This is a genomic window from Halorubrum sp. 48-1-W (assembly GCF_003287355.1).
In the GTDB taxonomy this organism is placed as follows: Archaea; Halobacteriota; Halobacteria; order Halobacteriales; family Haloferacaceae; genus Halorubrum.
The window spans coordinates 1-56,735 of record NZ_QMIM01000018.1; the positions used below are offsets into that span (position 1 = coordinate 1).

Here is a 56,735-nt window from a genome sequence, read left to right on the forward strand (position 1 = left end):
CCGTGGAACTCAGGCTTCAGAAACAGCTAGCCGAGGATGCTTTGTGAGGTACTGATTATCATTTGGTCGTTCCGCATCCACTTACAGACATCGTAGAGGACTTTCTCATCGAAATCCGCGCTCATATCAAAACAGTGTACGCTATGAGGTTAAAAATCAGCCGGGTTGGGCACAACTAGAGAGTCAGGAGACTCAAAAATTTTGAGATAACCGGTGAACACTATCCTGCTGATCACAATCAATAGATTGTTCCAATTTAAAAAATAGGAGTCACGTTCCAGCAGATATTATTCAAATTTGTGTGAATAGGCCGTTAGACACAGTACTTAGAGGATCAGCAGGAACACAATCTTTGGACGAAAACGACGGTTTCCGCACAGCCTGTGCGAAATAGTGCTTCTTTATATCAAATACTATGGGGTCAAATTGTTACCCGTCTCGGATCCAACCGGGGTCGTGCCCGATAACATCAAATTCCAAAAATCTCCAAATTGCGTTTGGTTGCAGCACATCTTCACCCTGTATTTTCCCTCTAATTACATCACCTGCATCTAATTCATCAATTTGTTTTTCAAGCTCATCAGAATAGAATTCGTGTTCTGTTTCAACAATTACTCCACCTTCACCTGCTAGGTCTATCAAATCAGCATCTTCGTCACTAACCTCCATAATAGCAAATCTGCTTTCTCTGATCTGAGCCATCTATTGGTTCAATTTAAACTCGTGTTTTAAGTATCAATGGGACAAATTTAACGCCATGTCTATTCGCCCAAGAGAACTTTCTGGACGTGAAGTGTTTGAATCACTACAGAAATTTGAGTGGAGATATCAGACACTAAAATCTGATCTTAACGAATTGAAAAAGGTGAATTCTCCAGAACCAGGCGGTACTGTATCACAGCATCGGTTTACTGTCAGGTCCAACCTACACGACGCTGAACGGAAATTACACCACTATCTATCAGGGTACTATACTTTTAGATGTCTAATAACTACGCTCGCACAATCCTCTTCAAATCCAGAATTCACTGGGCGAGTCAAGAACCGTCGTGATGAGTTCTCAACAGAAGAATCAACTCGAATAATACTTGGATTGAGACACTATGTTCAGCATCATAATATCCTACCTTTGCTGATTGGGATGTCTTCTCTGACAGAAGATGGTCCGTGGTATGTAATCAACAAGCGGGAGCTCCGGTTAGATGATTTTGAATACCGAGAGCCCCAGCTCGTGTTAGATATTGATGATTACGATCGCTGGTTCAACTATTATTTTGAGGGTGTTGATGGGGTCTGTATTTATCCTTTCTATATTATAGAATCAAACTGGAAAGAAATTCAGCTTCTCAGAGAGGACATATATGAACTAGCACGCGATCTTCTATCTGAAGAAATAGAGGAATATATTCAACAGTTGAAAGATCTTATTAGTGTTCGAGAGGAGTTGCGTGAGAAGCATGATTCTGTTGATGAACTACTATCTGCAGTAGGAAAGGATATCACGCCGGAATTGCGGGAGCTTTTAGAACCCGAAGTTTACGATAGACTAGTAACTGAGAACTGAATCTTAAATTTTAGATACCATACAGACTACCACGATCTATCGCTCGATCAATTGTTTTCCGAGACGAATCAAGCTCCTGAGCCGCTTTTCGCTTAGATAGATCTCCTTTTACAACCATATCCAGCACGGCGCACACCTGACCGTAGTTCTCCCCCTCAATTAACTGACCATCATTCTTCTCAAACCCAAGCGGAGGTCTGCCATGGTGATAGTCATCCTCATCTTGGCGAGCTGCTATCCCCTCCTTCGTGTTCATTTGCTTGACCCGAGCCTGCCACTCAGCGAATGCTCCAAGCATCTGCATCTGTAGCCGGTTCATCGGCTGTTCTTTACCATCCCCGAATGAGAGACCATCCCGAACGAAGTGGATCGCTGTACCATTGTCAGTGATTCTTGAAACGGTTCGTTCGAGGTCTTGGAGTGAACGTGCTAACCTAGATATTTCATGGACTACAACGTGCTCAATATCCTCCCCTTCGAGTGTCTCCATCATGTCTCGATATCCTGACCGAGATGTGTCCGTACCAGTTGATTTATCTCGGAATATCTGAAGCTCACTAAGCTCGGTATTCAGCTTCTCTTCCGCGTAAGACTGTACACTTTGGAGTTGTCTCTCTAGGTTCTGCTCTTCAGTGGAAACCCGGACATAGCAGGCGGTTAGCATCGTCACGAGCAAGGGGCCTAGGAACATAACAGCAGGGTCGTAGACGCGCATAGAACGGCGACAAAAGCGCGTGAAGGGTACACGAGTGAACTAGGCCCCTTGCCCCAAGAACCGCTTCCAGTCACACACGCGGGCTTAGAGGAGTAATCTCAACGAACAAACTCTACCAAATATAACAACCAATAGCTCTCTTGGAGAGATAAGAGGTTCACCGATGACGGACATCGACAATCTGGCCATCAAAGCGAGCGGATCAGCTCATTGCTTCAACGACCGCGAGCTAGCCGATGAGCATTACGTATTCCGCAAAAAGCTTGGTTCGGTTGATCACGTCACTCAGGAAACGTCGGTGATGGTCGAATACCTAGATAATGACGAGCTAATTATCGCTGGACAGCGACTCCCTGGGATTTCTGAGTACTACCAAAACTATCCTGATGTCGTAAAGGAGAACGAGAAATACCAAGCTAGACACACCGCTGCGAAGGATCGGATCAATCGAGCAATTAGTATGCTCGAAGAATATGACCCTAAGACATATACTGCGGAGACCTATTCAGGGAACAAGGTTCTTTCAGCGATTTACATCAGAGTACCCGAAGACAAACGAGAGGAGGCTCTTGTGGACTTTTGGAATATGCTCAATTACCTCCGGAAGGATTACTACTCGTTTCTGCGCGAATGGGAGCCAGATAAATTGGAAGGATTACTTCTGGAAAACAAGTTGTATGGACATAAACTAGCCGATACAATTAATAGAGTATGATAGGCCATCCTGGAGATGGCTGATCCCGTTCCTATGTCTCTCACGAAGAGTTCTAATTGGACCGAAAACATATATACTCCTTGTATAAACGCACAAGTGTCTTCGAACAGAAGGGACAGCAAGCCGGATACTAAATGTCTACTTCCGCCAAATTTCACGAGCGAACACTCGAGGACTTTTTAGAGTCTGCTACGGAACGAGTACGAGAGGACGGACGCAATAATTTCCGGGCAATCTGTCTCTCGTCAAATCTCGCTACTGAAGAGATTGTTAGAGCGTTTGCTATTGAATTTGAAGTTTCTGAACAAGGTGAGTTTCACCACCTCAGCACTTCGTATACAAAATACCGTCGCAAATTCGAGGTTCACCTCTACCTTTATGAGCACGAACAGACAGGCACACCGATTATTTTCACTTTAAATTCAGCAGAGGATATTAGACGGAAGGCTAACCCAGTCATTCTTGGGAATGAAGGTATCTACCATCTGTGGATACCACCCAATGACATGGACGCAATCTCCGATGAGGTGTTAAATATCGAAGGATGCCGCTTAACGAGATTTATCGGGGAAAAGTTTGGTCAGGAAGCCCGTTCACAGCAAGAGAGAAGGCCAGAATTCAAACGACGAGAAGAGTACTCAGGCGACGACGCAGCACAGACACTCGAAGAAGCCAAGATGGATTACGGTATCACACCCACAAAGTTAGAGTTCGAGATCCCAACAAAAGCTAGTTTCACGCTTGGAAATGAGGGTGGAATTGTGATGAACAAAGGGGACGCCGAGTTCTTTTTCAACGATATTGTTATCGATATGGCAGTTTCAAGAGTTGCGGAAATGAATGAACAAATTCAGTCCTCAAAGCTTGACGTGATTGAAAAAGAGGGGGTAGAAGTATTTGAAAAGCAATCGCTTGAAATCAAACTCAATAACGGACTAGATTATGAAGATGCAGATGATCTCATAACGAGCCTGAAAGAGGAAGATTTCTATCCATACAATACATCAGCGGAAAAAGGAAGTTTACTACTAACAAGTCGTGTCATTGATGAGGAAAACGGAGGTATGTTCTCCCTCACAACCGATGGACGACAAATGTCTGTCCTTCCAAAACATGGTTCGAGTTTTGATTCTGTCATGCGATTTTATCGGTTTGTTGTGGAGAACTTCGATTCCAACGCCCATTTAATTGAGGCATGACAGACAGAGACCTTTCAACTCGAATAGGCCGACTCAATGAGGAGGAACGTAAGGAGTTTGACGAGAAGGTAGAGTCAAAAGAAGAAGATCTTGAGGAGAAGTTGTTTGATGAGTATCGACAGAAGGTAAGCAATGAAATCAACACAAATCGTGAGGAGACTGATGATTTCAATATCATCATCTCTGCTTTTGAGGAACGCGATGGTATTGATTACACATACATCCGAACGGAGCCGTTATTCCACGAGAAAGAGCATAATCTCGATGTCCTAGTTGCGTCGCAGTCGAAACAGATTGCTCTATTTGTTGAGTGTGAACGACGCCTTACCTCCCGGCTACTAAGTAAATTGATGAACTTCGATGAAAAGATAGAGGTCATCGAAGACAATTTGGCAGATAACGTTGATATAGATCAATATCTTAAGCAAACGATCGGTGTTCTGCCGAAAATGAATGAATTTGTCATGGCCTCCCGACAAATTCCAGAAATGGAGATCCATTATAAAGCTCAGGAGGTCGGACGGAATGTTATTACGTGGAATCTTGCGACACCTGGAAATAAATGCCAAATATATCAGAAAGTGTTTAAGAAAGCAGAGGACGCTCCCTTCACCGGTCACAATGATGATGAGCTAAATGATTACATAAATAATGAGCTCGAGAAAGGAGTCCCATATCAGCAGTACATTGATTTCACATATTCGTCTTCCTGGTATCTCAAGTTGCGAGATATGGTTGTCACAATTATTAATCAGCATCACCGCCAGGGACACGACAATTTCGATTACGAAGAATGGAGGGAGCTGTTCCAATATGAACTCAAGAACTATCAGCGAGAGGAGTGCTTGATGATGTACAACAAGTTCCTTGATTACGGAATAGATTGTGGGCTTGTTTCATTGGAGGAGGACGCAGAGGATGACTTACAGAAGCGGTATCGAATTATCCATTCCGTGAAACGTGATCAAGAGAAATTAATACAGAATATTGTTGATAAGATTGCGGAGCAAGAGATGCAGACTGAGTTTAATTCGCTCATGAGAGAATTCAAAGAACAACTGCTCACGCAGATGGAACGGAATAAGGCAACTGGAGGTCGCACACTCTCCGATTTTGTGGATCCTGAGGAATAATGTCAATAGCAACAATGAGAGATTATACCAATATACTCGAACAGGAGTATTTATCAGAATCATTGTGCTCAGATCCGCTCAACAATTTTACAAGTAACCACAATATTCTCAATTTGCGCTGAAGTGACTTCAACCGCTTCAATAAGATCCAACACCTGCTCGTTAACGAAGTCGTTCGGTCCACCGTGATGTTGGATCTGAATCGTATCTTCCCCCACAACCAGATCAGCTACCCAAGGTAACGACTCCTCAATCGGGTTGAGCTGATGCTTAGATGTAATTTTTCCAGAATATCCCATCTCAATGAGGATAGCAACCACCACATCAGCTTCAGCCAACGGGCGAGGAACACGGTTCTCAATCGTCGTTCGAGCATCTATTCCTGTGTTAATGATCCGCCGATCCTCTACTCCGAGTAGTCGAGCGTACCCATCAACAAACTCAAGATACTGATTCAGTGGGAGCCGATCTGTGTCTAGTTCGGCCTTCATTACGTCACCAAAGAGATCTGGCTGTACCGGATGCGGATCGAAGGTAAACGCATCAACCGGAAGATGCTCCTCTGCTGCCTGTCGGAACTCGTCGGTTCGATCCGCAGACATCCCTCCCGAGATCGTGGGGGAAGGTACTGCCGTGTATTCCTTGACCGTCAGAAGACAGTCGATCGATAACATCGGTCGAGGACCGCCGAATGGACCACATGACATAGGCTCGCACCTGAGCACGAGGTATAGGGTATATAACTGGAGGGTAGAAACTAGCCCCGTTCTTTTTGGCGTCGTGTGCGGCCGCTAGAAGCCGTTCTAGGTACTATGGTTAGGGAAGGGGCTTACCCGTATCAAAACGTGTCGTGCGGGCGCTGAATGAATTTTGACGTATGTCTGTGAAATACAGAATATAGAATTGAACCTACCTTACCATAAAAATATTCTACCAGATATTCTCGAAATATAGTATATTACATGAAATCCGCAATAGTCGTGGGCTTGTTCGTGTCGTCCTCGAAGATCGACTCGAGGGCGTCCTCGAGCACGTACAGACGCTGTTTGGTGTACGGCCGGCAGCCGAAGCGTTCGGCGACCTCGATGGCGGTGTCGACGTACTTGCTCACGGAGCCCTCGTGGACGGTGAGGTTCACCCGGCCGCCACACTCCCGGCAGTCGCCGGAGAGCGGCATCCGGCGGTACTTCTCGCCGCAGTCGAGACACCGCGTCTCCTGCCGGGAGAAGGCCCGGAGGTTCCCGATGATGTCGGGCAGGAAGTGGTACTCGATGACGCGCTCCGCGACGTCAGTCTCGTCGACCGCGCGGAGCTTCCGCGCCAGTTCCAGCTGGGCGTCCATCTTCTCCATCATGTCGCCGAGCGTCTTGTACGCCGAGAGGTCCGGCCCCATCGCGATGTCCGTCGTGTCGTGGGTGTGGTCGAACCCGCGGTACTCGTCGTCGGTGCCGAGCGTGTCCTCGCCCAGTTGGATCCGCTCTTCGACGACCTCCGGATCGGCCATCTCGCGGGTCGCCTCGTAGAACTCCAGCGGGTACCGCCGCACGATGTCCATGTTGTGCGCCTCGTCGTCGATCTCCGAGGGGTCGATCCGCGAGGACATCACGAGGGGCGCGTCCATCTTTCCACCTCGCTGGTTGGGTAAGAACGTCTTCGAGAAGTTGAGCAACCCGTCCATGAGGAGCATGACGCAGTCCTCGTCGCCGTCACACTGAGAAATATATAAATTATTTGTCATTAACGTGTGTGTGTCGGCGACCGTGAGGTTGTACGTGTAGTCGACGTCGCTTTCGAGCGGTTCCACCGAGACGACCTCGTCGGTCCCGATACCGCCGTCCGCGGCCGTTCCCGTGACGGGCTCTGCTGTCGTCCGTTCACGAACGGCCGCCGGAAGCGGATCGCCGGGATCCAGCTCGCTCGCCACGACTCGTTCGATGCCGTCACCGTCGACCCGTAGCATCGTGTGATCGGGCGTCACGCGGATCGACCGTCCGCGTCGCGTCTCGATCCGGACGAGGTGGTCCTGGCTTCGATGCTTCGAGACGGCGGTTACGGGTCGTGTCGACCGATTTCCGCGTTCGTCGATCGAGGGAACGAGAACGTCGCCGTCGAGTTCCTCGACGAGCGTCCCGAAGTCGTCGGTTCGTGGGTCCTCCAGCCGGTCCTCGACGAACTCCTCGATCCGCTCGCGATGCCGTCCCGAGCCGTCCCGATATTCGATCTCCGTCTCCGGATGGAAGCAGTTCCGCCGTTTCGCGGCGTGAAAGTACGGGTGGGCGTATCCGACCGCGGCTGACGTGAACCCGATCACCCGCCCGACTGTCGCCGCGCTCGTGTGCGGGGCCATCCCGAAGACGAGCTCGCCGACGAGGTCGTCGCGCTCGTTCACCTCGTAGAAGCGCGGGAGGTCGTAGAACTGCGCGAGGAGGTCGTCGACGAAGTCGGCCGTTCGCAGCATGTGTTCGGCCGCCCCGTCCGAGAGCACCACGTCCTGGACCTTCAACTCGACCAGCTGGTCGTCGTGACGGAGCGGATCGCCGTCGACGTCCGTCTCGTACCCCAGCTCCCGGAAGTGGTCCGCGGTGACGTCGAGTTCCTCCGGGCGAACCGCCGTGACCGGGAGGTCGGTCATGTCGTACCGGACCGTCCCGTCCTTGAACGAGGTGACGCCGTTCTTCGCGCGGAGGACCCCCTTCTCGATGGCCTCGGGCGTCTTGTTCGTCGAGGTGAGCCCCTGTACCCCCTTCAGGATCTCGAAGGCCGACTCGCGCTCGCCGACGACGTCCATCGCCGAGCGGTAGGCGTCGTTGAGGTCGACCTCCTGGGGGGTGGCCGCGGTCACCTCCCACTCACAGCGCGGGCACTCGACGCGGCCCGCCTCGTCGGGCTCACAGACGGTCCCGCAGCCGCCACACTCGTAGTGGGGCTCGGTGTGGGTGCCGCAGTCGGGACACGCCGACCGATAGGTGTGGGTCCCACAGTCGGGACACGCCCGGTCGGCGACCTCGAGTTCGAGGTGGCCGCGCTGCCCGCGGTCGTCCATCGTCCGGGCCGCCTCGGCGACGTCGCGTTGCGGGCCGCCCGCCTCGTTGATAGGGAACAGCGTGTGGACCGCCGGCGAGAGGTCGCGGCTCTCGGACTTCTCCGGACGGCCCATCCGGTTGCCGATCCGGACCGGCGCGCGCTCGCGGACCGCGAAGGGTGCGACCGCGTTGACGGCTTTCACCGCGTTGTCGCCGCCGTCCCACTCGCGGGCCGCCGCCGGCAACGTCTCCCACCCCTTCCGGAGCCCGTCGTCGACCCCCAGCGAGCGCGCGAGCGGCCGCCACGTCGGGATCCGGAGCGCGTCGGGCGTCGCCGTGTGCTCGACGAGCAACGTCTCGAGCGCCCGCGCGACCGGGTCGGTGTGTTCGACCGCCAGCACGCCCTCGACGACCTCGCCGTCGGCGACCGCGTCCGCGAGCGCCTCGAACGCCCCGACGCTGATGTCGTGCCAGAGGTAGGTGTAGTCGGGGTGGAGCGGACAGTCGTATCCGTCCGCCCACTCGAGCGCCTCCGCCGGCTCGGGGTGTTCGAGGTCGACGTTGGGGTCGTCCTCGAGCGCCTGGACGTCCGCGCCGGCGGCCTCGAACTCCTGAACCCACCACTCGTAGACGTACGACGCCGGCGCGAGCGGGTGGTTGTTCTCGACGAACTCCCCGTAGTTGACGAGGTACTCGCCCAGATCGAGGACCGCCTCCACGCCGTTTCGCACCGCGAGCGCCTCCTCGGGGTCGTCGATCCGCCGGACCTCGCCGTTCGCGAGCTTCACCGTCGGCCCCTCGATGGAGTCGACGGGGACGACACCCGCGGCCTTCCCCGGACGCTCGGTCTTGATCTGCGTCCCGGTCGCGAGGAAGTCGTCCACGAGGTGCATCGTCGCCGGGTGGACGCCCGCGGTCGCGAAGCCGTGGTTCCGCGCGCGGCCGTAGCGGAGCCGGAACCCCCCGTCCTCCGAGGGGTGCGTGAACACCGGCCGCCCGGCGATCAGGTCCCGCAGGAACTTCTGAGAGGGCTTCGGGCGGGGCGGTCCGGCGGGCCCGGTCGCGTCGTCGTCGGCCGCTTCGTCGTTGCCCGTCCCCCCGCTCCCGGTACCCCCGTCGCCGTCGCTCCCGTCGCCCGACCCGCCGTCCGCGTCATCGTCGCCGGCGGCGGTTCCCTCCCCATCGCCGGCCTTCCCGATCGTGCCGTCGATGAGGTCCTGGAGCCACGGCCAGTCGACCTCCTCGAGGTCGCGGGTGTACCGCTGTATCTTCGGGGCCTTCAACGCGATCCCCTCGGCAGCGACGAGACACATCCCGCCGCGCGCGGAGTTGGTGTCGACGCGTTCGAGGTCGCGAAAGCCGGAGACCTCCTCGTCGCCGGTGGCCTCCCCGTCGAGCATGATGGGGATGTTCTCCGCGATGAACTTCGACTCCTCGTCCTTCGGCGTGTACTGGAGCCCGGTCTCGCGGTCGTACAGCGCGATCTCTTCGGCGTACCGCTCGACCTCCTCGGTTCGCGCGTGGTACTCGTCGATCCCCAGGAGCGCCCGCGCGTAGTCGGCGACCAGCACCGAGAGCGCCTGTGCGGTCCCGCCGGCCGACCGGATCGGGCCCGCGTAGTAGACGTTGATGAACTCGGTGCCGTCGTCGTTCTGTAACAGCTCGACGCGGTCGATCCCCTCGATCGGCGCGGCGACGACGCCCTCGGTGAGCAACGCCACGGCGGTCCGGACCGCCCCCTCGATCTTGCCGGCGCGGGAGTCGTAGTCGCCGACGCTCCCCTCGACGAAGTCGGTGACGAGTTCGAGGGCGGCCTCCTCGCGGGACATCTCGCCTTCGAGTTCGCGGACGCGCTCCGCGACGCCGTCGATCCCGAGGATGTTCTCGACGCGGTCGGCCATGTCACGGGCGACCGGGATCTCGATCTCCGGTTCGGGGTCCTTCCCCTGGGCCTTCGCGGTCTCCGCGACCTCGAACGCCTCGTCGAGCCGCTCTTCGAGCCGCGCGAAGTAGCGCTCGTCGGCCGGTCTCATCGCCGTCGGGTCACAGCCATAGGTCGAGGTCGGTGACCGGGTCGTGTTCGCGCTCGAGCGGATCGGCGAACGCCCGGAGGTGACACTCGCCCGTCCAGACGGTCGCCGAGTCGAGGTGGCCGGCGAGCGCCTGTCCGCTCGGCCGCGACATCACCGCGTGGGTGTGCGCGAAGACGTCGCCCTCGAGGAGCGAAACGTTGCCGACGCAGGCGGCGACCTCCAGCGGCTCGTCGAACGTCACCGATCGGTACTCCGTCTCCTCCTGGTCGTAGAACCAGACCTCCGCGTCCCGGACCGCCCCGAGCGCCGAGAACCACCCGGCGTCGACGCCCTCCTCGCGGGCGAGGCCCTCGATCTCCTCGCGCCAGTCGGCCCCCGTCTCGAACCGCGCGACGTACTCCGCCGTCGGTTCGACTTCGCGGTACTGCATAGACACCGATTACGGTCCGGGGAGAAAAAGCCTTCAGTCGCCGGCCCGGTCGGCCACGACCTCGGGCGACCCGAGCCGAGAGAGCTGGCCGGACCCCACGAAACGGTCTCATCAACCGACTGAGCACTGAAATGTCAAATCGAATAGAATGCCGATCACCCACGGATGCTCCGCTTTCGAACCGGGATAGACCACACCGTTTATGTTCTCTCCTCAAAAGCCGTTATACTAGAATCGATAATGGTCAATGATGTTGTAACGATGACACAGAGTGTAGCGGGTGATGCTCATGGCGACTGACACCGAACCGGGGACGCCGGAAGCGGATCTGACGTATCCGGAACGCTCTTGGTCGGGGTTTTTCAAGGAACATTTCGGCCCGTCGATGTTGTGGGCGCTCATCAGTATCGGCGGAAGCCACATCGTGCTCGCACCGACACTGGGAGGGTTCTTCGGACTGTTCGCGGTCTGGATCTTCGTGTTCATCTATCTCGTCAAATACGGCGGCTGGGAACTGGGTATACGGTATAATTACGGCGTCGGCGGGAACCCGATAGAGGCCTACACCGACCTTCCGGGACCGAAAAACTGGGCGTTGTGGCTGACGGCTCTCATCTTCACCGTGTTCTATACGGGGATCACGGCGTCGGTCGCAGCCAGCACGACGGCACTCGCGATGGTCGTGTCGCCGTTGAGTTTCATCCAGACCTACGCGGTGCTCGTCGGCGTCGCGGCGGTGCTGGTGCTCGTCTCGCGGTACAGCCTGCTCGAAAAGGTCCTGTTGGTCTTTACCGTCTCGCTCGGTGTCCTGCTCGTGATCGGCGTGTTGGTCGGTCCGCCGTCGACCGACGTCATCGCCGAGACGACGTTCAACGTCCCGGACCTGACCGGTGCGCTGTTCGTCGGACTGTTCGCCGCTGCCGCCGGGTTCGCCCCGACCGGCTTCAGCACGAGCATCCTCATCGGGAGCTGGAGCATGGCCAAAGAGGGGGGAACGAGCGAACTCCGCGAACGAGGACTCGACCCGGAAGACGAACGGTATCACGACTACATCCGCCAGTGGATCAGGACCGGCCGGCGGGACTTCAACATCGGTTACGGGTTCAGTCTGATCCTCGCGATCGCGATGATCGTGCTCGCGTCCAACGTGTTGTACCCCGAGCCGCCGACCGACGAGAACCTCGCCGTCGCGCTGGGGAACATCCTCACCGAGTCGTTCGGTCCGTGGTCGTTCTGGGCGATGCTCCTCGGTGCGTTCGCAGCGCTGTACTCGACGGTCATCACCCTCCTCGACGGCGCGTCACGCGCCACCTCCGACATCCTCCCGATGGCGCTGGAAGGCCGTACCGTCGACACGGAACTGGTGCGTCGAACCGTCATCGCGGGGATGGCGCTCGGGAGCGTCGTGCCGCTCATCCTCATCGGCGAACTGCCGGTGACGCTCATCGTCTGGATCGCGGCGATCCTCGCGATGGTCGAGGTGTTCTTCTATCCGGCGAACTGGTACGTCGTCGAGAAGAACCTCCCCGAGGCGTTCCGCCCGTCGACGACGTGGAAGGTCTACTACGTCGTGGCTATCGCGCTCGTGTTCCTCTTCGGGGTCATGGGCGCACTGGAGACCTTCAACGTCATCGGCGTCTGACCGTCGACGTCATCGACGTCTGACCGTCGACGTCATCAGCGTCCGACCGAGGTCCGGTCGACTCCGGGGCTACCTCGATGTCGTCTCCCGGATCGTCGTTCGATCGACCGTCTCCCACGACGTGTGACCGGCGAGCGCGAGCGTCGCGTCGAGGTCCGCAAGCAGATTCGAGAGGACCGATCGGACGCCGGACTCCCCGTCGACTGCCAGCCCGTACAGATACGGTCGACCGACCGCGACCGCGTCCGCGCCGAGCGCCATCGCGACGAACGCGTCGGCCCCCCGGCGGACCCCGCTGTCGAACAGAACGGGTATCCGACCGTCGACCGCGTCGACGACCCCCGGAAGCGCCTCGAGCGCGGCGAGCGCGTTGTCGATCTGTCGACCGCCGTGGTTCGAGACGACCACCCCGTCCGCACCGCGTTCGACGGCCGTCAGCGCGTCTCTCGGGTGGAGGATCCCTTTCACGAGAACGGGTAGGTCGGTCGATTCGGCGACCCGTTCGAGGTCGTCCCAGTCGAACGCCGAGTGTCCGAACACCGCCGAGAAGTGGTCGATAGCCGAGTCTACGTCCGCCTCGGGGGGTTCGTCGAGGCCGTCGCGAAACGCGGGGTCCGTCAGGTAGTTCTCGATCCCTTCGCCGTCGAGAAACGGCAGGTACCCCCGGTCGAGGGTGGACTCGCGCCACCCCATCACGTGGGCGTCGACCGTGACGACGACCGCCTCGTACCCCGCCGCTTCGGCTCGGCGGAGGAAACTCTCCGTGATCGCGTCGTCGCTACTGGGATACAGTTGGAACCAGAGCGTGCCGTCACCGACAGCCTCGGCGATCGCTTCGAGGCTGTGGGAGGCGACCGAACTGACGATCATCGGCACCTCGAGTGACCGGGCTGCTCGAGCGGTCGCAATCTCGCCTTCGTCGTGGTAGTTGGTCTGAATCCCGACCGGCGCGAGCAAAAGCGGCGTCCGAAGGGTGGAGCCGAGGAGGTCGACCGAGTGGTCGCGGTCGGTGACGTCTCGGAGCATCCGCGGGACGATCCGGTAGCGTTCGAACGCGGTCCGGTTGTGGTCCATCGTTCGATCGCCGCCCGCGCCGCCGGTGAGAAACGCCGTCGCGTCGTCGTCCAACGCTTCGAGAGCCGCCTCGCGTACCGCCTCGATCGCGGTCGGCGTTTCGGGTGGCTCACCGGAGAGGAGGGTGTCGAGCCGGTCTCCGGCCGTCGGTCTCGACCGCAGACGGTCGTCACTCATGATCTCCCCGGGGAACGTGGCGTCCCTCACGCCGTACTCGCGTTCGGGTGACCCCTCCGAGCCGCGTCCGGTCCGTCACAGCCAGCGTGGCCGTCGAAACCCGTCCGTCGTCGAGTGATCGACACCGACGGTCGAAATCCAAGCCCATTGCGGATACGTGCGAGACCTCGAAAATATAGCTACTGGGTACGCGTCGACCCCCCCGGCGCGAGGCGGCGTCGGTCGGCCGAAAGCGACTTTCCCGTCCACCGCGAGTGCGTCTCGACTTCGTGCGCGACACGTCGGCCTCCGAGGCATCGGTCGGAGGTGACTCCGAAGTAGTTTTGATATCGCGATATTCCATTTATCGAGTGGCGACGGGCGGGCGGATCGTCGGACGAGACTCGTCGGAAAACACGGCCGCTATCGGCTTCGAGCGAGAAAACGGAGAAGAGCGAGCGTTAGAAGGGTGCCTGCGGCCCTTCGTCGTCGTCGTCGGTCGTCTCGCCGGGGAACGACGGGGACATGCCGCCGCCGCCGCCCGTGCCGCCGAGGTCGCCGTCGGCACCCGCCCCCATGCCGGTGTCGGCGTGGACGGTCTCGATCTCGGGGATCTCCTTGACCATCCGGGACTTGATCGCCTGGATCGTCATCGGGGAGATACCACAGCCGGAACACGCGCCGCCGAGTTGGATCTGGACCTCGCCGGTCTCGCGGTCGAGGTGGCTGATCGCGGCGCTGCCGCCGTGCATCTGGATCTGCGGGAAGTTGCGCCGCAGGAAGTTCGTGATCCGCTCGCGGAGGTCGTTTTCCGGGTCGCTCGTATCCGTGCTCATGTCCCCGAATTGGCGGTCGGTCGGCTTATGCCTTTGGTTCGGACGGATCGGCATCACTCGGGCGTGTCGACGCCGAGCGTTCGGTAGAGCTCCGCTTCGATCCGTTCGACGTACTCCTCGAGGGTCGCCTCGAACGTCTCGTCGTCGACGAGGACCCCCTGAAGCCGATCTCTGGGGTTGTCGGGCAGTTCGACGCGGAACTGGCCGTCCTCGTAGGTCGGCTCGGACTCGTTGAGCACCATCTGGTCGATCCCGTGGACCAGTTCGGAGTCGTACCGCTCGTTCATCTGGTTGAACGCGTTCTTGTACGCCCGCTGGAGCTCCGGGAAGTAGTGGACGTACTTGTCCTCGAACTTATCGGGGTCGAACTCGGCTGCCATGTCCGATCGGACGGTTCGCCGGGGAAAAAGCCGGTCGATCGTCGACGCGCCGGGTGGGAGAGCCCAAATCGCCGGGGGTGACCCGCTCTATCGGCCAGGTCGGACGAAAGCGTGGGATTCGGGCAGTGATGGAAGTAAAGTATATTTCGCTATATGGAATCGGCGACGGGGCTCGACCCGCCGCTCACCGCAACCGTCCGAACAGCGTGTAGTCGTCGTCCGGCTCGTACCGGCGGAACAGGAGGCTGTTGGCGAGCACGCTCACGCTGGAGAACGCCATCGCGGCGGCGGCCAGCGCGGGCTGGAGGAGCCCGAGCGACGCCAGCGGGATCATCGCCGTATTGTAGCCGAACGCCCACACGAGGTTCTGTTTGATCTTCCGGAGCGTGGCGTCGGAGACCCGGATCGCCTTTACCACGTCGAGCGGGTCGTCACGCATCAGCGTCACGTCGGCCGCCTCGATCGCCACGTCCGTCCCGCTCCCGATGGCGGTCCCGACGTACGCGACCGCCAGCGCCGGCGCGTCGTTGACGCCGTCGCCGACCATCATCGCCTTGCGCCCGTCGGCTTGGATCGACTCCACCGCGTCGGATTTGTCCTCGGGGAGGACCTCCGCCCGGACGTCGGCGGGATCGATCCCGACCCGCTCTGCGACCGCGCGGGCGGTCCGCTCGTTGTCGCCGGTGATCATCATCACGTCGAGACCGCGCTCGCGGAGGGCTGTGACCGCGTCGGCCGCGCTCGCTTTCACCGTGTCGGCGTCGGCGACCACGCCGAGGAGTTCCCCCGCGTCCGTGCCGGCTGGCACGCGGGCGACGAGCATCGCCGTCTTCCCCTCGGCTTCGAGCCGTTCCATCGTCCCCGCCGCGGGTTCCGGGTCGATCCCGTTCTCGCGGAGGAGCTTCCGGTTGCCGACGAGTATTTCGTCGCCCCCGACCGTCGCGCGGATGCCCTGACCGGGCACGTTCTCGAAGCGTTCGGCGTCCCCGACGTCGAGCCCGCGTTCCTCGGCACCCTCGACGATGGCGCGCGCGAGCGGGTGCTCGCTGTCCCGCTCGGCCGTCGCGGCGAGCTGGAGCATCTCGTCGGCCGTGAGACCGTCGGTCCCGTCGGGTCCCGTCCCGGGTTCGTCGCCGGAGCCCGCCGTCGAGGCGGTCCCGCCGTCGGGGATGGGCTCGCCGTCGGAGCCGAACGCGACCACGTCGGTCAGTTCCATCGCGCCCTCGGTGAGCGTCCCCGTCTTGTCGAAGACGACCGTGTCGACGTCCTTGGCGCGCTCCAGCACGTCGCCCCCCTTGAACAGGACGCCGTTGCGTGCGCCGATGGAGGTACCGACCATCGTGGCCGCCGGCGTCGCCAACCCGAGCGCGCAGGGACAGGCGATGAGCACCGCCGAGGCGAACACGACGATCGCGAACTCGACGACCGAGACGCCGCCGCCCGCGGCCGCCGGGCCGCCGGCGACGAGCCCCCACAGCGGGAGCGCGCTCACGAACCCGGCGAGCGCCTCGGGGAACAGGAACCAGACCGTCCCCCACAACAGGGCGTTCGCGATGACCGCGGGGACGAAGTACGCCGAGATGCGGTCGGCGAGGTTCTGGATCTCCGGCTGGCGCGACTGCGCCTCCTTCACCGTCCGGACGATCTGTTGGAGGGCGGTGTCCTCGCCCACATTCGTCGCCTCGACGACGAGGACGCCGTTCTCGTTGATCGTGGAGCCGACGACCTCGTCACCCTCGCGCTTCTCGACCGGGACCGACTCGCCGGTCACCATGGACTCGTCGACCGCGCTCTGCCCGTCGACGACGACGCCGTCGGTGGGGATCTTCTCGCCCGGCCGGATCTTCATCCGGTCGCCTGACTCGACCGCGTCGAGCGACACCTCCTCTTCGGTGCCGTCGGCGTCGACGAGCGTCGCCGTCTCGGCCTCCATCTCCAGTAGCTTCCGGAGCGCCTCGCCGGCCTGCCCCTTCGAACGGGCCTCGAGGTAGTTGCCGAGGGTGATGAACACGAGGATGAACGCGGCTGTGTCGAAGTAGAGGCTCCCCGCGATCAACCCGGAGAGGACCGCGACTGAGTAGAGGTACGCGGTGGTGGACCCGAGCGCGATCAGCACGTCCATGTTGGCACGCCGGTTCCTGACGAGCGCCGTGTAGGAGTTCCGGTAGAACGGCCGGCCGAGCACGACCTGTACCGGCGTCGCGAGCAGGAACTGTAGCCAGCCGACCTCGACGCCGACGACGGTTCCCGGGAGGAGCCCCCCGTCGAACAGCAGGTGGTCGGCCATGAACGCGAACAGGGGGACCGCGAGGGCTGTACCGAACAGCGTCAGCCGGAGCTGTCTGCGGATCTCCTCCTCTCGTGCAGCGTCGCGGGCGCTTTGACCCGAATCGGCGTCGGAACCGTCGGCAGTGGAACCGGCGTCCCCTGCGGTCCCGTCGTCACTGCCGGCGCCGCCCCCACGCTCGCGGACCGGCGAGTAACCGGCCGACTCGATCGCGTCGTACAGGTCCGGGAGCGACGCGTCGGCGGGGTTGTACGTGACCTGTGCCTCGTCGGTGGCGTAGTTCACGTCGGCGTCGATCACGCCCGGCGTGTCCGTCAGGGCCTCCGCGTTCGCCTCGGCGCAGTTCGCACACGACATGTCCGTGATCGCGACCGTGGTCGTCTCCGAGACCGCGCCGTAGCCGGCCGACGCGACCGCGTCGTAGATCTCGCGGAGCGATACCGTCCCGGGATCGTACTCGACCGTCGCCTCGTCGGTGGCGTAGTTCGCCGTCGCCGACGCCACGCCGTCGAGGTCCTCGAGGGTGTCCCGTATCGTCGCCGAACAGTTGGCACAGGACATCCCCGTGACGTCGAGGTGAGCCGTTCTGTCTGTCATCTGTATGCTACTAGGGGCTCCACCCTTAGCTGGGTTTCTCCTCTCAGTGTCGGGGTCGGAGTGGGTCGAAACCTTCGATCCCAAAGCAACGGCGCCGATCGCGGAGCAGCTCGTCGATCCGATCGGTCACACACCCTCCTCCAGTCGGCGGTATCGGTCCCGGAATCGGCCGAGACACGACGGACAGCAGAAGTGGTACACGTCGCCGTCGATCCGCGTCGTCTCGCCCTCGCTGTCGACCGTGTTGGAACACTCCGCGCAGGTCAGCGCGAACTCGACACCCTCGATCGAGGGCGTCCACTCGACCTCGTCGACGAGCGTGACCGTCCGGTCGTCGACGGGGAGCCCCTCGAGGAGGCCGGCGAGCCACTCGCGGACGGACCGACGCCCGATCCGGGCGTAAAACCGCAGGTTCCCCTCGGCGGTGACGAACACATGCTCGACGGCCTCGGCATCGCGGAGGCGCTCGCGGGCGGCCTCCAAAGGGTCACCGACCTCGTCCGGGTCCGCCCCCGAATCCGGTCCCTCGCCCGCGTCGACCGCGAGGTCGGCGTCGACCGCGAGATCGACGTCGACCATGACGGGGACCCCCCCGCGTAGTTTCGTCCGATCGACGTCGACCGTGAACCCGCGGATGACGCCGGCCTCCTCCAGCCGCGTGACGCGGTCCGAGACCGCCGGACCGGAGAGCCCCACCCGGTCGCCGATCTCGCGGTACGGCCGGCGGGCGTCCACAGCCAGAAGCGAGAGGATCTCCACGTCGGTGTCGTCCAACTCACGCATGGACGATCGGAGGAACGGCGCACACAAGAGCGTTTCCTCGGAACTTTGGGATCGAAAGCGAGAGTACCTTCCGACCCTAGGTCTCGAAGGAGAAATACACAAGCGGTTCCACCCACTACTCGATCCCGTCATGGGTCGAACCATCACGGTCGAGGGGATGTCGTGTGAACACTGCGAGCGGAGCGTCGAGGAGGCGCTCGAGGGCGTCGACGGCGCCACCGGCGCGAGCGCGAACCGCGAGAGCGGGTCCGCGACCGTCGAGGGCGACGTCGACCCCGACGCGCTCGTGCGCGCGGTCGAGGAGGCGGGATACGCGGCGTCGGCGTAGCGGACGCGCGAACGGGCGTGCCGGCCACCGGTCGCCGTCCACCGAGGGTTCCGCGGACGGGGAGTGGCCTATCGGTTCGGGCACGGAGTTCCTACCGGTGCGGGCAGGGAGTTCCTACCGGTTCAGCGTGTGGATCGCCTGGCCACGGGCGTTCTCCGCGGCCTCCATCACGGCCTCCGAGAGCGTCGGGTGGGTGTGGACCGTCGCAGCGACGTCCTCGAGCGTCGCGCCCAGCTCGATCGCGAGCCCGACCTCCGCGATCAGTTCGGAGGCCTCCGGGCCGACGATCTGTGCGCCGAGCACGAACCCCTCGTCCGCGTCGGCGACGATCCGAACGAACCCGTCGGTGTGGCCGATCGTCATGGCGCGGCCGGAGGCCCGAAACGGCATCTCGCCGACGGCGACCTCGAATCCCGCCTCCTCGGCGTCCGCCTCGGTCATCCCGACCGTCCCGATCTCGGGGTCGGTGAAGACGGCGGCGGGGATCGCCTGCTGGTCGAGCGCTGCCGGCTCGCCGGCGATGACCTCGGCGGCGACGATGCCCTCCGTCGAGGCGGCATGCGCGAGCATCGGCTCGCCGGCGACGTCGCCGACGGCGTGGACGTGATCGACCGCGGTCCGGGTCCGGTCGTCCGTCTCGATGAACCCGCGGTCGGTCGTCTCCACGCCCGCGTTCTCGAGGTCGAGCCCGCCGGTAACGGGTTCACGGCCGACCGCGACGAGGACCTTGTCCGCCGGATAGCTCGACTCCTCCCCGTCGGCCGTCTCCGTGTGGACGAGGTAGTCGCCGTCGCCGGCCTCCGACCAGCCGGCCGCGCCCTCCCCGAAGTGGAACTCGATCCCGAGCTCCTCCGCGCGGTCCCGGACGACGCGTTTCACGTCGTCCTCGTAGGGGTCGAGGACGTCGTCGAGCATCTCGACCACCGTTACCTCCGCCCCCAGCTTCGCGTAGACGGTCGCCAGCTCCATCCCGATGTAGCCGCCGCCGACGACGACGAGGCGGTCCGGGACGCTCTCGGCCGCGAGCGCGCCCGCGGAGCTCCAGACGTGGTCCTCGGCGAACTCGAAGCCGGGTATCTCGACCGGCCGGGAGCCGGTGGCGACGATCGCGTGCTCGAACTCGATCGATTCGGAGCCCTGTCCGTCGCCGCCGTGGGCGACGCGGACGGTGTGGTCGTCGACGAAGCGCGCGGTCCCCTCGACCAGGTTCACGCCGTTGGCCTTACACAGCTTCTCGACGCCGCCCGTGAGCCGGTCGACGACGCCCTGCTTCCACTCGATCATCCGCGAGAGGTCGACCGCGGGGTCGGCGTGGATCCCCATCTCCTCGGCGGTGCCCGCCTCGTGGGCGAGCCCGCTCGCCGTGATGAGCGCCTTCGAGGGGATACAGCCGCGGTTGAGACACGCCCCGCCGTAGGCGTCCTTCTCGACCAACGTCACGTCCAGCCCCTCCTGTGCGCCGCGGATGGCGGCGACGTAGCCGCCCGGCCCCGCGCCGATCACCAGTACCTCCGTTCCCGTCGAGATGTCTCCGACCACCATCACTCGTTCAACAGTAACAGCGGGTCTTCAAGATGCTCCATCACGACGTTCGCGAACTCGGCGGCGACCGCCCCGTCGACGACCCGGTGGTCGATGGACAGCGACAGCGGCAGCGTCGACGCGGGGACGACCGCGTGGCCCCCCTCGTCGCCGACGGAGCCGTCCTCGACGGAGCCGTCGCCGACCTCGGACCGTTCCCGCACGACGGGGCGCTTCTCGATGGCACCCAGCCCCAGAACGGCGGTCTCGGGGTAGTTGATGATCGGCGTCGCGTACTCGCCGCCGATCGCGCCGAAGTTGGTGAGCGTGAACGTGCTTCCCCGCAGCTCCGCCGGCGCGAGCGACCGGTCGCGCGCCCGCGACGCGAGGTCGCTCACCTCGGCGGCCAGCTCGAAGAGCCCCTTCCCGTCGACGTCCTCGACCACGGGGACCATCAGCCCCGCGTCGGTCGCGACCGCGACGCCGAAGTGGTACTCGTCTTTCAGGACGATCTCCTCTTCGTCCTCCCGAAGCTCGCTGTTGAGTATGGGGTACTCGCGTAGCCCCGCGAGGACCGCCTTCATCACGAACGGCAGGTAGGTGAGGCTCACCCCGGCCTCCGCTGCCTTCGGTTTCAGCCGCTCGCGGGCCGCGACGAGGGCGTCGACCTCGACGGTGTCGTGGTGGGTGACGTGCGGGGCGGTGAACTTCGACTGCGCCATGCGCGTTCCGATCGTCCGGCGGACGCCCCGGTACGGGATCGTCTCCACGGCCGTCCCGTCGGCGTCCCCCGTCCCGTCGGCGTCCCCAGTCTTGTCGTCGTCAGCGCTCCCGGCGTCCGCCTCGCCCGCGTCGGTCGACACCGTGTCCGCGGTCGACGTGGGCGCGTCGGTCGCCGGGTCCGCGGGCGTCGGGTCGGTCTCCACGCCGACGTCGCTCCCCTCCGCGTCGGCCACGACGTCTGCGGGTGCCTCCACGTCGGTATCGACCTCGGTGTCGACCTCGGCGTACGCCCGGACGTGCCCCTCGTCGACGAACGCCTCGCCCTCGCGCGTCTCGTCGGTGGGCACGTCGTGGAGGTCGACGCCGAGTTCGCGCGCGAGCTTCCGGGTCGCCGGGGTCGCCAACGTCCGATCGCGGCCGGCGGGTTCGGGCGCGGACCCCGCCGCCGGGCCGTCGTAGTCCCCTCCGCGCTTTTCTACGGCCGACGTCCGGTCGCCCGACCCGATGTCGACCGGTTTCGGGGCGGGGGCGTCCTCGCCGTCCGCGCCGTTCCCGGATCCCGTCACCTCCGCGTGCTCGCGCACGTCGCGCTCGGACACCCGACCGCCGGGACCGCTCCCGGCGACGGCGCCGAGGTCGACGCCGAGCTCGCGCGCGAGCCGGCGGACCGACGGCGGGGCGAACACGCGTTTCGCTGTCGAGTCGGCCGCCTCGGGGGCGTCCTCCCTGGGGTCGGCTCCCTCGGCATCGGTCGTTTCCTCGCCGGCGTCGGTCGTTTCCTCGTCGGCGTCGGTCGCTTCCTCGTCGGCCGGCTCCCCGTCGTCCGAGTCGACGCGGAACGAGATGATCACGTCGCCGACGGGGACGACCTCCCCCTCCTCGACGAACAGCTCCTCGACGACGCCGTCGTAGCTGGAGGGCACCTCGACGAGCGCCTTGTCGGTCTCCACCTCGGCGACGGGCTGGTCCTCCTCGACGCGGTCGCCCGGGTCGACGAGCCACGTGACCAGTTCGCCCTCCGCGACCCCTTCGCCGACGTCCGGAAGCCGGAACTCCTCGATCGTCATGGTTCGTACTCCACGGTCTCCCTGATACCCTCCTCGATACGCGTCGCGCTCGGGAGGTAGTAGTCCTCGAGCGCGTACAGCGGGTACGGCACGTCGAACCCGGTGATCCGCTCGATGGGGGCCTCCTGGTAGAGGAGCGCCTCCTCCTGGAGGATCGCCGTGATCTCCGCGGCGAGCCCGGCCGTCCGGGGGGCCTCGTGGACCACCGCCGCACGGCCGGTACGCTCGAAGGCGTCGACGATCGCCTCCCGGTCGAGCGGCGAGACCGTCCGGAGGTCGAGGACTTCACACTCGATCCCCTCCTCGGCGAGCGTCTCGGCCGCCTCGAGCGTGGGGCGGGTCATCGCGCCGTAGGTGAACACGGCGACGTCGTCGCCCTCGCGTCTCGTCGCCGCCTCGCCGATCGGGACCGTGTACGGCTCCTCCGGCACGTCCTCGCGGAACGCGCGGTAGATCAGCTTCGGCTCGAGGAAGATCACGGGGTCGGGGTCGCGGATCGACGCAGCGAGCAATCCCTTCGTGTCCCGCGGCGTCGACGGGATCACCACCTTCAGCCCCGCCTCGTGGGCGTAGAACGCCTCCTTCGACTCCGAGTGGTGCTCGGGCGCGCGGATCCCCCCGCCGTAGGGGGCACGCAGCGTCATCGGCAGCGTGAACCGGCCCCGCGAGCGCGCCCGGAACCGGGCCATGTGCGAGACGATCTGGTCGTAGCCGGGGTACATGAACCCGGAGAACTGGATCTCGGGGACCGGCCGCATGCCCATCGCGGCCATCCCGACCGCGCAGCCGACGATGGCGGACTCCGCGAGCGGGGTGTCGACGACGCGGTCGCCGCCGAACTCCTCGTAGAGCCCCTCGGTCGCGCGGAAGACGCCGCCGTTCTTGCCGACGTCCTGCCCGAGGACGACGACGTCGTCGTCCTCGCGGAGTTCGGTGTGGAGCCCGTCCCGAACCGCCTGTACCAGCGTGAGGTTTCGCGTGTCGCTCATTTATTCACCCAAGAAGGCCGCGTCGCCGCGTTCCTCGCGGAGCGTCTCGACCTCCGCGTACTGTGCTTCGAGCTCCGGCGGGAGCTCGGCGTAGGCGTGCGCGAACAGCTCCTTCGGCGCCGGCCGCGGGACCGACTCCGCCGCCTCGATAGCGTCGGCGACGCGCGTCTCGACCTCGGCTTCGATCCGGTCGACCCGATCGTCGTCGAGGACCCCCTCGGACCGGAGGTACCGCTCCAGCCGCGGTATCGGGTCCTTGCGACGCCACCGCTCCACCTCGTCGTCGTCGCGGTAGACGGTGGGGTCGTCGGCGGTGGTGTGTGCCCCGAAGCGGTACTGGACCGCCTCGATCAGCGTCGGCCGGAGTCGGTCCTCGGGCGGATCCCGGGCCTTCTCGAGGGCCGCCTCCGTGACCGCGTACACCGCGAGCGGGTCCATCCCGTCGACCTGGACGCCGTCGAAGCCGTACGCCTCCGCCTTCCCCGCCAGCGTCGCGCTCCTCGTCTGCCGTTCGCGCGGCACCGAGATCGCCCACCCGTTGTTGTTACAGAAGAACACCGTGGGGGTGTCGAAGACGCCCGCGAAGTTACACCCCTCGTGGAAGTCGCCCTCACTCGTCGCGCCGTCGCCGAAGTAACAGACGAAGACGTCGTCGTCGCCGCGGAGCTTCGACGCCCACGCGCCGCCGACCGCGTGCGGCACCTGCGAGGCGATCGGCACCGCGATCGGGAAGACGTTGACGTCGTCCGGGGGCCGGGCCCCGTCGCCGTGGCCCATCCAGTAGAGCAGCGTCTTCTCCGGCGGAAGCCCTCGAACGAACGCGGCACCGTGCTCGCGGTAGGAGGGAACGATCCAGTCGTCCTCGCCGAGCGCGGCCGCCGACCCGACCTGTGCGCCCTCCTGACCGGACAGCGGCGGGTACGTCCCGATCCGCCCCTGACGCTGGAGGCTCACCGCCCGGCCGTCGAAGTGCCGCGCGAGGCGCATGTCGCGATAGATCCCGACGAGTTCGTCCTCCTCGAGGTCGGGCACGTCGCCGACGACCGTGCCGTCCTCGTCGAGGACGCGGACCGGGTCGTCGTACGCCCTGTCGAACACGTTCACGGTCGGAGCCACCCATTCATGTCAGTACAGTCCGAGCGCCGAGTAATATCCTTTTCGTCGATCGTTACAGATGGACGGAAACCGACCGGAGGGGTATCGATCCGTCAACCGTACGGCCGAACGAGGAAACGAACGTCACTACGAGCGCGGACCGGCGGCACGACCCTACGGGTTCGGACCGACGGAGGGCGTTCGTCGACGGTCGGACGGGCCGACGCTAGCCGAGCCGGAAGGAGGGTTCGTCGGGCTCGCCGTCGAGGTCCTCGAGCTGGATCACGTCCTCGTCCTCGTCCTCGAGCTGTTCGCGGAGGTAGTTGACGTAGCGTTTGTGTTCCTCGAGCTGCTCGCGGAGGTGGTCGGCTTCGAGTTCCAGACGCTCGTGCTCGCGGACGAAGCTCTTGGGGACCTCGATCTTCGGGGGGAACGACTCGCCGCTGTCGCCCATGCTCTCGAGTTCCGCCTCGGGGATGACCCGGACCTGTCCGTCGTGGGCAACGAGCGTATCCACGTAGTCCCGGAAGACGGCCGAAAGCGAGATGTCCCGCTCCTCGGCGATGTCGCGGAGGGTCTCGAAGGCGTCCTCGTTGACGCGGAACGAGATCGTCTTGTTCTTGTTGCCCATCACCACCCGATCGTCACGCGGATCACTTAAGCGTTTGTCAGACGGTGACAGGCGCGTTCACGCGTCGTTTCCGCGGCGTTAGTCGGGAAAAACGGGACGACGCGCGGACGGAAACGGGACGACGCGCGGACGGAAACGGGACGACGCGCGGACGGAAACCGGGCCTCAGATCCCGGACGCGTCGGGGGTTCCCGCGTCGCCCTCGAGCGTCGCGTCGTCGGATCCGCCCGTCCCGGCGTCCGTCGCCGTGTCACCGGCGAGCTCGTCGGTGTCGTCGAGGTCCTCGAGCGCCGACAGCGCCGCGGCCTTGTACGTGGCGGGGTCGAGGTCGTACTCCTCGCGGGCCATCCGGGCGTACTCGTTCCCCTCGTCGTCGAAGGCGGCGACGCGCTCGATCGTTCTGTGGGCGGTCTCCGCGACCCAGCGGTCGCGGACGGCCGCGTCGACCTCCGTGATCGACTCGGGGCGGACCGACACGCGAACGGTGCCGTCGTCGGTCTCGTACGTCCGGGGCTTTCCCACGACCGCGACGTAGGCGGGCGGCTCCAGGTCCCGGAGCTTCGAGGCGGCCTCGGGCTGGTACTGGCCGGCGTAGACGAAGAACGTCCCCGTGGGGTCGACGATGCGCCCCCGCCAGTACTCGCTGTCCTCGCCGACGTCCTCCTTCTCCGTGAGGGTGCCGACGAAGAAGACGCGGTTCGAGGACTCGCCCGTCGGCAACAGCAGGTAGACGGGCGCGCGCTCGTCGTCCGATTCCTTGAACGTGTAGCCGGCGTCGTTGAACTCGCTCGCGAAAACGCGCCGGGCGACCTCTCGGGTGGGGGTTGACTGGCTCATCTCAGATCGACCTCGCTTCGATCAGCGCGCTCTCGACGTCGACCGCGCCGGGTTCTTCCATCTCGTCGACCAGGACATACCGGCCGAACGTCGGGCCGCTGACGCGGTAGTACCGGCCGAGGACGTCCTCGGCCATCTCCTCGGCGACGACGGTCGTGTCGAGCGCGTCCATCGCCATGTCCTTCGCCTCCTCCAAGCCCATGCCGGTGAGCTCCTCGGTGGCCTCGCGGTCGAAGATCACCTCGGTGACGGTCTCGCCGTCGTCGAGGACGCCCTTGATCCGGAGGTCGAACTCGCCGTCGACCTCGCCGTGTTCGGAACACCGCCCGTTCTGGAGGACGCGGGTACAGTCGTCCTCGGGACAGCGCTTGATCAGCCCGGAGCCGGACTGGATGTCGACGAGCGCGCCCTCGACGGTCTCGGCGTTGTCGCCGACCTCGATCTCCTCGTCGATCTCCGTGATCCCCGTCGTCCGGTTGAGTTTCACCGAGTAGCTACCCTCGTACTCGTCGGTGACGACGTTCGAGAGCTCGTAGGCCGTCCCCTCCTCCAACTCGGGGAGGTCGGAGGTCTCGAAGGCGACGAACTTGATCGTCCCGGACTCGTCGCCGACGAGCCCGACCTGCGAGATGGAGTCGCTACGAGGCTCCCAGAGGTCGACGAGCTTCACGCGCAGGTCGACCCACCGCTCGTCCTCGTCGATGTCGTTCACCTGGACCCGCTCTGTGCCGCCGCGGCCGAGCTCGTCGCGCTCCATTCCGGCGTCGTCGAGGTAACTGTTGGTGACGCTCCGACGCGCCTCCTCGAGCGGTACGCGGTACTCGTTGACCAGGTTCTCCAACCGCTCTTCGACTTCGTCGGGGCCCACCTCGAGGTGGTCCGAGAACTGTTCCGCTATCGCTTCCGCTTCCTGTCGCAGTTCGCTCATGGGTGTCTCGCCTCCGGTCGTGTTTCAATGGGAGGCGTACGACGGTTGGTTCCTCATGCTATTAAAACGACGGTGACCGCGGTGAAAGTGGCGCGCTGACGCCGATCGAACGACTCCGTCGGACCTTCGTCTGACGCTCGTCAGTCGTGCGCGGGCGTCGTTTCGAGTGGAACGCTCCCACGGCGACCGTTCACGTGGGCCGGTGACGCGGAAGGGTCGCCGGCCGTCACGGGGTCGGGACGGCGCTCGCGACATCGGCGGATCGCGACGCCGGCGGATCGCGGCGCCGACGGATCGTGGCGCCGGCGGATCGTGGCACCGGCGGATCGTGGCACCGGCGGATCGCGACGCCAACGGACCTATACTCCGGGCGACCGAACCGGGGGGTATGGACGACCGCCTCGAACGGGTGATCCGCCAGCAGCTCCGGAAGGCCGGCCGGCAGTTCGAGGAGGCCAAGCGGGCGTACGCGGAGGGCAGAGCGGACCCCGACGAGGAGAACGTCGGTGCGGAGCTGTACGACCTGCCGACTGACCGGGACGGGCGTGCGAGGATCGTCTGCCGGCGACACGCCGAGCGCCGGGCGGTGACCGTCGACGCCGAGGGGCGTCCCGAGTGTTTCGAGTCGGGTCACGCCGACTGCGAGGGGTGTGCGGAGGACGTTCGGGACGGCTACGTCGAGACGTGGTAACTCGCCTCGGGGTCTGGCCCCGATACACTCGCCCGCTCCGCCTGTAGAGCGCCGTAGGGCACCGCTCAGGGCGGATGCCTCGACCCCGGCCCGGGAGGTTTTATAGCCCGAGCGCGTGCGGAACGGTCATGCAACGGAAGACGGTCGCCGCCGCCCTGCTCGTCGTCGTCGGCGCGGGGCTGGTCGTCTCGGGGCTCCTCGGCGGGACCGTCCAACAGCCGGGAGCGGGCGAGGTCCCTGAAGCGTCGCTGATCGAAGTCGAGGGAGACTACGAGCTGTGGCCGTACACGAGCCGCAGCCGGTCCGTCTACGGACAGACCCTCGCGATCAACGTCGCGTTCCAGAACGACGCCGAGACGGTCGAGCGCGCCCTCACCGCGGACCCCGAGGCCGACTGGCAGGAGACGGACGAGACGGAGGCGACCGACGAGGACGGGCGCACGTCGCTCGTCGAGGACGAAAACGAAACGGAGCGAACGGAACCGATCGAGAGCGAGAACGCTTCGGCCCCCGTGCGAGACATCGTGGAGGGCAACTGGGAAAACGCCAGCGGCTCGAACCGGTACTCGTATTTCAGGGGACCCGACGGCGGCGTCTGGAAGGCGGTCACGTTCGAAGTCCACGACGGCACGTACCTGGGGACGCGCGATCACATACGGGCGTACGAGTCGCCCGACGGCGAGTACACCGCGGTACAGGTCCACGAGGAGTACTACGACTGGTTCCGCCTCCGTCACACCGTTCCCGCCATCGACGAGCCGGCGACCCGGCTCGAAGACGAGTTCATCGACAACCCGACCGTCGCGGAGGTCAGCCGGGAATACCGCGGGATCGAGGGCGGTCGGAGCGACGGCTGGCTCTCCGTGATCGAGCTGGCGTTGCTGCTCCCTGCAGTCGGGGCGCTGCTCCGACGACGGACCCGCGAGGCGGCGTGGGAAACGGCGAGCCGCTTGCGCCGCGAGGGGCGCCGGCACGGCGACGCGATGGTCCTCGGCGTGGCGGTGGCCGGGGTGTTCGTCTCGATCCGGCATCTCGGCGTCGCCATCGAGACCGCGTATCCGGAGCTCGCGCCGAAGGCCATCGCCGCGCCGCTGTACCTCGTGATCGCCGTCGGACTGCCGGCGCTCGTCGTCCGTGGGAGCCGACGGTCGGACCCGACCGCCGCGTTCCTCGCGGTCGTGTTGGGGCTCGGTACCGGGTTCGTCCTCGACTTCGCCGCGCTCGGGGTGGCGGTACCCCCCGGCCTGATCGTCCACCGTGTGGCGGTGCTCGCAGGGATCGGGCTGATCGCCGTCGGACGGGCCGAGGGCGACCGCTCGATCCTCGTCGCCGGCGCACTCGCGTGGATCGTCGGGCTCGCGCTCCCCCTGGCCGACGTGATATGAAGGTGCTACCCGATCCGAGGCTCCCACACCATAGAACTGATATAGCCTCGGAGATGAGACTGCCTGGAGAATGACGCGACGGATCAGTCGGCGTCAGGCGCTCGCAGGGATCGGACTCGCGGTCGGGAGCGCCGGCTGTGCCGGGCGAGCACGGAACCTCGCCGGGCGTGAGGGCTCCTCACAGCTCGTGTTGGAGATCCGGACCACGCCGGCCGACGAGGACCCGAACGGGATACGGGTCGCACGCGCGCTCGCCGAGAACTTGACCGCCGTCGGCGTCGACGCACGGATCGAGACGATGAACGGGACCGACCTCCACCGAACGGTGCTCCTCAACCACGACTTCGACGTGTACGTCGGCCAGTACACGGAGGTGCTCCCGTTCGATCCCGACGTCCTCTACGGCCTCACCCACTCGAAGTTCACCGCCGAGGCGGGGTGGCAGAACCCGTTCGGCTTGACCGACCTCGACATCGACGAACTCCTCGACGATCAACGGGACGCGGACGGTTCGGACCGCCCCGCGATCGTCTCCGACCTCCAGGAGTCGGTGTGTGAGAAACAACCGTTCACCGTCGTCGCGTTCCCGGACGCGCTGGCGGCGGCGCGGACGGACCGGTTCGTCGGTTGGGAGACGGAGCCGCCGATATCCGCGAGCGGACTGATATCTCTCGATTACGTCGGAGAAGAGACCGAAGACGACGACGAGCCGGTCACCCTTCGTCTCACGACCACGGACGGACGCATCTCCGAGAACTGGAACCCGCTCGCCGTGGAGTACCGCCGGTACGGGACGTTCATGTCGCTGCTGTACGACCGGCTCGCGATCGCCGACGACGGGACCACGGTCCCGTGGCTCGCTCGCGAGTGGGAGCGGGTCGACTCGGAGACCATCGAGGTCGAGCTGTGGGACTCGACCTGGCACGACGGCGAACCGGTGACCGCGGAGGACGTCGCGTTCACGTACGCCTTCCTTCGTGACACCGCGATGGGGAGCACCGAGACGCCCGTTCCCGCCCCGCAGTTCCGCGGACGCGGGTCGATCGTGGAATCGACCACCGTCGTCGACGACTCGACCGTTCGACTGGTCGTCGGAGCGGCCGACGAGGGGGTCGCCGAACGGGCACTACAGGTCCCGATACTCCCGGAACACGTCTGGGCCGACCGGGCCGAGACGGCGACGGTCGGCGGGTTCGAGTTCGACATCGAGGCCACGGAGGCGCTCGTCACGGCCAACGAGGACCCCGTCGGTAGCGGTCCCATGCGGTTCGTCGAGTCGACACCCGACGAGCGGGTCGTCTTCGAACGGAATCCCGATCACTTCCTCGTTCGATCCGGCCCGGAGGACGACGAGGACGCGGAGGACGGCTCGACGACGGGGATCGATTCCGAGGGACCGAGCCTCGATCCGTACCGCGGGAAGCCCGATTTCGACCGCCTCGAGGTCTCGATCGTCGGATCTGACGTCTCCGCGGTACAGTGGGTCGCCGACGGATACGCCGACGGGACGGTCTCGAACCTCGGACCGGACTCGGTCCCCCGGATCGGCCGCGAAAACGAAACCCGCCTCGTGAGCGCGCAGTCGGCCGCGTTCTACTACGTGGGGTACAACGCGCGACGCGCGCCGCTTTCGAACCCACGGTTCCGCGGGGTCGTCGCGTCGCTCGTGGACAAGTCGGCGCTCGTCGACGACGCGTTCTCCGGGTACGCCCGACCGGCCACCAGTCCGCTGGCGATGTCTCCCGAGTGGGTCCCCGAGGCGCTCGAGTGGGACGACGACCGGGAGAAGGACCCCGTCCACCCGTTCCGCGGGGAGGACGGGTCGCTCGACGTGGAGGCGACACGCGAGGTGCTTCGGGAGATCGGGTACCGATTCGACGAGTCGGACAGACTACTCGCGCGGGAGCAATGATCCCGCCGACCCTGGTCGTCGCGAGCACACCGCTGATCCCGGTCGTTACGAGCGTGCTGTTCTGGGTGGTCGCGATGTGTCTCGTCGCCGGGGTCGCCGTCGTCGGACCGTGGCGGCTGTACGGCGTCGGCGGGAACCTCGTTCCGTACCTCCGCGAGTCGCGCCGGGAGATCGTCGCCCTGCTCGTCGTGCTCGCCGTGAGCGGGATCGGTCGGCCCGCGCTCCAGTCGATCTCGGAGGTGTTCGGCCTGCGGCTGACGGGCGCAATCTTCGCGCTGGAGGGGAACTTCGTCGCGTGGCTCCAGGGGACCTTCCAGAGCCCGCAACTGACGCTGTACTTCTCGTCCATCTACGTGTTCGGATACGCGTTCCTGCTCATCTTCCCGTTCATCGCGTACGCCGCGCTACCCGAGTCGACGATGATAAAGCGGCTGATCGTGGCGTACACGCTCAACTACGCGCTCGGACTCGTGTTGTACACCCTCGTGTTGGCGTACGGTCCGCGGAACGTGATGCCCGACGCCGTGACCTCGCTTCTGTACACGTTCAACCCGGACTTCCAGACGCTCACCGGGCAGGTGAACGTCGAGACGAACGTGTTCCCCTCGCTTCACACCTCGCTGTCGGTGACGGTCGCGACCTTCGCCGCGCTCACGCACGGAACGTATCCCAGATGGACGCCGGTCGCCTGGTGGATCGCCCTCTCGGTGGTCGTCTCGACGATGTACCTCGGGATCCACTGGCTCACGGACGTGGTCTTCGGGACCGCGCTCGCGCTCGGCTGTGTGTACCTCTCGTACCAGTACGTGGACGCGATCGAGGGCGGTGAGGAAACCGTCGAGGAACACCCCGAGGACGACACGGTCGAGGAACACCCCGAGGGCGAGTCCGCCTGAGCGCGGTCGACCCGACTACGCGCCCTCGACGAGCTGTCGGAGCTGCTCGGGCGGGACCGCGCCGCGGGCGGCGTGGCCGTCGTACGCGAACGTCGGAACCCCGGTGACCCCCCGCCGGCGCGCCTCGTCGAACAGCGCCGAGACCTCCCCGCGGAGCGCGTCGTCCTCGAGCGCGGACCGGGCCTCGTCGGCGTCGACGCCGGCGTCAGCTACGAGGTCGACGAGGAGGTCGCGGTCACCGATGTCCTCGCCCTCCCGCCACAGCGCGGCGAAGACGGCCTCGTCGAACGCGAGCCACGTGTCGTACGGGTAGTGTTCGTTCACGTAGTAGGAGAGGACCTGTGCGTCGAGCGAGTCCACGTCGGTCGCGAGCTCGAGGGTCATCTCGACGTCGTACTCCGCCTGGAGCCGGCGGACGTTCTCTTTCGCCTGCGCGTAGTAGTCGTCGTCCTTGCCGTCGTCGACCGACGTATCGATCGTCCCGTCCGGTCGTCGTTTCCCGCTCCGGAGGTCGAACGGGTGCCAGTCGATCCGCAACTCGTCGTCCGCGTCGCGCGTCTCCCGGTACCTTTCGAGGGACTGCCGGCCCAGGTAACAGAACGGACAGACGTAGTCGGAAAACACCGTGACGGTGACCGCCTCGGCGTCGGGATCGGAGTCGCTCATGCCCCGGTTCGGGGCTCGAGCCGGAAAGCCCGTTCGACGGCGGCGATCGCCACCGACTAGTACAACCGGAGAATACACTCCGGTCATGTCCGAACCCTACGACCCCGTCTCCCCGCCCGTCGCGTTGACGATCGCCGGCAGCGACAGCGGCAGTGGGGCAGGGATCCAGGCGGACCTGAAGGCGATGACGACTCACGGCGTCTTCGGGACCACGGTCGTGACGGCGACGACCGCCCAGAACACCCGCGGCGTCCACGACGTGACCCCGCTGTCGGCCGACCACGTGGCCGCCCAGTACGACGCGGTCGTCGACGACTTCGCCCCCCGCGCGGTCAAGACCGGGATGTTGGCGACGCGCGAGGTCGTCGAGGCGGTCACGGGGAGACTCGGAGGGTTCCCGGGGCCGGTCGTCGTCGACCCGGTGATGGTGGCCGCGACCGGCGACCGCCTGCTGTCGGCGGCGGCGGAGGCGGCCTACGACGACCTGGTCGCGGCGGCGACGCTCGTCACGCCCAACGCCGACGAGGCGGCGGTCCTCGTCGACGACGCGGTCGAGACCCCCGCCGACGCCGCGGCCGCCGGGCGGACCCTCGTCGACCGCGGGGCCGACGCGGCGCTCGTGAAGGGCGGGCACCTCGACGACGCGGACGGCCGGGGGGCGTCCGGCGAGGGGACCGTGGTCGACACCCTCGTGATCGGCGGGGGGGGAGGGGACGACCCCCGCGTGCGACGGATCGAGAACCCGCGGGTCGACACGGACGCGACCCACGGCTCCGGCTGTGTCCTCTCGAGTTCGATCGTCGCGCGGCTGGCCCGCGGCGAGCCGCTGGAGGCGGCCGTCGTCGCCGCGGTCGACGGCATGGGCGAGGCGATCCGGCGCGGCTACGACGTGGGGACGGGCCCCGGGGCGGTGAACCCGACGGTCATGGACGTCATCGACGGCCGGGCCGGGGACGACCCGTAGGGTTTTAGCTGTCGACGGCGGGAGTACGAGTATGCCAACGGGGATCGTCGGGGAGTTCCTCGAACTCAAGGCGGGCACGGACGCCGACGTCCTCGCGATGCAGTGTGGCGACTTCTACGAGTTCTTCGCCGACGACGCCGAGCTGGTCGCCGACGAACTCGACTTAACGGTCTCCCAGAAGTCCTCGCACGGGTCGTCGTACCCGATGGCGGGCGTCCCGCTCTCGGAGCTGACGCCGTACCTGAAGGCGCTCGTCGAGCGGGGGTACCGGGTCGCGGTCGCGGACCAGTACGAGACGGACGACGGCGGCCACGCGCGGGAGGTGACCCGGGTCGTCACGCCGGGGACGCTCCTCGAGACCAGCGACGACGACGCGCGCTACCTGGCGACGGTCGTACACGGCGGCGAGGGCGTCGGACGTGGAAGCGACCGCGACGCCGACGGCGACGACGGCCCCTACGGGGTCGCGTTCGCGGACGTCACCACCGGGCGGTTCCTCGCCACGGCAGTCGACGACCGAAGCGACCTCCGGGCGGAGCTGTACCGGTTCGACCCCGCGGAGGTGGTGCCCGGCCCCGCCCTCCGGAACGACGACGCGTTCCTCGCCTCGATCCGCGAGGACCTCTCCGGCTCCGTCTCCGTCTTCGACGCGGAGGCGTTCGCGCCGGGGCGGGCAACCCACGAAGTCCGCGAGCAGTTCGGGGCGGCGACCGCCGACAGCGTCGGGCTCGACTCCGAACCCGCGAGGCGGGCGGCCGGCGCGGCGCTGGCGTACGTCGCGGAGACGGGTGCGGGCGTGCTCGCGTCGATGACGCGCCTGACGGCGTACGGCGCGAGCGACCACGTCGAACTCGACGCGACGACCCAGCGAAACCTCGAGTTGACGGAGACGATGCGCGGGGAGACGGCGGGGTCGCTTTACGCCGCCGTCGACCACACGGTCACCGCCGCGGGCGGGCGGCTGCTCCGCGAATGGCTCACGCGGCCGATACGCGACCGCGAGGAGCTGGACCGCCGGCTCGACGCGGTGGAGGCGTTGGCGTCGGCCGCGCTCGCTCGCGACCGGCTCCGTGAGACGCTCGGGGACGCGTACGACCTCGAACGGCTGGCAGCCCGGACGACGAGCGGGAGCGCGGGCGCACGGGAGCTCTCGTCGGTCCGGGACACCCTCGCCCTGCTCCCCGCGCTCGCGGAGGCGATCGAGGGGACGGAACTCGCGGACTCGCCGGTCACAGCGGTCCTCCGGCGGCCGGACCGCGACCGCGCCCGCGACCTCCACGGCGAGCTGGAGGGTGCGCTCACGGCGGACCCGCCGAAGACGAAGACGGAGGGCGGGATCTTTCGGACGGGGTACGACGACGAGCTCGACGACCTCATCGAGCGCCACGAGACCGTCCTCGAGTGGCTCGACACGCTCGCCGAGCGCGAGAAGCGGGAACACGGGCTCAGCCACGTCACGGTCGACCGGAACACGACGGACGGCTACTACATCCAGGTCGGCAAGTCCGTGGCGGACCGGGTGCCGGAACACTACCGGGAGATCAAGACGCTGAAGAACTCGAAGCGGTTCGTCACCGACGAGCTGGAGGAGCGCGAACGCGAGGTGCTCCGGCTCGAGGAGGCCCGAAGTGACCTGGAGTACGAGCTGTTCGAGGCGCTTCGCGAGCGGGTCGCCGAGGCAGTGACGCTGTTACAGGACGTCGGCCGGGCGGTCGCCGAGCTGGACGCGCTCGCGTCGCTCGCGACCCACGCAGCGGGAAACGACTGGACGCGCCCGACGCTCGCGGAGTCGCGGACCCTCTCGATCGAGGCGGGCAGACACCCGGTGGTCGAGCGGACGACCGATTTCGTGCCGAACGACCTCGAGCTCGACGCGGAGCGCGGCTTCCTGATCGTCACGGGCCCGAACATGAGCGGGAAGTCGACGTACATGCGGCAGGCGGCGCTGATCCAGTTGCTCGCGCAGACGGGGTCGTTCGTCCCCGCTCGGGCCGCCGAGGTGGGCCTCGTCGACGGGATCTACACCCGGGTCGGCGCGCTCGACGAGCTGGCACAGGGCCGGTCGACGTTCATGGTCGAGATGCAGGAGCTGTCGAACATCCTCCACTCGGCGACGGAGGAGTCGCTCGTGATCCTGGACGAGGTGGGCCGCGGCACCGCCACCTACGACGGGATCTCCATCGCGTGGGCAGCGACGGAGTACCTCCACAACGAGGTTCGCGCGCGAACCCTCTTCGCCACGCACTACCACGAGCTGACGACGCTCGCGGACCACCTCCCGCGCGTCGAGAACGTCCACGTCGCGGTCGACGAGCGCGACGGCGACGTGACGTTCCTCCGGACGGTCCGGGAGGGGCCGACGAACCGGTCGTACGGCGTCCACGTCGCGGACATCGCCGGCGTCCCGGAGCCGGTCGTCGACCGCGCGGGTCGGGTCCTCGACCGCCTGCGCGAGGAGAAGGCGATCGAGGCGAAGGGCAGTTCGCGGGACGGGGGCAGCGGGACGAGACAGGTCGTCTTCGACCTCTCGACCGGGTCGTTCGCGGGAAGCGGGGATGGGGAAGCCAGCGCGCGAAACGGTGGAGACGGCGACCGGAGCGACGGGGGCGACGCCGGCGACCGCGGGAACGGACCGGCCGGCACGACGGCGTCCTCCGTCGGGGAAACGGCGGAGTCGGCGGAGTCACCGGAAACGGCGGAGTCGGCGGAGTCACCGGAAACGGCGGAGTCGGCGGAGTCGACTGAGTCGGCGGAATCGACTGAATCGGTCGAACTCGACGCGGAGACGCGTGCGGTCATCGAGGAGCTGACCGACGTCGACGTCACAGCGACCGCACCGGTGGAGTTGCTCTCGCGCGTCAAGGAGTGGCAGGACCGGCTGGAGTGACGTTGGTCGGTTCCCCGTGGTCGACCCGTCCGGACGAACGACGCGAGCGTCTGACGTAAGAACTAATGTGCGACCTCGTCGTAACACTGTTATGGGAATTATGAGCAAGATCCTCGGCGGGGGCGGACAGCGCTCCGTCGACGACTACGTCGAACTCGACATAGACGACTTCGCCGAGGCGAAAGGGGAGGCGGGGATGACGGTACACATCGCGGAGATCGGCGACCAGAGCGACGTCATCCCGATCAAGGACGCGGTCTACGACGGCGACTTCGTCATCGCGGACATCACCCGCCACTCCACGTCGGACCGGACGGTGGAACACATCATCGACGAGCTCCGCCAGGTGGCCGAGGAGGTCGACGGCGACATCGTCCAGAAGGGGGACGACCAGCTCGTGTTGACGCCGACCGGCGTGACCATCTCGCGGCAGAAGCTCTCGTGAGGGCGCCACCCGGCCGTCGACGTCTCGGCGGCCGAACCGTGTCATATATGCCGTCCTCGCGTCCATAGTAGGCTGAATGGACGATCCGGTCCTACTCACAGGCGCGGGCGGGCGGGTCGGCCAGGCCATCCTCGACGGCATCGGCGAGGAGTACGATTGGCGGCTCCTCGACCGCGAGCCGATCCCGGCCGCGAAGGTCCCGGACCGGGTGACGGACGCCGACCAGTACGTCGCCGACATCACCGACGAGCGCGCCGTCCGCGAGGCCATGACGGGCGTGAACGCGGTCATCCACCTCGCGGGCGACCCGCGGAAGACCGCGCCGTGGGAGTCCGTCCTCCGGAACAACATCGACGGGACGCAGGTGGTGATGCGCACGGCCGCCGAGGCCGGCGTCGAGAAGTTCGCGTTCGCCTCCTCGAACCACGCCGTCGGCGGCTACGAGACCGACGACCGGACCCCCGACCTCTACCGTCCCGACGACGACTACCGGCTCGACGGCGAGGAGCTCCCCCGGCCGGGGAACCTCTACGGCGTCTCGAAGGCGACGGGCGAGTTCCTCGGGCGGTACTACCACGACGAGACCGGGATGGCCGTCGTCTGCGTCCGCATCGGCAACCTCACCAAGGACCACCCGCCGCGCGAGTACGAGCGCGGCCAGGCGATGTGGCTCTCACACGGCGACTGTGCGCACCTCTTCGACCGGTGTCTCCGGGCGGAGTACGGCTTCGAGATCGTCTACGGGATCTCCGACAACGACCGGAAGTACTACTCGATCGAGCGCGCCCGCGAGGTCCTCGGCTACGACCCGCAGGACAACTCCGCGAACTACACCTTCGAGGGCGAACCGATCGGCGAGGACCCGCCGACCGACGAGCCCTGACACCCCCGCTCACTCGAACAGGCTCGAGACGTCCCGGCGCTTGCGACGGTCGCGGTCGACGTGGTCGGCGATCCGCGCCGCGATCTGCGGGCGCGCCTCCGGCCGGCGGAGATACGCGAACACCAGCTCCGTGACCTCCGTCCGGCCCGTCCCGCGTTCCTCGCGCGCGAGCACGACCGCGGCCGACATCGTTTCCTCGTCCCCGGCGTCGACCGCGGCCGCCAACGCCGGCGCGGCCGAGAGCGTCGCTGTGAGGTCCAGGTCCTCGAACTCGACAGCTGTCCCGTCGATCCGGAGCGATGGGAGGTCGACGGCGGCCGCTTCCGGATCGGCAACCGTCGCTTCGGGGTCGTCGGCGAGCCGTCGGCACCACTCGCGGACGAGCTCGAGCTCGATCCCGCGGGACTCCTCGTCGAGCCCGTCCAGGAGACGTAGGGCACGTGTGGCGTGGTCCACGACGGCGGACCGGTCCCCGTTTCTCGCGTGGTCGGCTGTGGTCGCGACCGCAACCAGTCCGCGACGGAGCCGCTGGTCCGCGGGTTCGGTATCGGCGACGGCAGCGTCGGCGCCGGCAAAGTCGGCGTCGGCAACGTCGGCGTCGGCAACGTCGGCAGCGTCGGCGCCGGCAACGTCGGCGCCGGCAACGTCGGCGTCGGCAACGCTCGCGATCCGCGCCGACTGCCACCGATCGCGCGCGGCGAGGGCGTGCCCGGCGTTGAACAGCGCGACCCCCGCCTCGAACACGGCGTCGACCGCTTCGTCGCGTTCGTCGGCGGTCCCGCAACCGTCCGTGTGGTTGCTGTCGCCGTTGTCGCCACTGTCGCCGCGGTCGCCGCGGTCGTCGCTGTCGCCGCGGTCGTCGCTGTCGCCACTGTCGTCGCGGTCGCCGCCGTCGTCGCGGGAACCGTGCTCGTCGCGGTCGCCACTGTCGTCGCGCGTCACGTCGAGCGCCTCGGTCGTGGACGAGCATAAACCCCGAGTTCGACCGTCGCAGAACCAACATAGTAATCTGCTGAGAATACAATAATACGATAGACGTGTCAAGTAGCCTCCTTCCGGTCGTCGCGGTCGTCCTCGTTTCGGGGCTTGGCGTACAGTTGCTCGCACACCGGTTGAAGCTTCCGAGCGTCGTCTTCTACCTCGTGATCGGGGTCGTCCTCGGTCCCGAGCTACTCGGGCTCGTAACCCTTGACACGTTCGGGAACGGCCTCGAGATCATCGTCGGCCTGAGCGTCGCGATCATCGTCTTCGAGGGGGCGTTCGCGCTCCGGATCGACCGGATCCGGCGTGCGTCGACGGTCTCGCTCCGGCTCGTCACGGTCAGCGCGGTCGTGATGTTCGTCGGAACCACGCTGGCGGTTCGGCTCCTCGAGGGAGCGACCTGGGAGATCGCGTTGCTGATCGGGGCGTTGCTCGTCGCGACCGGCCCCACGGTCATCACGCCGATACTCACCGTCGTCCGCGTCAGGGACCACGTGGCGACGGCGCTGGAGACGGAGGGGATCGTCAACGACGTGACCGCGGCGATCGTTGCCGTGGTCGTCTTCGAGACGTTGCTACTCGACGACCTCGGCGTGCCCGCGACGTTCCTCTCCTTCCTCCAGCGGTTCGGTACCGGCGTCGCTGCGGGGGTACTCGGGGCGGGCGTCATCTACCTGCTTTTGAACAGCGAGTTGGTCCCCGAACGCGACGTCCAGGCGTCACAGTTCCTCGTGTTGGCCGCGGCGGTCGGGTCGTTCGCGGCCGCCGAAGTCGTCGCGGCGGAGGCGGGCATCGCCGCGGCGGCGACGAGCGGGATACTGCTCGGCAACGCCGACATCGACAACAGGGAGGAGATCGAGCGGTTCGCGGAGAACACGACGCTGATCGTGCTCTCGTTCGTGTTCATCTCGCTGGCCGCGCTGATAGACGTCGAGGCGATACTCGGGCTCGGCGTCGGCGCGATCGGGCTCGTTCTCGTCGTCATGCTCGTGTTACGTCCGCTGGGGGCGTTCATCGCCACGGTCGGCGTCGAGCGGTTCACGCGGCCGGAGCGGCTGTTCATCGCGGCTGTCGGCCCGCGCGGGATCATCCCGGCGAGCGTGGCGACGCTGTTCGCCATCGAGCTGGAGTTGGCGGGCAACGTCGCTGCCGGACAGCTACTCGTCGGGACGGTGTTCGCCGTCATCTTCGCGACGGTCGCGGTCGAGGCGGGGCTGGCGCGGCAGATCGGCGAGTACCTCGGAGTGTCACCAATGCGTACGATAATCATCGGCGGGGGTCGGATCGGCCAGGCGCTCGCCACACGACTGGAGAACAGGGGCGAGTTCGTCGTCCTCGTCGAGATCGACGAGGACGTGGTCGAACGCGCGCGTGCCGAAGGATACACCGTTCGCGAGGGCGACGGGAGCGAGGCGGAGGCGTTGCGCAAAGCGGGGATCGAGGACGCCAAACGGTTCGTCACGACGACGGCCGACGACGACATCAACCTCCTCGCGTGCCAGCTCGCGATCACCAAGTTCGACGTCGAATCGGCGTACTCCCGGGTGAACCAGCCGGAGAACGTCGACGCGTTCGAGAGCATCGGCGTCAAGGCAATCGACGCCACGACGGCGACCACGGTGGCCATCGACGACGAGATCGAACGCCCGGCGCTCACCCACTGGATGAACGAGCTCGGCGACGACCACGACGTCCAGGAGGTCGAGGTGACCTCCGAGCGGCTCGCCGGAAAGAGCATCCGCGACCTCAACGCGGAGATCCCCGACGGGACCTTCGTCGCCGTCGTCAGCCGCGACGGCGAGAACCACGTTCCCACCGCGGACAGCGTGCTCGAGTACGGCGACCACGTCACGTTCATCGGGGACGCCGACGCCGTCAAGCAAGCGATGAGCCGGTTCCACCCACACGACTGATCGGCGTCGCCGGCGACGTTCTCGTCGAGGCCCACGCGTCTGAAAGAACCGTCCTGACGGAGTCCTACGCGAGCGGCGTAGCTCGCCGGTTGGTGTGTCCGAAAACGTCCTGACGGAGTCCTACGCGAGCGGCGCAGCCGCGAGCGTAGGGCACGTCAGGACGCGAACGCCGAAGCAGGTGCTCCGCGAAGCGGAGCGCCTGCGAGAAGTGAGCGTCCTGACGGAGATTTGAACTCCGGTCCCTGGCTCCGCAAGCCAAGAGGATAGTCCACTACCCTACCAGGACTCGACTACACCTACCGCCGAGATACTTAAGACGGTTACGGTCCGGCGTGCGCCGTGTCCGACGGTCGCACGGACCGGTCGCGGACCCGCCGAAGCGCCGAGGTCGGGTGAACGTTTTTGTACCGAACCGGGACGATGGGGTGGTATGGCGAGGGATCACGGTGCCGGAGCGCGGGGAGAAGGGGCGGTCGACGACGGCGCGGAAACGGCGCAAGGACAACGCTTATCCGCGGAGTCGACGACCCTACGAGGTACGCGTATGGGAGCCATAGAGGACGTCTACGAGGACCTCGAAACCGACGTCGAGTTCGAGGAGTTCGCGGCCGCCGTCGAGGACAAAGTCGAGCAGATGGGCGGGCTCGCCGACGAGGAGACCGCCGCGATGCTCATCGCGCACGAGCTCCGCGACGAGGAGGCCGACACCATCGCCGACATCGAGCCCGGCATGAACGACGTGAAGTTCCTCGGGAAGGTGACCTCCATCGGCGACGTCCGCACGTTCGACCGCGACGGCGAGGACGACGAGGGACGGGTCTGTAACGTCGACGTCGCGGACGCCTCCGGCTCCGTCCGGGTCGCCCTCTGGGACGAGATGGCGACCGCGGCCGAGGAGGAGCTGGAGGTCGGCCAGGTGCTCCGGGTCATGGGCCGGCCGAAGGAGGGGTACAGCGGCCTCGAGGTGAGCGCGGACAAGGTCGAACCGGACGAGGACGCCGAGGTCGACGTCCAGGTGCTCGACACCTACCGCGTCGAGGACCTCTCGCTTGGCGCGTCCGACGTCGACCTGGTCGGGCAGGTGCTCGACACCGACTCGGTCCGGACGTTCGACCGCGACGACGGCAGCGAGGGGCGGGTGGCGAACCTCACCGTCGGCGACGAGACGGGCCGGGTCCGGGTCACCCTGTGGGACGAGAAGGCCGACCTCGCCGAGGCGTTCGAGGCGGGCGAGGTGGTCGAGGTGGGCGACGGCTACGTCCGCGAGCGCGACGGCGACTTAGAGCTCCACGTCGGGGACCGCGGCACCGTCGACCGCGTCGACGAGGACGTCGAGTACGTCCCCGAGACGACCGACATCGCCGATCTGGAGATCGGTCAGACCGTCGACATCGCGGGCGGGGTCATCGAGACTGACCCGGTCCGGACGTTCGACCGCGACGACGGCTCCGAGGGACAGGTCCGGAACGTCCGGATCAAAGACGGGACGGGCGAGATCCGCGTCGCGCTGTGGGGCGACAAGGCGGACCGCGATATCGACTTGGCCGACCGCGTCGTCTTCACCGACGTGGAGATCCAGGACGGCTGGCAGGACGACCTGGAGGCGTCGGCGAACTGGCGGTCGACCGTCTCCGTACTCGACGGGGCGGGTGACGGAGCAGGGGGCGGACGGGCGACCGACGGCTCGACGGCCGGCGCCGCGGACGCGACGAACGCGACGGCGGCCGACACGGGGTTGGACGCCTTCGGCGACTCGGCGGGACCGGCCGACTCGGCGGGAACAGCCGACTCGACGGGAACAGCCGACGGGGCCGAAGCGGTCACGGACGGCGACGGTACCGTGACGGCGCCCGCCGACGCCGGACCCGCGGACGACGTGGAGTTCACGGGAACGGTCGTCCAGACGGGGGACCCGGTCGTGTTGGACGACGGCGAGCGGACGAAAAGCGTCGAGACGGACGCGAGCCTGCGGCTCGGCGAGGAGGTCACGGTTCGCGGCCCGGAACGCGACGGGACGATCCACGCCGAGGACGTGTTCTGAAGGCGCGTCGTCGAGACGAAACGACCTGCTGAGTGGCTTCGAGGCCGGCTTTCGGACGCGTAGACGCGAGTAACGGAAAGCGTTATACGGTGGACGACCCCGACTGTGTGTATGAGTGTCGAGTTGCCGTTCGCGCCGGTCGATACGATCATCCGGCGGAACGCCGGCGAGCTCCGGGTCAGCGCCGACGCGGCCGAGGAGTTGGCCCAGCGGATCCAGTCGCACGGCGCGGAACTGGCGATCGACGCGGCCGAGCGGGCGACGGCCGACGGACGGAAGACGCTGATGGCGTCGGATTTCGGCGTCGAACAGGTCATCTCCCGCGAGGAACTGTCCCTTCCCGTCGCACCCATCGACCGGATCGCGCGGCTCCGGATCGACGACCGGTATCGGGTCGGCGTCGACGCGCGGATCGCGCTGGCGGACATCCTCGAGGACTACGCCGACAACGTGGCGGGCGCCGCAGCGACGCTGGCTCGCCACGCGGACCGCCGGACCGTACAGGCCGAGGACATCGAGACGTACTTCGCGTTGTTCGAATAGATGCGCTTCGGCTACAGCGAGCGGTGTCTCGACCACGACACGGGCGATCGACACCCTGAGAACCCGGACCGGTTGCGCGCGATCCGGCGGGGCCTCACGAAGCGACACGCCGTCGAGTACACCGAGGCGTCGCCGGCGACCCGCGAAGCGGTGACCGCGGTCCACGACGACGACTACGTCGACGAACTCGAGGCGTTCTGTGCGGACGGCGGGGGCAACTGGGACCCGGACACGGTCGCGGGCGAGGACACGTGGGACGCCGCGCTCACGGCCGCCGGACTGGCGCAGTGGGCGGCGGACACAGCGCTCGACGGCGAGACCGGTCGAAAGACCCCGTTCTCGATCGGTCGGCCGCCGGGCCACCACGCGGTCACCGCCGACGCGATGGGGTTCTGTTTCTTCAACAACGCCGCGGTCGCGGCCCAGCACGTCATCGACGCCGACCGCGCCGGCCGGGTGGCGATCCTCGACTGGGACGTCCACCACGGAAACGGCACCCAGGACATCTTCTACGACCGGGGGGACGTGCTGTACGCGTCGATCCACGAGGACGGGCTCTATCCGGCGACCGGCGAGATACCCGAGACGGGCGAGGGCGACGGCGAGGGGGCGACGGTGAACCTCCCGCTGGCGGCCGGTGCGGGCGACGCCGACTACTGTTACGCGATCGACGAGGCGATCGGGCCGGCGTTCGACCGCTTCGGTCCCGATCTCGTGATCGTCTCGGCGGGATTCGACGCCCACCGCCACGACCCGATCTCCCGGATGCGCGTCTCCTCGGAGGGGTACGCGCTGTTGACCGACCGGGTCCGAACGATCGCCGACGACCTCGACGCCGCGGTGGCGTACGTACTCGAGGGGGGATACGGCCTGGACACGCTCGCCGAGGGCGTCTCGATGGTTCACGAGACCTACGACGGACGCACGCCGGTCGAACCGGACGGCGACGTCGACGGGAAGACCGAAGACCGCGTCGACGACCTCCGATCGACGCTCGGGCTGTAGGCGGAACGGAGTCCGGCGGAGAGAGAGCGTTCCCGCGACGCGTTCCGCGAGCACCCGTCGGTCTTGATGGCCGACGGCGTCCGCCCCCGACGTGACACGCTACTCCAGGACGTGCTGGGTGTCGTACGCCTACTCCAGGACGTGCTGGGTGTCGTACGAGCCGAGGACGCGGACCCAGCCGTTGTGGGCGATGGCCTCGACGTCCTCGACCGCCTTCGCCATGTGGTCCTCGTAGAGCCCGGCGTCGACGTCGAAGTGGAAGAGGTAGTCACCGAGCCGCTCGCCGCTCGGGCGCGATTCGATCCGCGAGAGGTTGAGGTTGCGGTCGGCGAAGGACTCCAACAGTTCCAACAGGAGCCCGGGGTAGTTCGCGTTCGGGTAGACGACGAGCGTCGTCTTCCCGCCGGCGTCCGAGCGGGCGCTCTTCGGGCCGACCACGAGGAAGCGGGTCGCGTTCGAGGTCCGGTCCTGGATGTCCTCGGCGAGGATCTCGAGGTCGTCTCCAGCGTTGTCCGGGTGGCCGATCCCGGCGATCCGAGCGTCCTCGCGGGCGCGTTCGACCCCGCGGGCGGTCGAGGCGACCGCCTCCAACCCGACGGAGGGATAGTTATCCTCCAACCAGTTGCGACACTGCGCGAGCGCCTGCGAGTGGCTGGCGACGAGGTCGAACTCCGGCGACTGTGCGAGCAGCGCGTGTCGGATCGGGGTGACGACTTCGCGGGTGACCGCGACGTCGTGGTCGGCGAGCGCGTCGAGGCTCTCGGAAACCGACCCCTCGATGCTGTTCTCGATGGGGACGACCCCGCGCTCGAACTCGCCGCTCGCGACGGCGTCGACGATGGCGGTGACGGACTCTCGGAACGACACCTCGGCGGCGACGGCCCGCGCTGCACGGTGGGAGTACGTGCCGGCGGGACCGAGCGTGACGGCGTTCATCGCCCGGACGTAGACGCCCGGGCGCGAAAAGCGTGGTGGGACGCGCGCCGTGAAGCGTCGGGAGTCGCCCCGACGGTCCCTACAGGAGACCGGGGTCCTCGTCGCGCCGCTGGAGCCACACGAACTCGCCCGAGTCGAACGCGAACGCCACGGTCTCCCCGTTTATCCACCCGTCGAGGACGGCCTCGGGCGGGGCCGAAACATCCAGCTCCCGCGTCCACACCCGGCCGTCCGCGTCGACCGCGACCGCCTCGCCGTCCCGGCCGACGTAGTACGCTCGCCCCCCGTCGACGACGAGGGATCGGTGGCGCTCTGCGCCGGGAGCCCCTCCCGCGCGCCACAGCGGATCGCCGGACCGCCGGTCGAGGACCCGGGTCTCACCCCGACTCACGACGGCGACGCGGTCCCCGATCGGTCGCAGTGGGACGCGTCCGTCCCCGACGTCGGTCCGCCACGCCTCCTCGCCGTTCGGGCGGGAGCGCGCGACGACCGCCTCGCCGTCGCGACACAGGACCAGGTCGCCGTCGACCGCGAGCAATGGGCGGGTTTCGGTCTCGTACCGCCACCGACGGGACCCGTCCGGCGCAAGCGCGACGACCGTCTCGCCCGCGACGGCGACGACCCCGTCGGGACCGGCCGGTCCCCCGCCCCACAGACCGACGACGGGGCCGGACGGGTCGAGCGAGTCGGACAGGTCGACCGTCCACGCCACGCGGCCCTCGCGAACGGCGACCACTTCGGCGTCGACCGCGACGTACGCGCCGTGAGCGTCGGCCGCGATCGGGCGAGCGGCGTCCGGCTCGTCGGAATCCGGCCGGTCTTCGTCCGATCCGTCCGCGTCCGATCCGCCCGCGTCCGTCGGCTCCGCGGTCACGTCGGCGAGCGACGCCCGCCAGTCGGGCGTGTCGACCCGCCGGGAGGGGCCGTCCCCGTCGTCCATTCGTCCCCCGTCGTCCATTCGTTCCCCGTCGTCCGTCCCGTTTCCGTCGTCCGTCCCGTTTCCGTCGTCCGTCCCGTTTCCATCGCCCGTCCCGTTTCCGTCGTCCGCGTCGGCTGTGCCGTCCTCGTTCGCCATCGTCCCCGACCCGTCCGGCGGCGTGATCGCGACGACGCCGCCGAGCTCGCGGAGGTACACCCGGTCGGTCGTCGGGCCAGCCGCCACCCCGACGCTACGCTCCGCGTGTCGGAACGACCACCGCAGGTCCGCGTCGCGGTCGACCACGTCGACGGCGGTGCGCTCGCCCTCGAACGGCGAGTCACCCGACTCGGCGAACACGATCCGGTCCCCGGTCGTCGCGTGGCCGTGCCAGCCGGCCATGAAGACGCTTGCCCCGCCCACGAACTCCGTCCGTCGAACGTCGCCGCCGCCGTAGGCGTACCCGCAGCCGGCGAGCGCCGCGGTCGTCCCCGTCGCGAGCGTAGCGAGGAGCGTCCGGCGGTTCATTCGAGCTCCCCCGCCATCTCGCGGAGCCGGTCGATCCGGTCTGCCGTCGGCGGGTGGGTGGCCGGGAAGACGTCCGTCGACACCAGCTCCGCGTCGGTGAACGCCCGACCCTCGAGCGGCGCGACGTACAGCGCCTCCGCGCCGCCGTCGAGCGACCGGAGGTCGCGGTCGGGAACGTCGGCCATCCGGTCGTCGAGTTTCCGGAGCGCGCTCGCGAGTGCGGTCGGATCGCCCGTGATCGCCGCCGCGCCCCGGTCGGCCGTGTACTCGCGGTACCGCGAGAGCACCCGGTGGACGAGCACGCTCGCTGCCCAGAAGGTCGCCGAGACCGCCAGCGTGACGAGGGCGGTGACGATCAGGACGAGCAGTGCCTTCGCCGCACCGTCGCCGCGGTTCCGCGACCCGCCGCCGTGACCCATCGCCCGTGCGACCCCGTAGAGGACGTACGCGGTCGCGACCGCGAGGTAGTAAGTGACCGTCGGCAACAGCCACGCCACGGTCATCACGGTGGCGTCGTCGTTGGCAACGTGTGAGACCTCGTGGGCGAGGGTCGCCTCGAGCTCCCGGTCGTCGAGCGTCTCGAGCAGTCCGGTGGTGACGACGACGGCCGCGCCGCGGGGCCCCTGGACCGCCATCGCGTTCGGCGCGTCGTTGTGGGTGACCGCGACCTCCGGCGGGTCGATGTCGGCGGCCTGCGCCAGCCGGGTGACGCGTGCGTGGAGGTCGGGGTACTCGTCGGCGTCGACGCGACGGGCCCCGACGCTACCGAGCACGACGTCGGGTCCCTTCCAGACGTGAAGCGCCAGCCCGCCGGCGACGACGACGACCGCGAAGAGCGGGTCGACGTACACCCGGCCGTGGTAGGGACCTGCGCCCTGTGACTCGAAAAGCGGGATCAGGACCGCGTTCGTCACGAACACGAACGTGTAGATGAACGCGAACGGGAGGACGACGACCAGTCCGGTCGCGATCAGGACGCGACGCCGGAGGCTGGGGTCCTCGGGGAGGGCGGAGGGCATCGCTCGTGCGTTTCGAACGGAACGGCAAAAATCCCCGGTGAGGCGAGCGGCGAGTACGCCGGCGGGCTCGACCGGACCGTATGTCCGGCCGACGCCCTACGCGACCGGCGTCCGTTCGACGACGGTTCCGTTCACGGTCGGGTACTGCTCGACGATCTCGCCCTCGGCGAGGTCGCCGTCCTCGACCATCTCCTCTAAGAGCCACCAGGCGACCTCGACGTGGTTCGTCTTGACCGTGTAGAACTCCTCGGGGACGCCGAGCGCCTCGAAATGCTCGGGGTCGGCGAACGCCTTCCCGTAGACGAGCGTGCCGTCGTCGGTGACCTCGTCGAACTCGCGGCGGACGTTCCGAGCCATCCGCTTGAGGCGGTTACGGTGCTGGGCGGCGTCTTTGAACACCGACGTACAGAAGTACACCTTCTCGTGGGAGGCCATCTCCTCGACGATCGCGGCGTCCTTCGACCCCTCGACGGCGGACATGTGGCCCTCCTGAAGCTCGAATCCCTCCGCTTGCATACGACGGTAGTTGCCGTCGCTCATCTCGAACTCGTTGACGTTACAGAACTCCGCCGCGCCCTCGTCCAAGAACTCCAAGAACTCCGGCTCCGCGCGAATTCCCGGGATCTCGAAGGCGGGCGTGAGCCCCTCCTCGCGGGCGACGTACAGGATCTCTTCCCACTCGGTGCCGTGCATGTCGCCCCACAGCTCCAGGGGCGGGTGGAAGCGGATCTCGTCGAGACCGGCCTCGCTGAGCCGGCGCATGTTCTCGCGGCCGCCCGTGATCCCGGTGTAGAGGTGCGTGTGGTGGTCCTCGCCGAACTCGTCTTTCAGCAGTTCGAGGTACCGCGTCGTCTTCGCCATCGCCTCCTGTGGCTCCCCGCCCGTGATCGAGGTGCCGAGCGCGCTCATCCGTTTGGCCTCCTCGATCACGTCCTCGTCGGACTCCACCCTCCGCTCGTTGGCGTACACGTCCGTGACGTTCTTCCGGTTCTCCCCCAGGGGGCAGTAGAAACAGTCCCGCTGGTCGCAGTAGCCGTAGACGAAGAGCACCATCTTCCCGCCCTTGGCGCACTGTTCACAGCCCTTGGAGATCATCTACGCCCCTATACCGCCCGTGGCCTCAAAAAGCGTCCGAACTCCGCACGCCCGGGAGAGCCGTTCTCACGGGGGCCGGAGTCGCGGGGGCCGACCCGGTCGCGGACACAAGATATGTACCTCCGGCCCGTCGAACGGGGGACATGGATCGACCGTCGAACGACGAGGAGACGCGAGACGACGCCCCGCGGACCACGGACGCTTCGATCACTCGTCGGCGAGCGCTCGCCGTCGGAGGCGCGCTCGGGATCGCCGGGCTCGCGGGCTGTACCGCGCTCGACGTCGTGACCGGGGATCCGGCCGAGTTCGAGGCCGGCACCGCGACGGTGGCCGACGCGACCCTCGACGAGAGCGGGTACGAACTCAACGAGGTCTCCGAGCAGTCGGTGTCCCGGGAGGTCGAGGTGGTCGGGACGACCCGGGAGGTTCGGGTGATCAACCGGGTCGCGGAGTACGACAAGGCCGTCGAGGTGCTCGGCGAGCGCTACCAGGCGGCGGTGTTCGCGGTCCTCGCGACGCCGCGGATCGAGGTGCTCGGACGGGCGGTCAACCCCATCGGCGACCTCGACGCCGAGGAGCGTGTGGAGCTGATCGCGGAGCGGTACGAGAACGTCGGCTCGCTCGAACGGGGGTCCGAGTACACCACGACCGTTCTCGACACGGACGCCGACGTGGTCGTACACACCGCCGACGGCGAGATCGAGGGGACGGGCGTGAGCACCGAGTTCGAGTTCCACGTCGCCGAGGCGGTCGAGGCAGGCGACGACTACGTCGTCCCGATGGCCGCCTTCCCCGCGTCGTTCGGGGACGGCGAGGACGTCCGCCGGATGTTGAACGGGATCGAACACGACCCGGCGTAGCGACTGCGTCGGAACGACGGCTCGTCACGGGAACGCACGACGTCAGCCGTGGGTCACTTACTCGGCCAGCCCGAACACGTCTCGCGGGTTCTCGTACACGACGGTGCGGATGTCGTCGACGTCGACCCCGTAGCGGTACAGCTCGAACATCGCCCGCTTCACGGCGTAGGGGTCGGTCCGGAGCACGTTCGCGCAGTCGGTGTCGATCGTGATCCGGTTGGGACCGTACTCGTCGATGGCGTTCGCCACGTCGACGGCGTCGACGCCGATCAGCCACGAGTGGCCGATCGTGAAGCTCAGGTAGCAGTCCGTCTCCTCCATCAGGTACGCGGTGTTGTTCGTGTCCGCGTGGGAGGCCACGACGCGGTCCTCGTCGAGGCCGGCGTCTCGTACAGCCTCGATGTCGCGTTTCACCGCCTCCAGTGCCGGATTATCGCCCTCGAGGACGGGATCCGCGCCGAGTCCCGCGTTCTTCTCGTAGCCCGGCGTGACGCCGAGCCCGTCGCGGTACGACCGTTTCGGCTCGCCGGACGTGTTCGGCGTGTGGAGGAGGACCGGGAGGCCGTGGTCGGCGGCGATCTCCATCTGTGCTTGGACGACGGCCTGCTGTTCGTCGACGTCCCACCGTTCGACGTGCTGGCTCGGCGTCACGCCGGTCTCGCCGACGGCGACGACCTCCTCGAGCGCGCAGTAGTCGTCCATCGTTGCGAGCAGGTCGTCGGGCGCTTCGATCCGGACGCCGGTGTGGATCCCGAGCCCCAGTTTCGCCTCGAAGAAGTGGTTCCGCTCGATCGCGGTCCGGCGGTTGATCGCGTCGTCCCACAGGAAGCGGACGTCGCTCGCCTCCACCGGCTTGTACGGAGTCCAGTGGTACCCGGAGGCGACCATCATCATCGACCGACAGCCGGAGAGCGCGTAGCGTTCGCGGTCGCTCCACGAGAGCGTGTGCGCGTGGTTGTGGGGATCGATCCAGGGGAGGTTGAGGAGTTCCGTCGGGAGGTCGAGGTCGGATCCGCGATCGAGGTCGGATCCGCGATCGAGGTCGGATCCGCGATCGAGGTCAGCGAGACGGTCTGCGTCCGTGGGTCGTGCGGTGGGGTAGCGTCGGCTCATGCGTAGATCCCGTCGTCTACCGGGTTGTGTCCCCCCGTACTTAGCGTTTTACAGATTGGTAAAACTTTATTATACGGCCGAGTCACACACGGATATGCCACTGTTGATCGGGACGGACTCCGGTCTGTACCGAGCCGTCGACGTACCCTTCGACCGCGACGACCTCGAGTTCGTCCTCGACTGCGGGGTCGTGACGGCCGTGACGTCGTGGGGCCACACCGACGGCGTGTTCGTCGCCTCCTCGACGGGCGCGTACCGCTCCCTCGATGGGGGCGAGACGTGGACCGACCTCGAGGTCCCGCTGGGGGACCGCTTCTGGCACGCCGGCACCAGCGAGGTGTGGTCGATCCTCGCGACCGCCGATGGGACCCTGTACGTCGGGACCAACGACCCCTACGTCTTCCGCTCGGTCGACGACGGCGAGACGTGGGTCGAAGCGAAGGGGTTCCGCGATCTCCCCTCCCGGGGTCACTGGGAGTCGCCGATCGACCCGCACTACGCCCGGTTGCGCGCGCTCGAGACGGTCCCCGGGCGTCCCGACCACCTGATCGCCGGGGTCGAGGCCGGCGGGATCCACGTCAGCCCCGACGGCGGACGGACGTGGACGGACCACCGCGACGCCATCGTCGACGACGTCCACCAGGTCCTCCCGGTCTCCGAGGACGTCTGGCTGGTGACGACCGGCTACCTCGATCACGACCTCGAGAACCTCGGGCTCGGCCACGCAGTGGGCGAGGGCGGGCTCTGGCGGACGACCGACGCCGGCGAGTCGTTCGATCGGATCGACGTCGGCAACGACTTCTCGTACATCCGGCGCGTGTTCGTCCACGATGGCCGGGTGTTCTTCTGTGGCGGCGAGGAGGCGCCCCCCGCGTGGGTGAACGACGACCACGAGGTGGCGCTCTTCGAGTCGACGAACTTCGGCCGCGACTTCGAGCGGGTCCCGTTCCCGGGGGAGCCACACGAGATAGTCGAGACGTGGGCGGTCCACGACGGCGACGTGATCTGCGGCTCCGGCCTCTTCGACGTCCCCGACCAACGCGACGACGTCGAGGGACGGGTCATGCGTCGCGCTACCGACGGAACCTACGAGACGGTCGGCCGCGTCGCCGCGAACGTCAGCCGGATCGAGGTGGTCTGAATGGCCGGGGACGCCCCCGGGGAGTCGGACCCCGCCCGCGACCCGCCCTCGCTTCTGGGTCGGTCGCTGTACGGGGGTGTACTCGCGTACATGGCGGTCGACGGGTTCCGGAACAACGACAAGCGTGTCGCGGTCGCCGAGGAGAAGGGCGTCCCGATGCCGGACGTCTTCGTTCCGTTCGTCACCGGGATGTTGCTCGTCGCCAACGTCGGGCTCGTCCTCTGGCGACTCCCGCGTACAGCGGCGGGTGCGATCGCCCTCTTTTTCGTCGGGACGACCCCGGTCATCCACGACTTCTGGAACATGGAGGGGAACGAGCGTCAAGGCAACGAGATCAACTTCCTGAAGAACCTCGCGCTGCTCGGTGCCGCGTTCGTCTTCCTCGACGCCGCGAGCGACGAGGACAGCGAAACGGAGTGAGGCCCGTTCGACGTCGACACCGGAGCGAAGCTCGATCGACGTCGCCGCGTCCGGTCGCCCGCGTCTGACGCAGTTGTTAAGTGAGAGGGGTGTGGACAGTACCGTAATTCCCTGGACGGGCGTCGGGCGCTCGGGCCTACGGCATCGGATCACACACCACGTTCGGGAGAGAACACAGGATCGAAGGTCAGAATGGGACTGTTAACGAGCCTCAAAGACAGCATATCGCGGGTCACGGACGGGCTGTTCGCGGCCGACGAGCCCAAGCGTATCGGGATCTACGGGCCGCCGAACGCCGGGAAAACGACCCTCGCGAACCGTATCGCACGCGACTGGACCGGCGACGCCGTCGGGCCCGAGAGCCACATTCCCCACGAAACCAGGCGGGCCCGGCGGAAGGAGAACGTCGAGATCGAGCGGAACGGCCGGAAGGTCACGATCGACATCGTCGACACGCCGGGCGTGACGACGAAGGTCGACTACAAGGAGTTCCTCGACCACGACATGGACAAGGAGGACGCGGTCCGTCGGTCCCGCGAAGCCACCGAGGGCGTCGCGGAGGCGATGCACTGGCTCCGCGAGGACGTCGACGGCGTCATCTACGTGCTCGATTCCACGACCGACCCGTTCACGCAGGTGAACACGATGCTCATCGGGATCATCGAATCACAGGACCTCCCGGCGCTCATCCTCGCGAACAAGACCGACCTCGCCGACTCGGACGTCCAGCAGATCGCCAACGCGTTCCCCCAACACGAGACGATCCCGCTGTCGGCGTTGGAGGGTGAGAACATGGACGAAGTGTACACGAAGATCGCGGAGTACTTCGGATAATGCCGGGCGCTACCCCAGACGTCGACGAGGGCGACGACCCCAACGACGGCGTCCGAATCGACATGATAAGCGGGGCCCGGATGGAGGGACTCACGGGCATGGAGAAGATCCGGCTCATCCTCGACGGGGTCCGCGACGGCAACATCGTCATCTTAGAGGAGGGGCTCTCGCCGGACGAGGAGTCCAAACTCATCGAGGTGACGATGACCGAGATCAGCCCGGACGACTTCACCGGGATCGAGATCGAGACGTATCCCAAACCGGCGTCGGGCAACCAGAGCTTCCTGGACAAGCTGATGGGCCGTGAATCGACCCAGAAGCTCACCGTCATCGGCCCGGCCAACCGGATCGAGACGCTCCACAAGGACGAGAACCTCATCAGCACCCTCGTCTCCAGAAAATAATGCCCCACCAGTGTATCGAGTGCGGTCGGACGTTCCCCGACGGCTCGAAGGAGATGCTCTCCGGCTGTCCCGACTGTGGAGGTAACAAGTTCCAGTTCAAACCCCGGGGGACGGCGGAACCGGAGCCGGACGCCGAACCCTCCGCCGATCCCGCTCAACCCGCTTCGTCCGCCGGTTCCGAGCCGACGGCCGGCTCCGAACCGCCCCCCGATTTCGACTCGAGATCGGGACCCGAGACCTCGTCGCCCGGCCCGGCCGAGTCGCCCGATCCGACCGGCGGTTCGGATCCGGCCGATCGAGGCCCCGAAGCAGCGGAGTCGTCGGACGCGGCGGAGCCGGACACGACTGACCCCGTCGACGGCGACGCCGAACGAATCGACGACGGGGAGTCGGAGGACTCCGCACAGGCGAGCGCCCGATCCGACGTCGTCAGTCCCGACGAACTCGACCGCGCGGCTCGGGAGGCCGGTACCTCGGAGACCGGCACCTCGGAGGCCGCGTCGGAGTCGACGGAACCGCCGGCGTCACAGCCGGGCGTCGACGAGCTCCGGGACGAGCTCAACGAACAGTTCGAGAGCATCCGGATCGTGAGCCCGGGGCAGTACGAACTCAACCTGATGGAGCTGTACGACCGCCAGGAGTACATCATCTCGCTTCAGGAGGACGGCCGATACGTCATCGAGATGCCGGACGCCTGGGGCGTCACGGACGAATAGAGCGAGGCGGTCGTCGTCCCGGACGGATGACCGGGTCCGCCGTCATCCGTGTTTCGACCCTCCGGCCTCTCCATTCGCTTTCGTTGCCGTCGAAAAGACGTATTCGAGATCGATCTCGTCAGTTACCCACGAGTAAAGTCGTGGCCTTCTGCCCTCGCAATTAATGTGAAACAGCCGATCGATAGCGGTTTGATATTGAGCGAAGTTAGCTGATCACGTAGAACAACTAATAGGAAATCATTTATATTATATGGCTATTGTTCTGAATTACACCACCCATGACAGAATTGTGCGAAGGGTGCGAAGACCATCTATATGCGGCGTTACGAAGCGACGATCTCGCCGAAAAGAACTATCATATCCGGCAGGTCTTCCAGGCCACGACTACGGATGTGCCTGACGATCTCGACATCGAGTTGAGATCACTCGACTCCGATTGAGGACGCCGTGTAGGGGTGTTTGTACCGTCTCGATACGAGATGTCTTCCCTGTACTGACCGGATCCGATTCGAAACGTCTCCCGAGAGAGGACCGGCCGTCGTCGATCGACGACGTGGGGGCACGCCTCGTCGAAGTGGACACAGTTATCCGGTCCCCTCCGTTACGGGGTCGCATGTTTAGTGACACCCACGCGGTTCCGTGGCCCCGACCGGGGGACGTCGCGGGCGCTCCGCGCGTTCGACGACGATCGTCGGCAGACGACGAGACCGAAGGTACCGACCGTCTCGGAGGACACGTATGCGCGTAGTCGCGAAGTTCGGCGGGACGAGCCTCGGGAGCGGCGACCGGATCGACCGCGCCGCCGACTCGGTCGCCAACGCGGTGGAGGCCGGCCACGAGATCGCGGTCGTCGCGAGCGCGATGGGGTCGACCACCGACGACCTCCTCGACGACATCACCTTCGAGACGAACGACGCGGACCGCGCGGAGATCGTCTCGATGGGCGAACGGACCAGCGTCAGAATGCTGAAGGCCGCCCTCTCGGTCCGCGGCATCGAGGCGGTCTTCCTCGAACCCGGCCACCCCGACTGGCCGGTCATCACGAACGAGCTCGGCGAGGTCGACGTCGAGGAGACGCGCCGGCGCGCGGAAGTGCTCGCAGCCCGGCTCGACGGCGTCGTCCCGATACTCACCGGCTTCCTCGCGGAGGACCACGACGGAAACGTCACCACGCTCGGCCGCGGCGGATCGGACACGACGGCGGTCATGCTCGGCAACTACATGGACGCCGACGAGGTCGTCATCGTCACCGACGTCGAGGGCGTGATGACCGGCGACCCGCGGGTCGTCGAGGGCGCGCGAAACGTCGGCCGGATCACCGTCGACGAGCTGCGGAACCTCTCGTTCCGCGGGGCCGAGGTCGTCGCCCCGTCCGCGCTGTCGTACAAGAGCGAGGAGCTCGCGGTCCGCGTCGTCCACTACCAGCACGGCGACCTCCTCAGGGGCGGGACGCGGATCGAGGGGCAGTTCGAGAACCTCATCGACATGCGCGAGACGCCGCTCGCGTGTCTCACGGTCGCTGGGCGCGCGATCCGGAACCGTCCCGGGATCCTCGCGGACCTCTCCGACGGCCTCCAGCGCGAGGAGATCAACATCGACGCGGTCGCCTCCGGAATGGACTCGGTCACCTTCTACGTCGACGTCGACGTGGCCGAGCGCGCGGAGGCGGTGTTGCACGAGACGGTCGTCGCCGACGAGACGCTCTCGTCCGTGACCGTCGACGACCCGATCGCGGTCATCCGCGTGACCGGCGGCGAGTTGCCCAACCAACCGGGCGTCATTCAGGAGATCATCGGGCCGCTGTCCGAGGAGGCCATAAACATCATCGACCTGATCACGAGCGCGACGTCCGTCGCGGTGTTCGTCGACTGGGACGACCGCGAGGCGGCGCTGAAGATCGTCCAGTCCTGTTTCGACTGAGCTGGGGGAATCGACCGTTTCGCGACCGTCCGTCGGATCGACCCGGTCACCCGTCGAGGTGCTCGACGACCGCGTCGACGTCGTTGGGGACGGGTTCGGGGTCGCCGCCGGCCTCGTAGGCTGCGTCGGGGTCCTTCAGCATGTGGCCGGTCGTGAGACAGACCACCCTCTCGTCGTCATCGACGACGCCCTCGCGGCGGAGCTTCTTCAGCCCGGCGAGACTCGCCGCGGAGGCGGGTTCGACCCCGACGCCCTCCCCTGCGAGGTGCCGCTGTGCGGCGGTGATCTCCACGTCGCTGACGGCGACGGCGGTGCCACCCGTGTTGCGGATCCCGGGGAGCGCCTTCGGCGCGTTGACCGGGTTGCCGATGCGGATCGCGGTCGCGATCGTCTCGACCTCCTCCCATCGCCGGATCTCGTCTCTGCCCTCCTCTACCGCCTCGACCATCGGGGCGGCTCCCTCCGCCTGGACGCCCGTCAGCTTCGGCACGTCCTCGACGGAGAGCGCGCCGGACTGGACCAGTTCGCGGAACCCCTTGTACAGGGCCGAAGTGTTGCCCGCGTTGCCGACGGGGAGGACGATCCGGTCGGGGAACGTCCCGTAGTCGGCGTGGAACTCCTCCAAGATCTCGAAGCCGATCGTCTTCTGGCCCTCCAGGCGGAACGGGTTGAGCGAGTTGAGGAGATACACCTTGCCGCGGGCGGCGAGTTCCTGAACGATGTCGAGACAGGCGTCGAAGTTCCCGTCGACTTCGAGGATCCGCGCGCCGTGAAGGCTCGCCTGCGCGACCTTGCCGGCAGCGACCTTCCCCTGCGGGAGGAGCACGAGCGTCGGCATGTCGGCGCGGCCCCCGTAGGCTGCGAGCGCGGCCGACGTGTTGCCGGTGGACGCGCAGGCGAGCGCGCCGACGCCGAGTTCCCGTGCGACCCGGACG

The 56,735-nt window shown here is 66.1% G+C and carries 51 protein-coding genes and 1 tRNA gene (1 of these 52 running past the window's edge); 26 read left to right on the forward strand and 26 right to left on the reverse strand.

The annotated features are described in order from the left end of the window. Positions 1 to 429: 429 nt before the first annotated feature. Positions 430 to 702 (reverse strand): hypothetical protein, encoded by a 273-nt coding sequence (locus DQW50_RS17600; RefSeq protein ID WP_127341325.1) that lies wholly within the window; start codon positions 700 to 702, stop codon positions 430 to 432. Between the two features lie 55 nt (positions 703 to 757). Between DQW50_RS17600 and DQW50_RS17605 the strand changes: the two genes are divergently transcribed. After that, complete coding sequence (locus DQW50_RS17605; RefSeq protein ID WP_127341326.1) at positions 758 to 1,564, forward strand: hypothetical protein; 807 nt, start codon at positions 758 to 760, stop codon at positions 1,562 to 1,564. A gap of 10 nt (positions 1,565 to 1,574) precedes the next feature. Here the strand turns inward: DQW50_RS17605 and DQW50_RS09230 are convergent, their stop codons facing one another. Further along, complete coding sequence (locus DQW50_RS09230; RefSeq protein ID WP_241964386.1) at positions 1,575 to 2,279, reverse strand: recombinase family protein; 705 nt, start codon at positions 2,277 to 2,279, stop codon at positions 1,575 to 1,577. 163 nt (positions 2,280 to 2,442) lie between these two features. Here DQW50_RS09230 and DQW50_RS09235 point away from each other — a divergent pair, with 163 nt between their 5' ends. The 3 genes from DQW50_RS09235 to DQW50_RS09240 all read left to right on the forward strand — a co-directional run bounded on the left by DQW50_RS09235 (position 2,443) and on the right by DQW50_RS09240 (position 5,326). Beyond that, positions 2,443 to 2,994, forward strand: a complete 552-nt coding sequence (locus DQW50_RS09235) for a hypothetical protein (RefSeq protein ID WP_112078998.1) — start codon at positions 2,443 to 2,445, stop codon at positions 2,992 to 2,994. Positions 2,995 to 3,500: 506 nt separating this feature from the next. Further along, on the forward strand, positions 3,501 to 4,193 hold the full coding sequence (locus DQW50_RS17610; RefSeq protein WP_127341327.1) for a hypothetical protein: 693 nt from the start codon (positions 3,501 to 3,503) through the stop codon (positions 4,191 to 4,193). Next, positions 4,190 to 5,326, forward strand: a complete 1,137-nt coding sequence (locus DQW50_RS09240) for a hypothetical protein (RefSeq protein ID WP_112078999.1) — start codon at positions 4,190 to 4,192, stop codon at positions 5,324 to 5,326. Before DQW50_RS17610 ends, DQW50_RS09240 begins: the two co-directional genes overlap by 4 nt. Before the next feature lie 68 nt (positions 5,327 to 5,394). Here DQW50_RS09240 and DQW50_RS09245 read toward each other — a convergent pair whose 3' ends face one another. From DQW50_RS09245 to DQW50_RS09255, 3 genes are all read right to left on the reverse strand, one after another. Beyond that, positions 5,395 to 6,000, reverse strand: a complete 606-nt coding sequence (locus tag DQW50_RS09245; RefSeq protein ID WP_112079000.1) for a hypothetical protein — start codon at positions 5,998 to 6,000, stop codon at positions 5,395 to 5,397. A 284-nt stretch (positions 6,001 to 6,284) separates the two neighbouring features. Continuing rightward, on the reverse strand, positions 6,285 to 10,382 hold the full coding sequence (locus DQW50_RS09250) for a DNA-directed DNA polymerase II large subunit (protein ID WP_112079001.1): 4,098 nt from the start codon (positions 10,380 to 10,382) through the stop codon (positions 6,285 to 6,287). 10 nt (positions 10,383 to 10,392) lie between these two features. Beyond that, positions 10,393 to 10,812: a PPC domain-containing DNA-binding protein gene (locus tag DQW50_RS09255; protein WP_112079002.1), complete on the reverse strand. Its 420-nt coding sequence runs from the start codon at positions 10,810 to 10,812 to the stop codon at positions 10,393 to 10,395. A 289-nt stretch (positions 10,813 to 11,101) separates the two neighbouring features. Here DQW50_RS09255 and DQW50_RS09260 point away from each other — a divergent pair, with 289 nt between their 5' ends. Next, a complete protein-coding gene (locus tag DQW50_RS09260) occupies positions 11,102 to 12,454 on the forward strand; it encodes an Nramp family divalent metal transporter (protein WP_198664650.1) in 1,353 nt (450 codons plus the stop codon). A 69-nt stretch (positions 12,455 to 12,523) separates the two neighbouring features. Here DQW50_RS09260 and DQW50_RS09265 read toward each other — a convergent pair whose 3' ends face one another. The 5 genes from DQW50_RS09265 to DQW50_RS09285 all read right to left on the reverse strand — a co-directional run bounded on the left by DQW50_RS09265 (position 12,524) and on the right by DQW50_RS09285 (position 18,567). Further along, positions 12,524 to 13,705, reverse strand: coding sequence for an alpha-hydroxy-acid oxidizing protein (locus DQW50_RS09265; protein WP_112079085.1), 1,182 nt, complete (start codon positions 13,703 to 13,705; stop codon positions 12,524 to 12,526). 440 nt (positions 13,706 to 14,145) lie between these two features. Next, a complete protein-coding gene (locus DQW50_RS09270) occupies positions 14,146 to 14,520 on the reverse strand; it encodes a NifU family protein (RefSeq protein ID WP_112079004.1) in 375 nt (124 codons plus the stop codon). 53 nt (positions 14,521 to 14,573) lie between these two features. Continuing rightward, positions 14,574 to 14,900 carry a DUF5783 family protein gene (locus DQW50_RS09275; RefSeq protein WP_112079005.1) on the reverse strand — a complete coding sequence of 109 codons (327 nt, stop codon included), beginning with the start codon at positions 14,898 to 14,900 and terminating at the stop codon, positions 14,574 to 14,576. A 184-nt stretch (positions 14,901 to 15,084) separates the two neighbouring features. Beyond that, positions 15,085 to 17,784: an HAD-IC family P-type ATPase gene (locus DQW50_RS09280; protein WP_112079006.1), complete on the reverse strand. Its 2,700-nt coding sequence runs from the start codon at positions 17,782 to 17,784 to the stop codon at positions 15,085 to 15,087. Between the two features lie 126 nt (positions 17,785 to 17,910). Next, positions 17,911 to 18,567, reverse strand: coding sequence for an AsnC family transcriptional regulator (locus tag DQW50_RS09285; protein WP_112079007.1), 657 nt, complete (start codon positions 18,565 to 18,567; stop codon positions 17,911 to 17,913). A gap of 130 nt (positions 18,568 to 18,697) precedes the next feature. On the opposite strand from DQW50_RS09285, the gene DQW50_RS09290 reads away from it, so the two are divergent. Continuing rightward, complete coding sequence (locus DQW50_RS09290; RefSeq protein WP_112079008.1) at positions 18,698 to 18,895, forward strand: heavy-metal-associated domain-containing protein; 198 nt, start codon at positions 18,698 to 18,700, stop codon at positions 18,893 to 18,895. 114 nt (positions 18,896 to 19,009) lie between these two features. Here the strand turns inward: DQW50_RS09290 and lpdA are convergent, their stop codons facing one another. From lpdA to DQW50_RS09325, 7 genes are all read right to left on the reverse strand, one after another. After that, positions 19,010 to 20,437 carry a dihydrolipoyl dehydrogenase gene (gene lpdA, locus DQW50_RS09295; protein ID WP_112079009.1) on the reverse strand — a complete coding sequence of 476 codons (1,428 nt, stop codon included), beginning with the start codon at positions 20,435 to 20,437 and terminating at the stop codon, positions 19,010 to 19,012. Further along, positions 20,437 to 22,206: a 2-oxo acid dehydrogenase subunit E2 gene (locus DQW50_RS09300; protein ID WP_112079010.1), complete on the reverse strand. Its 1,770-nt coding sequence runs from the start codon at positions 22,204 to 22,206 to the stop codon at positions 20,437 to 20,439. The genes lpdA and DQW50_RS09300 overlap by 1 nt, the downstream gene beginning before the upstream one ends. Then, positions 22,203 to 23,195, reverse strand: a complete 993-nt coding sequence (locus DQW50_RS09305; protein WP_112079011.1) for an alpha-ketoacid dehydrogenase subunit beta — start codon at positions 23,193 to 23,195, stop codon at positions 22,203 to 22,205. Before DQW50_RS09305 ends, DQW50_RS09300 begins: the two co-directional genes overlap by 4 nt. Then, the gene (pdhA, locus tag DQW50_RS09310) at positions 23,196 to 24,299 is read right to left on the reverse strand and encodes a pyruvate dehydrogenase (acetyl-transferring) E1 component subunit alpha (RefSeq protein WP_112079086.1); all 1,104 of its coding nucleotides are present in this window, start codon (positions 24,297 to 24,299) and stop codon (positions 23,196 to 23,198) included. 217 nt (positions 24,300 to 24,516) lie between these two features. Next, a complete protein-coding gene (locus tag DQW50_RS09315; protein ID WP_066412396.1) occupies positions 24,517 to 24,921 on the reverse strand; it encodes a CopG family transcriptional regulator in 405 nt (134 codons plus the stop codon). 165 nt (positions 24,922 to 25,086) lie between these two features. Continuing rightward, complete coding sequence (locus tag DQW50_RS09320; protein ID WP_112079012.1) at positions 25,087 to 25,758, reverse strand: RPA family protein; 672 nt, start codon at positions 25,756 to 25,758, stop codon at positions 25,087 to 25,089. A 1-nt stretch (position 25,759) separates the two neighbouring features. Beyond that, entirely contained in the window at positions 25,760 to 26,686 is a 927-nt protein-coding gene (locus DQW50_RS09325; protein ID WP_112079013.1) for a replication factor A, read from the reverse strand. Between the two features lie 388 nt (positions 26,687 to 27,074). Here DQW50_RS09325 and DQW50_RS09330 point away from each other — a divergent pair, with 388 nt between their 5' ends. The 4 genes from DQW50_RS09330 (at position 27,075) to DQW50_RS09345 (ending at position 31,570) form a co-directional block, all read left to right on the forward strand. Beyond that, positions 27,075 to 27,377: a hypothetical protein gene (locus DQW50_RS09330; RefSeq protein ID WP_112079014.1), complete on the forward strand. Its 303-nt coding sequence runs from the start codon at positions 27,075 to 27,077 to the stop codon at positions 27,375 to 27,377. Positions 27,378 to 27,505: 128 nt separating this feature from the next. Beyond that, entirely contained in the window at positions 27,506 to 28,762 is a 1,257-nt protein-coding gene (locus DQW50_RS09335) for a DUF3488 domain-containing protein (protein ID WP_112079015.1), read from the forward strand. Between the two features lie 70 nt (positions 28,763 to 28,832). Beyond that, on the forward strand, positions 28,833 to 30,674 hold the full coding sequence (locus DQW50_RS09340; RefSeq protein ID WP_112079016.1) for an ABC transporter substrate-binding protein: 1,842 nt from the start codon (positions 28,833 to 28,835) through the stop codon (positions 30,672 to 30,674). Then, positions 30,671 to 31,570, forward strand: a complete 900-nt coding sequence (locus DQW50_RS09345) for a phosphatase PAP2 family protein (RefSeq protein ID WP_112079017.1) — start codon at positions 30,671 to 30,673, stop codon at positions 31,568 to 31,570. The genes DQW50_RS09340 and DQW50_RS09345 overlap by 4 nt, the downstream gene beginning before the upstream one ends. Positions 31,571 to 31,585: 15 nt before the next feature. Here the strand turns inward: DQW50_RS09345 and DQW50_RS09350 are convergent, their stop codons facing one another. Next, entirely contained in the window at positions 31,586 to 32,236 is a 651-nt protein-coding gene (locus DQW50_RS09350) for a DsbA family protein (protein WP_112079018.1), read from the reverse strand. Between the two features lie 85 nt (positions 32,237 to 32,321). On the opposite strand from DQW50_RS09350, the gene thiD reads away from it, so the two are divergent. The 4 genes from thiD to azf all read left to right on the forward strand — a co-directional run bounded on the left by thiD (position 32,322) and on the right by azf (position 37,415). Continuing rightward, positions 32,322 to 33,200: a bifunctional hydroxymethylpyrimidine kinase/phosphomethylpyrimidine kinase gene (thiD, locus tag DQW50_RS09355; RefSeq protein ID WP_112079019.1), complete on the forward strand. Its 879-nt coding sequence runs from the start codon at positions 32,322 to 32,324 to the stop codon at positions 33,198 to 33,200. 31 nt (positions 33,201 to 33,231) lie between these two features. Then, positions 33,232 to 36,087, forward strand: a complete 2,856-nt coding sequence (gene mutS / locus DQW50_RS09360; protein ID WP_112079020.1) for a DNA mismatch repair protein MutS — start codon at positions 33,232 to 33,234, stop codon at positions 36,085 to 36,087. Positions 36,088 to 36,178: 91 nt separating this feature from the next. Then, entirely contained in the window at positions 36,179 to 36,532 is a 354-nt protein-coding gene (gene sepF / locus DQW50_RS09365; RefSeq protein ID WP_112079021.1) for a cell division protein SepF, read from the forward strand. Between the two features lie 76 nt (positions 36,533 to 36,608). Next, a complete protein-coding gene (gene azf / locus DQW50_RS09370) occupies positions 36,609 to 37,415 on the forward strand; it encodes an NAD-dependent glucose-6-phosphate dehydrogenase Azf (RefSeq protein WP_112079022.1) in 807 nt (268 codons plus the stop codon). A 9-nt stretch (positions 37,416 to 37,424) separates the two neighbouring features. Here the strand turns inward: azf and DQW50_RS09375 are convergent, their stop codons facing one another. Beyond that, positions 37,425 to 38,357 carry a DUF309 domain-containing protein gene (locus DQW50_RS09375; RefSeq protein ID WP_241964387.1) on the reverse strand — a complete coding sequence of 311 codons (933 nt, stop codon included), beginning with the start codon at positions 38,355 to 38,357 and terminating at the stop codon, positions 37,425 to 37,427. Between the two features lie 95 nt (positions 38,358 to 38,452). Here DQW50_RS09375 and DQW50_RS09385 point away from each other — a divergent pair, with 95 nt between their 5' ends. Continuing rightward, positions 38,453 to 40,309 (forward strand): cation:proton antiporter, encoded by a 1,857-nt coding sequence (locus DQW50_RS09385; protein WP_112079023.1) that lies wholly within the window; start codon positions 38,453 to 38,455, stop codon positions 40,307 to 40,309. 94 nt (positions 40,310 to 40,403) lie between these two features. After that, a complete protein-coding gene (locus DQW50_RS17865; protein WP_157964857.1) occupies positions 40,404 to 40,541 on the forward strand; it encodes a hypothetical protein in 138 nt (45 codons plus the stop codon). Here DQW50_RS17865 and DQW50_RS09390 read toward each other — a convergent pair. Further along, positions 40,523 to 40,595, reverse strand: a tRNA-Arg gene (locus tag DQW50_RS09390). The two genes, DQW50_RS17865 and DQW50_RS09390, sit on opposite strands and share 19 nt — an antisense overlap. Positions 40,596 to 40,853: 258 nt before the next feature. On the opposite strand from DQW50_RS09390, the gene DQW50_RS09395 reads away from it, so the two are divergent. From DQW50_RS09395 to DQW50_RS09405, 3 genes are all read left to right on the forward strand, one after another. After that, positions 40,854 to 42,350: a single-stranded DNA binding protein gene (locus DQW50_RS09395; RefSeq protein WP_112079024.1), complete on the forward strand. Its 1,497-nt coding sequence runs from the start codon at positions 40,854 to 40,856 to the stop codon at positions 42,348 to 42,350. Between the two features lie 111 nt (positions 42,351 to 42,461). Beyond that, a complete protein-coding gene (locus DQW50_RS09400) occupies positions 42,462 to 42,893 on the forward strand; it encodes a histone (RefSeq protein WP_112079025.1) in 432 nt (143 codons plus the stop codon). Next, on the forward strand, positions 42,894 to 43,898 hold the full coding sequence (locus tag DQW50_RS09405; protein ID WP_112079026.1) for a histone deacetylase: 1,005 nt from the start codon (positions 42,894 to 42,896) through the stop codon (positions 43,896 to 43,898). A 129-nt stretch (positions 43,899 to 44,027) separates the two neighbouring features. On the opposite strand, the gene pheA is transcribed toward DQW50_RS09405, so the two are convergent. The 4 genes from pheA to DQW50_RS09425 form a co-directional block, all read right to left on the reverse strand. Beyond that, positions 44,028 to 44,834 carry a prephenate dehydratase gene (gene pheA, locus DQW50_RS09410; protein ID WP_112079027.1) on the reverse strand — a complete coding sequence of 269 codons (807 nt, stop codon included), beginning with the start codon at positions 44,832 to 44,834 and terminating at the stop codon, positions 44,028 to 44,030. A 79-nt stretch (positions 44,835 to 44,913) separates the two neighbouring features. Beyond that, entirely contained in the window at positions 44,914 to 46,278 is a 1,365-nt protein-coding gene (locus DQW50_RS09415) for a PQQ-binding-like beta-propeller repeat protein (protein ID WP_112079028.1), read from the reverse strand. Next, positions 46,275 to 47,297, reverse strand: coding sequence for a M48 family metalloprotease (locus tag DQW50_RS09420; RefSeq protein WP_112079029.1), 1,023 nt, complete (start codon positions 47,295 to 47,297; stop codon positions 46,275 to 46,277). Before DQW50_RS09420 ends, DQW50_RS09415 begins: the two co-directional genes overlap by 4 nt. 96 nt (positions 47,298 to 47,393) lie before the next feature. Beyond that, complete coding sequence (locus tag DQW50_RS09425; protein ID WP_112079030.1) at positions 47,394 to 48,392, reverse strand: radical SAM protein; 999 nt, start codon at positions 48,390 to 48,392, stop codon at positions 47,394 to 47,396. Positions 48,393 to 48,535: 143 nt separating this feature from the next. On the opposite strand from DQW50_RS09425, the gene DQW50_RS09430 reads away from it, so the two are divergent. Continuing rightward, a complete protein-coding gene (locus DQW50_RS09430) occupies positions 48,536 to 49,252 on the forward strand; it encodes a DUF6517 family protein (protein ID WP_112079031.1) in 717 nt (238 codons plus the stop codon). A 57-nt stretch (positions 49,253 to 49,309) separates the two neighbouring features. Here DQW50_RS09430 and DQW50_RS09435 read toward each other — a convergent pair whose 3' ends face one another. Next, complete coding sequence (locus DQW50_RS09435; RefSeq protein WP_112079032.1) at positions 49,310 to 50,365, reverse strand: TatD family hydrolase; 1,056 nt, start codon at positions 50,363 to 50,365, stop codon at positions 49,310 to 49,312. A gap of 94 nt (positions 50,366 to 50,459) precedes the next feature. Between DQW50_RS09435 and DQW50_RS09440 the strand changes: the two genes are divergently transcribed. The 6 genes from DQW50_RS09440 (at position 50,460) to DQW50_RS09465 (ending at position 55,800) form a co-directional block, all read left to right on the forward strand. Further along, the gene (locus DQW50_RS09440) at positions 50,460 to 51,506 is read left to right on the forward strand and encodes a sialidase family protein (protein ID WP_112079033.1); all 1,047 of its coding nucleotides are present in this window, start codon (positions 50,460 to 50,462) and stop codon (positions 51,504 to 51,506) included. Then, entirely contained in the window at positions 51,507 to 51,926 is a 420-nt protein-coding gene (locus DQW50_RS09445; protein ID WP_112079034.1) for a DoxX family protein, read from the forward strand. 192 nt (positions 51,927 to 52,118) lie between these two features. Continuing rightward, positions 52,119 to 52,760, forward strand: a complete 642-nt coding sequence (locus DQW50_RS09450; protein WP_112079035.1) for an Era-like GTP-binding protein — start codon at positions 52,119 to 52,121, stop codon at positions 52,758 to 52,760. Further along, positions 52,760 to 53,164 carry a DUF2073 domain-containing protein gene (locus tag DQW50_RS09455; RefSeq protein ID WP_112079036.1) on the forward strand — a complete coding sequence of 135 codons (405 nt, stop codon included), beginning with the start codon at positions 52,760 to 52,762 and terminating at the stop codon, positions 53,162 to 53,164. The genes DQW50_RS09450 and DQW50_RS09455 overlap by 1 nt, the downstream gene beginning before the upstream one ends. Beyond that, positions 53,164 to 53,880, forward strand: a complete 717-nt coding sequence (locus tag DQW50_RS09460) for a Zn-ribbon domain-containing protein (protein WP_112079037.1) — start codon at positions 53,164 to 53,166, stop codon at positions 53,878 to 53,880. The genes DQW50_RS09455 and DQW50_RS09460 overlap by 1 nt, the downstream gene beginning before the upstream one ends. A 738-nt stretch (positions 53,881 to 54,618) precedes the next feature. Further along, entirely contained in the window at positions 54,619 to 55,800 is a 1,182-nt protein-coding gene (locus tag DQW50_RS09465; protein ID WP_112079038.1) for an aspartate kinase, read from the forward strand. Between the two features lie 46 nt (positions 55,801 to 55,846). Here the strand turns inward: DQW50_RS09465 and thrC are convergent, their stop codons facing one another. Beyond that, on the reverse strand, positions 55,847 to 56,735 hold the 3' portion of the coding sequence (gene thrC / locus DQW50_RS09470) for a threonine synthase (RefSeq protein ID WP_112079039.1). It continues 395 nt past the right edge of the window; 889 of the gene's 1,284 nt are visible here — the last part of the coding sequence; the start codon falls outside the window, past its right edge; the stop codon is at positions 55,847 to 55,849.

Bases quoted from the DNA above. Each gene is read 5' to 3' on its own strand.
- DQW50_RS09280 (WP_112079006.1), bottom strand. From the start codon at position 17,784: ATGACAGACAGAACGGCTCACCTCGACGTCACGGGGATGTCCTGTGCC.
- DQW50_RS09345 (WP_112079017.1), top strand. From the start codon at position 30,671: ATGATCCCGCCGACCCTGGTCGTCGCGAGCACACCGCTGATCCCGGTC.
- DQW50_RS09455 (WP_112079036.1), top strand. From the start codon at position 52,760: ATGCCGGGCGCTACCCCAGACGTCGACGAGGGCGACGACCCCAACGAC.
- DQW50_RS09265 (WP_112079085.1), bottom strand. From the start codon at position 13,705: ATGAGTGACGACCGTCTGCGGTCGAGACCGACGGCCGGAGACCGGCTC.
- DQW50_RS09270 (WP_112079004.1), bottom strand. From the start codon at position 14,520: ATGAGCACGGATACGAGCGACCCGGAAAACGACCTCCGCGAGCGGATC.
- DQW50_RS09250 (WP_112079001.1), bottom strand. From the start codon at position 10,382: ATGAGACCGGCCGACGAGCGCTACTTCGCGCGGCTCGAAGAGCGGCTC.
- DQW50_RS09255 (WP_112079002.1), bottom strand. From the start codon at position 10,812: ATGCAGTACCGCGAAGTCGAACCGACGGCGGAGTACGTCGCGCGGTTC.
- DQW50_RS09340 (WP_112079016.1), top strand. From the start codon at position 28,833: ATGACGCGACGGATCAGTCGGCGTCAGGCGCTCGCAGGGATCGGACTC.
- pheA (WP_112079027.1), bottom strand. From the start codon at position 44,834: ATGAACGCCGTCACGCTCGGTCCCGCCGGCACGTACTCCCACCGTGCA.
- DQW50_RS09445 (WP_112079034.1), top strand. From the start codon at position 51,507: ATGGCCGGGGACGCCCCCGGGGAGTCGGACCCCGCCCGCGACCCGCCC.
- DQW50_RS09330 (WP_112079014.1), top strand. From the start codon at position 27,075: ATGGACGACCGCCTCGAACGGGTGATCCGCCAGCAGCTCCGGAAGGCC.
- DQW50_RS09325 (WP_112079013.1), bottom strand. From the start codon at position 26,686: ATGAGCGAACTGCGACAGGAAGCGGAAGCGATAGCGGAACAGTTCTCG.
- DQW50_RS09305 (WP_112079011.1), bottom strand. From the start codon at position 23,195: ATGAGCGACACGCGAAACCTCACGCTGGTACAGGCGGTTCGGGACGGG.
- DQW50_RS09440 (WP_112079033.1), top strand. From the start codon at position 50,460: ATGCCACTGTTGATCGGGACGGACTCCGGTCTGTACCGAGCCGTCGAC.
- DQW50_RS17600 (WP_127341325.1), bottom strand. From the start codon at position 702: ATGGCTCAGATCAGAGAAAGCAGATTTGCTATTATGGAGGTTAGTGAC.
- DQW50_RS09420 (WP_112079029.1), bottom strand. From the start codon at position 47,297: ATGCCCTCCGCCCTCCCCGAGGACCCCAGCCTCCGGCGTCGCGTCCTG.
- DQW50_RS09300 (WP_112079010.1), bottom strand. From the start codon at position 22,206: ATGACGATCGAGGAGTTCCGGCTTCCGGACGTCGGCGAAGGGGTCGCG.
- DQW50_RS09460 (WP_112079037.1), top strand. From the start codon at position 53,164: ATGCCCCACCAGTGTATCGAGTGCGGTCGGACGTTCCCCGACGGCTCG.
- DQW50_RS17610 (WP_127341327.1), top strand. From the start codon at position 3,501: ATGGACGCAATCTCCGATGAGGTGTTAAATATCGAAGGATGCCGCTTA.
- DQW50_RS09350 (WP_112079018.1), bottom strand. From the start codon at position 32,236: ATGAGCGACTCCGATCCCGACGCCGAGGCGGTCACCGTCACGGTGTTT.
- DQW50_RS09405 (WP_112079026.1), top strand. From the start codon at position 42,894: ATGCGCTTCGGCTACAGCGAGCGGTGTCTCGACCACGACACGGGCGAT.
- DQW50_RS09430 (WP_112079031.1), top strand. From the start codon at position 48,536: ATGGATCGACCGTCGAACGACGAGGAGACGCGAGACGACGCCCCGCGG.
- DQW50_RS09235 (WP_112078998.1), top strand. From the start codon at position 2,443: ATGACGGACATCGACAATCTGGCCATCAAAGCGAGCGGATCAGCTCAT.
- DQW50_RS09275 (WP_112079005.1), bottom strand. From the start codon at position 14,900: ATGGCAGCCGAGTTCGACCCCGATAAGTTCGAGGACAAGTACGTCCAC.
- DQW50_RS09415 (WP_112079028.1), bottom strand. From the start codon at position 46,278: ATGAACCGCCGGACGCTCCTCGCTACGCTCGCGACGGGGACGACCGCG.
- azf (WP_112079022.1), top strand. From the start codon at position 36,609: ATGGACGATCCGGTCCTACTCACAGGCGCGGGCGGGCGGGTCGGCCAG.
- mutS (WP_112079020.1), top strand. From the start codon at position 33,232: ATGCCAACGGGGATCGTCGGGGAGTTCCTCGAACTCAAGGCGGGCACG.
- DQW50_RS09425 (WP_112079030.1), bottom strand. From the start codon at position 48,392: ATGATCTCCAAGGGCTGTGAACAGTGCGCCAAGGGCGGGAAGATGGTG.
- DQW50_RS09290 (WP_112079008.1), top strand. From the start codon at position 18,698: ATGGGTCGAACCATCACGGTCGAGGGGATGTCGTGTGAACACTGCGAG.
- DQW50_RS09395 (WP_112079024.1), top strand. From the start codon at position 40,854: ATGGGAGCCATAGAGGACGTCTACGAGGACCTCGAAACCGACGTCGAG.
- DQW50_RS09245 (WP_112079000.1), bottom strand. From the start codon at position 6,000: ATGTTATCGATCGACTGTCTTCTGACGGTCAAGGAATACACGGCAGTA.
- DQW50_RS09450 (WP_112079035.1), top strand. From the start codon at position 52,119: ATGGGACTGTTAACGAGCCTCAAAGACAGCATATCGCGGGTCACGGAC.
- sepF (WP_112079021.1), top strand. From the start codon at position 36,179: ATGGGAATTATGAGCAAGATCCTCGGCGGGGGCGGACAGCGCTCCGTC.
- DQW50_RS09435 (WP_112079032.1), bottom strand. From the start codon at position 50,365: ATGAGCCGACGCTACCCCACCGCACGACCCACGGACGCAGACCGTCTC.
- DQW50_RS17605 (WP_127341326.1), top strand. From the start codon at position 758: ATGTCTATTCGCCCAAGAGAACTTTCTGGACGTGAAGTGTTTGAATCA.
- DQW50_RS09260 (WP_198664650.1), top strand. From the start codon at position 11,102: ATGGCGACTGACACCGAACCGGGGACGCCGGAAGCGGATCTGACGTAT.
- DQW50_RS09320 (WP_112079012.1), bottom strand. From the start codon at position 25,758: ATGAGCCAGTCAACCCCCACCCGAGAGGTCGCCCGGCGCGTTTTCGCG.
- DQW50_RS09400 (WP_112079025.1), top strand. From the start codon at position 42,462: ATGAGTGTCGAGTTGCCGTTCGCGCCGGTCGATACGATCATCCGGCGG.
- DQW50_RS09240 (WP_112078999.1), top strand. From the start codon at position 4,190: ATGACAGACAGAGACCTTTCAACTCGAATAGGCCGACTCAATGAGGAG.
- DQW50_RS09230 (WP_241964386.1), bottom strand. From the start codon at position 2,279: ATGCGCGTCTACGACCCTGCTGTTATGTTCCTAGGCCCCTTGCTCGTG.
- DQW50_RS09465 (WP_112079038.1), top strand. From the start codon at position 54,619: ATGCGCGTAGTCGCGAAGTTCGGCGGGACGAGCCTCGGGAGCGGCGAC.
- thiD (WP_112079019.1), top strand. From the start codon at position 32,322: ATGTCCGAACCCTACGACCCCGTCTCCCCGCCCGTCGCGTTGACGATC.
- DQW50_RS09335 (WP_112079015.1), top strand. From the start codon at position 27,506: ATGCAACGGAAGACGGTCGCCGCCGCCCTGCTCGTCGTCGTCGGCGCG.
- DQW50_RS09285 (WP_112079007.1), bottom strand. From the start codon at position 18,567: ATGCGTGAGTTGGACGACACCGACGTGGAGATCCTCTCGCTTCTGGCT.
- DQW50_RS09315 (WP_066412396.1), bottom strand. From the start codon at position 24,921: ATGGGCAACAAGAACAAGACGATCTCGTTCCGCGTCAACGAGGACGCC.
- lpdA (WP_112079009.1), bottom strand. From the start codon at position 20,437: ATGGTGGTCGGAGACATCTCGACGGGAACGGAGGTACTGGTGATCGGC.